Consider the following 57,671-nt stretch of genomic DNA (forward strand, 5'->3'; position numbering starts at 1 on the left):
GTGTAAACAATGTGTACAAGTCATCAATCGCTATTTACAGGCTCCTTATCGTGGTTATCATGCATCATTAATCATAATAAAAAATGCATCTTATGCATGGCGACAATGTGTTTTTTACCTCTCGTATTTATCACAAGAAGAACTACAACAATTTGTCTTATGGGCAGAGAATTATATTGATACCCAATCTCAATATTTCAAAACACTATTTATGCCAATTTGGAATGGGCTAATGAGCGTAATAAATACGCCAAATGACTATAATTATGATGATAAAACATCACATCTTATTTTTTATGGTTGGTCTAAAAAACATTGGATGATGAAGACTATTTTAAAAGCCAATGGTGAAGAAATTTGCGAATAAACTTGAGAAATTAAAGAGGCAAATAGACTGAACGGTTCTTTTGCCTGTTTACTCTGTATAACATTATCTATGATTAGTTTAGAGGCTTAAGTGATATTTGAGATTTTTAGAACACTTTTACATTACAGCTTACATTTTTTAGCGCCTATTCTATTAGGCTATCTTTTCTGGCGTAAGAATTGGAAGATAGCCTCACTGCTTATGATTGGAACAATGGCTATTGATATTGACCATTTGTTAGCAACCCCTATTTTTGATCCCAATCGTTGTAGCGTGGGTTTTCATCCATTACACACGGTTTGGGCCGCTTTGGTTTATTTTGGTATATGGTTTTTACCCTCATGGAAATTAAAAGCGATTGCAATAGGATGTTTATTTCATTTATTTACCGACTCGGTTGACTGCTATTTAGGTGGATTAAAACCCAATCTAACAATAACGATGAATTGTGATAAAAATTATTTTATCTCCGATTTCAGTAATAACTTTATTAGTCAAAAATAGAAAAGGGATAAATCTCCCTTTGTTTTTGTTACTTAGCAATTCGGTGTTAATAGCGACTACCAACGCAACATTAAAAGAAAGAGATCATAATAAACGGTTATCATCACCGAAAAAGTCACTGGCTAACCACTGCGTTACGGTTTTAGCATTAACTTGATTCGATTGTAGTTTTTCAATCGCAAAATATTCAGGGAATGAAGCATCTGATTCATTATACTCTTTTTCGAGTTGTTCTAATTTAGAGAGTGCGTTTTCATAGTTATCAAAAATAGCTTCAATATCTCGATAAATCTGACCAAAACCTTCACTAAAACGTGAAATAACATAATAAAAATCTGAAAGAGGGATATCACAACTAAAACTGCTTAATTTCACTTCTTCAACTTCGATCCATCTGTCTTTTTCAGTGAGTACTTTAACTTGATTTTCTTCGTTTTGATTATCTTTAATGAAAGCCATTTTTGCTTTTTCAGCAATATCTCTATTGTCAAAAGCCCCTAAAATAAAATCAGGACCTTCATAATCAGATATACCTATAATGCATAAATAAATTATCTTCATATTTTTTATACCTTCTCGTAAAAATCTCTAATTGTTTTATAACCATCTTAATTTTATTAAAAATATTATAAGCCACTCATACAGTAAATCACTTGTCTCATTGACGCTCTTTTTGACTTTATAATCTGGTGGTAATTGCAAAAATCTTGATGTAGAGTGCTCAGTCTTTTTTTAATGAAGTCTATTGGGGAGGCTGAATGTTTATAGGCTTTGATTACGGAACATCGAATTGTTCTGTTGCAATCATGAAAGAAGGAAAACCGACTCTTTTACCTTTAGAAGGTAATGATGTCTATATTCCATCGACCCTTTGTGCGCCAACCCGTGAATCTGTTTCTGAGCACTTATTTCGCCATTTAAACATAAAACCTTCCAGTGAAATTGGCGAACAATTACTAAGAAAGTCGATTGCGTTTAATCGAGAAGAAGATATTGAATTAGTACCTGAAGATATTCTTTTCGGACAATCTGCACTAAGTTTATATCTACGTGATCCGCGCGATGTCTATTACGTTAAATCACCTAAATCTTTTTTAGGGGCTTCGGGCCTACATGATATACAAATTAGCTTCTTTGAAGATTTAGTATGCGCCATGATGGCGAATATTAAACACCAAGCAGAAAAAAGCACACAAGAAGCAATTACAGATACCGTTATTGGTAAACCAATTAACTTTAATGGGTTAGGTGGTGAAACTTCAAATAAACAAGCTGAAAGTATTCTTATCCGCGCGGCTAAAAGAGCTGGCTTTAAGAATATTATGTTTGAATTTGAGCCTGTGGCAGCTGGGCTTGAATATGAATCTACCTTAAATAAAGACCAAACAGTACTAGTTGTTGATATTGGCGGTGGTACAACAGATTGTTCATTAATTCAGATGGGGCCAAGTTATCAAGGTAAAACTGATCGTTCAAACACCTTGCTTGCCCATAGTGGACAACGTGTTGGTGGTAATGATCTTGATATTTATCTTGCTTTTAAACAACTTATGCCTTTATTCGGTATGACAGGATTAACTTCTTCTGGTATTAAATTACCGCTGAAACAATTCTGGGATCCTATTGCGATTAATAATGTCGAAGCGCAAAAAGATTTTTATTCTCGTCAAAATTTAGCTGCATTAAGTCAGCTTAGACGAGATGCGAAAGAACCTGAAAAAATAGCTCGCCTAATCGAAGTGTATAATGAAACACTGGGTTATAGCATTGTTCGACGTGCTGAAGAGGCTAAAATTGCCTTATCAGATTCTCCTGAATATATTGCTAATATCGCCTTGTTAAGTGAAACATTAGAATGCACCATTGAACGTGAACAAATGGTGGAGTCGATAGAATCCCCTAAAAGTAAAATGATTGAATTAGTTAATGATGCAGTTCAACAAGGGGGAATAAAACCGGACGCTATCTTTATGACAGGTGGTTCAGCGCGTTCACCGATTTTATGCCAAGCAATAGAACAACAATTACCTAATATCCCTATTGTGAAAGGGAATGATTTTGGATCGGTTACCGCAGGATTAGCCCGTTGGGGTGAGGTCTGCTTTAAATAACTTACTTTTTCAAGATATTAAAGCGCTTTACATTTAATCGGTGTATTGATTAGATGTGGAGCGCTTTTATTTATAAAACACAATAAAAAAACACAACATTCGATAGGAGAACACATGTACCGCTTCCAAAATGATTATAATGAAATTGCACATCCTGCGGTCATGAAGGCAATCACGGATACAGTAGGTCAACGCTATGATGGTTATGGCATGGATACACTTTGTCACCAAGCCGCTGAACTCATTAAACAGCGTATACAGCAAATGGACGCTGATGTTCATTTCTTTAATGGTGGAACTATCACCAATTTAACCGCGGTTTCTCATTTTTTACGTCCACACCAAGCTGTTATTTCTGTGAGTACAGGGCATATTGCAACGCATGAAACCGGTGCTATTGAAGCAACAGGGCATAAAGTTATCACCACATTTTCGGCTGATGGTAAATTATCCCCGGCACTGTTAAAACCTATTCTTGCTGAACATAACGATGAACATTGGGTTCAACCTAAGCTGGTTTATATTACCAATGCCACCGAAATTGGTACGGTTTATCGCAAAGCAGAACTACAAGCACTCCGCGATTTTTGTAACGAACATAATTTGTGGTTATACCTTGATGGTGCTCGTTTAGCGACAGGGCTTATGTCTGCACAAAGTGACTTAACCATTGAAGATATCGCCAGCTTAACCGATGCTTTTTATATTGGTGGTACTAAAATTGGTGCCATGTCAGCGGAAACCTTAGTGATTTGTCATCCTACATTGAAAACTGACTTTCGTTTTAGCTTGAAACAAAAGGGTGGATTACAAGCAAAAGGCTGGTTATTAGGCGCGCAATTTGAAGCTTTATTTAAAGATGATCTCTATTTTAAATTAGGTAAACACCTTAATGAAATGGCATCACAATTAACTGAATTTTTCACTGTACAAGGTTTTGAATTTTTAGCACCGCCAGAATCTAACCAAGTTTTTGTTATTCTACCAAATGCGATTGCGGAAAAATTAACTCAACAATTTGTTTTTCATCGTGTATTACTTGAAGATCCTAACTTGAGTTGTTTACGCCTTTGTACTTCTTGGGCAACAACACAACAAGATATTGATGGATTTAAAGCTGCATTTCTTCAATTAGTTTAATTTTTTTGTTTATGCATTACGCACTTATTCAGGCGTAATGCATTTTTAATGAAATAAGAGATTAATTACCCCAATTTTAAATATAATGATGGAGAGGTACCTTAATAATGTTATATTAATATCTCCTCACTCAACATAGGTAGGGTAATAGAATGAAGAAACTGACACTCCAAGAAATGACAGATGCCCAACAAATGCGAGTAAGAACCCGAATAGCTCAAGAAAAAAAGAAGTTCGGACGTGAATTAACTAATGCTGAAATGAACAGAACCAAAGATTCCATTATTACCGAAATCTCCCTCGAAGTTGAAAAAGCCACCAAAAAAGCACAAGCCCTCAAGAAAAAACAGAAATTAGCCCCTAGTGATGAAACTTATAGTTGGTCAGCCAAAAACCATCGTAGTGGCTATCGTTAATTTTTTGCCTTGCTAGTAAGCTCAATTACTAGCAAGGAATTACTTTAAAGATTGTTTTTTCAATTAACTATTTTATTTTTTCTGTAGCCATATCTCTAAATAAGAAGAGATAAAACCACTCTTTATTGAGTGGCTTTAGGTATTTCCCTGATATTGACGCAATATTGCTATATTTCCATTGTATTAATTAATGAATATAGCTTTTTAAAAGCATGATATTTTTTCTCGTATGTTTTATGTTTTTCTAAATTGGGTATATGACGTTTTTCAAGCTTAGGTTGAGAAAGAATAACTTGTGATGAATGAGCGGGGTTTACTGCTAATTGTGCAAGTCTTGCTGCACCAAGCGCAGGGCCAACATCACCACCTTGACGATAATCGAGATTTTTCCCTGTAATATCTGCAAGCAGCTGTCGCCAATATTCACTTCTGGCACCACCGCCAATTAACGTAATGCTATCAGCTAATTGCCCTGCATTATCAGCAACTTCAATCCCTTGTCGTAATGCAAAACTCACACCTTCAAGAACAGCTTGACATAAATCAGCTCGTTGATGTTCATGGGTTAATCCCCAAAATACGCCTTTGGCATCAGGGTTGTTATAAGGTGTTCGTTCCCCTGAAAGATAAGGTAAAAAGAGTAGAGGGCTATCCGCAAAAGTGGCGTGTTTAATGTCTTCAAACATCGCACTCACACTCTCAACTCCTGTCAATTGACACACCCAATCAAGACATGATGCCGCACTTAACATCACTGACATTAAATGCCATGTATTGGGTAATGCGTGACAAAAACTGTGCACTGCATTATCGCTATTTTGTAGAAACTGCTCACTTACCACAAAATAAACCCCTGATGTACCTAAAGAAAGCATTGCTTGACCGGGTTGATAAACCCCAACACCGATTGCCCCCGCGGCATTATCACCGCCACCAGCAATAATAGGTACTTGCTTCATATGCCATTTTTTAGCCACATCAGCTAATAGGTAACCGGTGATTTGATTACCTTCAAACAATGTTGGCATCTGTCGGCGAGTTAATCCTGTTGCACCTAAAAGTTCATCACTCCAATCACGCTTTTGCATATCCAACCAAAGCGTACCTGCCGCATCTGACATATCACTGGCAAAATTACCACTCATCTTCCAGCGCAAAAAATCTTTCGGTAATAAAATATGTGCAACACGTTGAAAAATGGCGGGTTCATTTTCAGCAACCCACTGTAATTTAGGTGCCGTAAACCCTGGCATCACTAAATTACCAGTGATTTTTTTAAACTGGGGAAATTGTGTTTCAAGTGCTTGGCACTGTTTAAAACTACGACCATCGTTCCATAATATTGCAGGGCGTAGAACCGCTTGTTGAGCATCAAGCAAAACGGCACCATGCATTTGTCCACTTAATCCGATTGCCTCTATTTGTTCCATCGGATAACTGTGTCCAAGCTGGAGAATAGCTTCTTCCGTTGCTTGCCACCATTGCTGTGGATCTTGTTCTGACCATTGAGGGTGAGGGCGTGATATTGCTAAAGCAACCGAATAACTTGTGACAACGTCACCACTTTCATTCATGATGATCGCTTTAACGCTTGATGTGCCTAAATCTAGCCCTAAATACATGAAGTTACCTCATGATGTTTATCTAATTATTAAACACAGCGGAAAATCCGCTGTGTTATTAGCATTATGATGCGATTATCCAAAAATATAGCGATTCACTAAGCTTTCTAACATTTCTTGGCGTCCACTTTGTAACTGTGGCGCTAAGGTATTGCTTTGTGCATGTTTCGCCACATCTTCAAGGCTTAATTTACCTTGTAGGATATTTTGGCCAAATTCAGCACTCCAACCTGAATAGCGCTGTGCCGTGAATTTATCAAGACCACCATCTTGGATCATTTTTGCCGCAATACGTAATGCCATTGCCATTGTATCCATTCCTGAAATATGTCCGTAGAATAGGTCATATTTATCATTGCTTTGGCGACGAACCTTAGCATCAAAGTTTAATCCACCTGTCGTAAAGCCACCTGATTTAAGAATTTCATACATGACCAGTGCATTTTCTTCTACGCTATTTGGGAATTGGTCTGTATCCCAACCTAATTGAGGATCACCACGGTTAGCATCAACAGAGCCTAAAATGCCTAACGCAATTGCAGTAGCAATTTCATGGTGGAAGCTATGGCCTGCTAATGTTGCGTGGTTTGCTTCAATGTTTACTTTCACTTCTTTTTCAAGACCAAACTGTTTTAAGAAGCCATAAACGGTTGCCGTGTCATAATCATACTGATGTTTTGTTGGCTCTTGAGGTTTTGGCTCAATCAGTAATGTACCTTGGAAACCAATTTTGTGTTTATGCTCTACCACCATCTGCATAAAGCGACCAATTTGCTCTCTTTCTTGACGTAAATCGGTATTTAGCAGGGTTTCATAACCTTCACGTCCCCCCCATAATACATAGTTTTCACCACCCAGTGTTTTTGTCGCTTTCATCGCTTCACACACTTGTGTTGCAGCCCATGCAAAAACATCAGGATCAGGGTTTGTTGCTGCACCTGCGCCATAGCGAGGGTTAGTGAAGCAGTTCGCAGTTCCCCATAGTAATTTAACGTTAGTTTCTTCTTGTTTTTTCGCTAATACGTCGGTGATCGCCGCCATATTAGAAACATATTCATTGATGTTATTCCCTTCAGAAATCACATCAACATCATGAAAACAATAGAAAGGAACATTAAGCTTATGAAAGAATTCAAAGGCCACATCTGCTTTACGTTTTGCTTGCTCTAATGCTTCACCTGGTGTTTGCCATGGTCTATCAAAAGTACCGATACCGAACATATCAGAACCATTCCAGCAGAAGTTATGCCAATAACAAGCTGCAAATCTTAGGTGATCTTCCATTCGTTTACCCAAAATAATTTCATCAGGATCATAGTAACGAAACGCTAATGGGTTATCGCTTGTTGTGCCTTCATATTGAATTTGTTCAATTTTATCAAAGTAAGACATGGAACCGTCCTTATTTAGTATCAAGTTGTAATTCTGAATGTGATCCAAGCTCAGCAGTCATTTCTTCCTGCTCTTCTGGTGTTAATTTGGCAATGCCAAAGCCCGTAAAACCCCACAGCATGGCAAAGAAGATGCCACTCCAGCACAATACAGCCCAAGGTAAGTAACTTAAGGTTGCAACACCTAACGTACCCGCCATATAAGCGCCTGCGGCAGTCCACGGTAAAATAGGTTCAAAGATAGTGGCAGAGTCTTCTACAGTACGTGCCAGGTTTTTAGGATGTAATCCTCGTTCAATATAGGCACCACGTAACATTTCGATAGGAATAAGGATTGAGATTTGTCCATTACAGGTCACGCCAATCATGGTGAGTCCGCAAGCAATCGTTGCCATGATCATAGAGCCTGTTGAATGCACCATTTTTAATAGGGCATGGACAATGACTTCTAACGCGCCACTTAACGATAAAGTACCAGCAAAAGAGAGGGCGCAGAAACAGATAAGCAGAGTACTCATCATGGAGTTCATGCCACCACGATTTAGCAAATTACCTAACAATTCAGGAACTTCTTTACCTTGGATCATCGAGACATTGAAGCCATCAACCGCACTTTTTACGATGTCATGTAAACCAAAACCTTGAATAAGATAAGCATTTAGCATTGCAATTGCAGCAGAAGCTAACATCACTGGGATAGTGGGTTTTTTTGTTACTGAACCATATAAAATCACTAATACTGGAATGAGAAGAATAAGGTTGAAGTTATAAACATTCTCAAGACCATTTGTTATTAATGTCACTTTTTCTGGTACACCTTGACCCGCTAAATCGCCATTCATGCCATAAACAGTCATCACAATCGCCGTTAAAATCAACGAAGGCAGTGTGGTATAAAGTAAGTGCCAAATATGTTGATAAAGGTCGATCCTTGCTGCCATTGCGGCAAGGTTAGTATCACCTGATAACGGTGAAAGCTTGTCACCAAAATAGGCTCCCGCGACTACGGCGCCGGCTGTTGCTGCAAGGTTTGCATCCATACCTACGGCAACACCCATAAATGCAACACCTATGGTTCCTGCTGAACCCCATGATGTTCCCGTACAGACCGACACCAATGACGTGACCAGTAATGCTGTAACATATAGCATTTCTGGGCTGATCATTTTTAAACCGTAATAGATCATCAAAGGAATGGTGCCACCAATCATCCATGTGCCTATTAACAAGCCCACACTGATTAAAATCAGCAATGCTGGCATAGTTTTAGCAATCTTTTGTGAGATAGCAGTTAAGATCTCCTCATAGCGATATCCCAACCGTTTTACTAACAGTGCAGCCACAACGGTCGAAAGCACCATTAATGGTTCTGGTGGTAAATCAAAAGCGGCGTAGCCTCCTCCTAATAACACCACCATAGTGAGAATAGGAAAGAGCGATTCAAGAAGCGTAGGTGTTCTTGGGCTGTTTATCGTTTGCGTTTTCATTGTAATTTATTCCAAACTGGCGTGAGGTAAGGTACGAATAAGCCGAGTGAAAACGGTTTCTAATATTGAACGAGGTGTCGCGATATTAATGCGGAAAAAACCATCCCCAACCGCACCAAAACCGCGCCCCCAACTCATTTCCACTTCGGCTAATGAAACAAACCAATGTTTTAGTTGTTCTTCAGTTAATTGCATTTTTTGGTAATTAATCCATAGCATGTAGGTGCCATGACTTTGTGTGACAACCCAATCGGGAAAGTGACGTTCACATTGTTCTTTTACCCAACGTCGGTTATCAGCAAGGTACGTTTTTAATTCACCAAGCCATTGTTGGCCTTGTAAGGTATAAGCTTGTAAAAAAGCGGGAACAGAAAAATATCCTGGATTATGAATACCAGCAGCAATCAAGCACTGTTTGAATTTTTCACGATACTCGGGGTTAGCAATCACAATATTCGCTATCTCTAGCCCCGCTAAATTGAAGGTTTTCGCTGGAGATGTACAAATAAAAGAGTGCTGTTCTACATAGCTGTTTAAAGATGAAATAGGATGATAGAGAGCATCATCAAAAACAAAATCTGCGTGCACATCATCAGAAATAATAAAGACCTGATATTTTTGTGCGAGCTGTGCAATTTTTAATAAATCATCTTTTTGCCATACCGTACCTGTTGGGTTATGAGGTGAGAGTAAAATAAAACAGGCAGACTGTTTAAACTTACTTTCAAGATCATCAAAATCAACTTCATAATACCCATCCCGATAAATTAACGGGCTTTCTAATAGCTCGCGGTTATTTACACAAACAGCATTGCTAATAGGGTGATAAGCTGGAGACAGCGTTGTGACTTTATCGCCTATTTGTGTGAAATTCTGGATATAAAGTGAAACGGCTTGTATAACGCGAGGACAAAACACAATCGTCTCTGGGGCAACTATCCATTGATATTGGCTTTTAAACCAATTAGCGGCAACGTTATTCCAATCATGGCTAAGATCGGTATAGCCATAAATTCCCTTGTGATTAAATTCAGCAAGTTTGTTTGTAATAAAATCAGGCGCAGCAATTTCCATATCTGCAACAGATAATGGAATAACATTGGCGTTACTATTACACCATTTTGCGCTATAGGTATTTTGCCTAGAAATTAATTTATTAAAGTTATTCTGATACATGAAAAATCTCCTCGGCAATCGTGTTTAAAAACAAAATACTCGTTGTTCTTAACATTGGTTATTCCTATTTTTTACTTTGCTATTACGAAATTTGGCTTGTGTGATAGTAATCACATAGCGATGAAAGCAAGTTCTTACAAAATTAAAGCTATGGTTTAATGCCAGCCTTGGGGGAATAGGTAAACGAAGATGAAAAAAGATACATACTTTCGTATTGTGTTGTTATTCAATGCTAATAAAGTGTATGACCGTCAAGTGGTTGAGGGGGTTGGAGAATATCTTCAGGCCTCACAGTGCCATTGGGATGTCTTTATTGAAGAGGATTTCCGTACTCGACTGGATAATATTAACCACTGGGTTTGTGACGGGATTATTGCAGATTTTGACGATCCAATTATTGCTAAGCATTTAAGCCAATCATCGTTAGCAGTAATTGGTGTAGGTGGATCTTATCATCAAGAAAAAAATTATCCTCCCGTACCTTATATCGCCACCGATAATTATGAATTAGTTCAACAAGCCTTTTTACATTTAAAACAGAAAGGGCTTAAGCATTTTGCTTTTTATGGTCTACCCGCCAAAGATCACCCTCATTGGTCTAATGAACGAGAGCACGCTTTTCGCCAATTAGTCACCAGTGAAAAGTATTCAGGTATTGTTTATAACGGCATGGATATTACACAAGAAAATTGGCAACACGCGCAAAATCGTTTATCTGATTGGATACAAACTTTACCACCACAAACAGGGATTATTGCTGTCACCGATGCAAGGGCGCGTCATTTATTACAAGTATGCGACAATTTAAACATTAATGTACCTGAAGAAATAAGCATTATCGGAATCGATGATGAAGATATGACACGCTATTTATCCCGTATTGCATTATCTTCTGTTGTGCAAGGTTCACGGCAAATGGGATATTTAGCCGCAAAATTATTACATCAAACTCTAGATGGGCATGTAACAGATAAACAGCAAAGAATATTAGTTCCCCCCGTTAAAATTGTTGAACGGCGCTCAACTGATTTTCACTCATTTAACGATCCCACCGTTGTTCAAGCTATGCATTATATTTATTACAATGCCTGTAAAGGGATAAAAACAGAACAAGTTTTAGATGCAGTTAATATGTCGCGTTCTAATTTAGAGCAACGGTTTAAAAAGGAAATTGGCAAGACAATTCATACGGTTATTTATGAGGAAAAACTCAAACGCGCTCAAAATTTATTAGCCACCACAACACTTGCGATACAAGAAATATCCGTGATGTGTGGCTATCCGTCATTGCAATATTTTTATTCTATCTTTAAAAAAGAATTTGGTATGACGCCGAAAGAGTTTAGGGATGAGTGAAATTATTATACTAATCTAGATCACAATATTGTGAATACTGGTATTTATACTTACACAAATACATATTATTTCCTATCTTATTAAATCTTATTGTTATTTTTAATAAAATACCAAAGCACATTGTTTTTTAATCAGTTGATTTAATTTTATTAAAGTGTATTAATTATTTCTGTTAAAAAAACATAGGATAATGAGATGACGGATTTTTATATTGTTGCTATTAAAATGGATGCTGGAAATCAGCATATTGAATATGTGAAAACTATTCAAGCTGGCAAATCAAATATTGATGCCACAATCAATGCTAGACAATTTATTGCTGAGCTTATCAATGAAAAATTAGCCTCTTTTCAAACCGCTATTCAAGATAGAAATGGTGACTGGAGTTATGGTGCTATAGTTCGCGTTATAGATAGCGTTTATCTTACAACCGAACCAAATAGTACAAAACGTGATAATTTAGGCAATTTACCAAAATTCTAAAGATAATAAGGTGATAGCATTAATTGATATCACCTTATTTTTAATTAATGGAATATAATATAAAGAATGAGAACCCAATGTCACGCTTTATCTCACCACCAATATCTGAACTCAATAAATTACGACAACCATTAACGCAAGGTGAAAAAACAGTTTTTGAATTTTTTAATAAATATTTATCATTAGAATGGGAAATCTATATTCAACCTCACCTCAATGGATTAAGACCTGATTTTGTCTTACTCAATCCTAAAGTTGGTATCGCCGTATTTGAAGTGAAAGATTGGAATTTCACTGCAATGGATTATTTCATTGAAGAAAAAGAAAATTGCATACCTGTCTTATGGGCGAAGAAAGATGGTGTGAAATTTTCCAAACAAAAAGAAAATCCAATAGAGCAAGTTTATAACTATAAACAAGAATTATTTAATCTTTATTGCCCACGTTTGGAAAAAAACACCGGGTTTGCTGTTATTACAGCAGGAGTAATATTCCCATTTGCAGATGATAAATATGTAATAGATTTATTTAAACAAAATCTTAAATTTAGAGGAATGGAAAAGTATCCTAGTTATAGTCCAATTTCTGGTATGAATGCACTAAAAAATGGTGATATTCGCACTGTTTTCCCAGAGGCAAATAGAAGATATTCAAAACTAATGAATATGGATATTTATAAGGATATTAAAAATTGGCTAATTGAACCTGATTTTTCAGAAACACAAAGAAAACCAATTATACTAGATAAAATACAACAAAATTTAGCTACAACAAGAACACCATCAGGTTATCGCAGAATACGTGGCGCTGCAGGCACAGGAAAATCATTAGTACTCGCAGCTAGAGCTGCTGAATTATTAAATGAAAATAAAAAAATCTTAGTTATTACATATAATATTACTTTAATACACTACTTGCAGGATATTGCTGTACGATATCCAAAATCAAAAAGAAAGGAGCGTTCTGATATTGTTTGGCTTAATTTTCATCATTGGTGTAAACGCATGTGTGAGCATTTAGGCTATACACAAGAATACGATGATTTATGGAAAAATGATAACCTAGAAAATTTTTTAAAATATTCTTTACCCTCTTTAATTAATACTATATTAGATAAAGAAGATGATGAGTCTATAAAATATGATGCCGTATTAGTTGATGAAGGGCAGGATTTTTTACCTAATTGGTGGTCAGTATTACGTAAAGTCTGCAAGCCTACAGGAGAAATGCTTTTAGTTGCTGATATAACCCAAGATATCTATGATACTGCCAAATCTTGGACTGATGAATCAATGAAAGGTGCTGGTTTTAGCGGAAATTGGGCTGAACTCAATATCAGCTATCGTTTACCTTTATTAACAATAGAAATAGCAAGGGACTTTGCTAATCGTTTTTTACCTAAAGAATTAGCGCTTTTACCTGAAAATAGTCAATTTGGTATGGAGCTTGAACCTTGTTATTTGAAATGGGTTCAAGTGGATTCTAATAATGAAGATACTATTTGTTGTTCTGAATTATTTTTATTATTGACTTCTGGTATACCTGAAACACTTGCGGTCTCAGATATCACTTTTTTATGTGCTTCTAAAGAATTTGGTTTAAAAGTTGTCGAAAAATTAAATAATAAAGGTATTAGTGTTGTTCATACCTATGCTAATGATAATAAAGAATCGAGACGCCAAAAAATGGGATTTTATATGGGTGATACTCGAATAAAAGCAACCACTTTACATAGTTTTAAAGGATGGGAATCGAGAGCTTTAGTCATATTTGTCGATAATGACAATTTAACCCCAAAAACATTAGCATTAATATATACAGGTCTAACAAGACTTAAAAGACACCCTGATGGTAGTTGTCTAACTGTAGTTTCCAAATCACCTGAACTTATTGAATATGGAAAAACATGGCCTTTTTTTGAAAAAAAATAGCATAACTTATAAAAATAAAGAGCATTTCTTAATTATATCAACATGAAGTGCTCTTTTATTATTATGCAATAAATATATTATATTTTTAATGTAAATCTATTGATTAATTAAATATTTTTTATTGCATAATCTTCATAGTTAAGATGCATCAGACAAGTAAAAGAAAAATAAAAACGCCTACCTCTTTCTACTATTCGCCCACGGATCACAATCAGGACTATCGATAACTTCAATCACATCATCAATATCGGCTTCAAGAGAATCTAGGTAAAGCGCTTCTACTTCAGCACGTGCCCAAGGGGTTCTACGCAAGAATTTCAAACTTGATTTCACGCTAGGATCACTTCTAAAGCAGTTAATCTTGATAAGTTGACCTAATTTAGCCCAACCATATTTAGCCACCAGCGCATTTACTTGCATTTCAAGAGTGACGCCATGTAGCGGATCTTTAGAAATATGTCCTGTCATGATTTTCTCAAATACGTATTATTAATTTCAAGGTAAGAAGCGGTGCAGAGTACAAGAAAGTAGGATGAGAGGCAATGAAAGGATAGAAAACATAAAACCACTCACACACCTTATTGATCGAAATAAATACAAATAAGATGTATGAATGGTTAATGTGGTTATTTTTTTGGTGAAAAAGCAGAAAAAGCGTGTGTTACTTTTTTGGCACTGATTATTTTATCTAATTGTTGTTGCAATTGTTTATCATCCATTGTCGCGCGATCATGTTGACGAAGATGTTCAGCCCAAGAAGCCACCATAAACGTTTCCATATAAGATTGAGTGTTATTTTCCGTAATAGCATCAGATGAAACAAACAATCCCCATGAATAACCGCCATCTCTTAAACGAACTGTTTTTAGCCGATTCATTAAACTGAGAAATTGCTCACTGTGAATTGCTTCAATTTGATAATTTACAGTAATTAACACAGGGCCTTTATCCGTTGTGATCTCAATAAGTCCATCATCAAGAATAAAGTGTTCTGAATGCTGTAAGTTGATGTTGTCATGTTCTAATTTGACACGCAAAACACATAACCAAACTAAAATAATCCCAACCGTTGCGCACAGCAAAGCTATCGTTACTGAAGTATGCGAAGCGATTTGTCCCCAAACAAGAGAGCCTAATGCCATCGAGCCTGAAAACACCGTTAAATAAAGTGCTAGACCTCTCGCACGAACCCAATTAGGCAAGGCTGTCTGTGCAGAGACCATTAATGTGGAAAGGGTGATTATCCAGCTAAATCCAGCGAGCATACTTGCGAAAATAGCAAGATATTTTGAAGTCGCACTGGCGAAAATAAATAACACCAATGCTGTACCCACGGTGCCAATAGCAATCAATGTGCTGGTACTCAATTTTTCACGCAATGTTGATAAACTAAATGCGCCAATCACAGCACCAATACCAATGCTAGTTGTTAGTAATCCATATAATGTCGCATCACCGTGTAGTGAAACTCGGGCGACTAGCGGTAACATTGCCCAATAAGCACTCGCAAAAATAAAAAAGCTGGCCGCTCTTATAATCGTTTTGATCAGCGCAGGGCTATAACGCGCATAGCGTAAACCGGAGATCATCGCGGCAACAACAGATTCAGCGGGGAGTTTTTCCTCTTCTTTTTTCTCACCTTCCCACCACCAGACAGCAAGAATAATGGCGATAAAGCTCAAGGCATTAAGTAAAAAGGGTAAATAAAGGCCAACTTGAGAAATCAAAATACCTGCAAGTGCGGGGCCTATTGCACGGCTGATATTAATTCCCATACTGTTTAAGGCAATACCTGACTTTAATTCATGGGGCTCGACAATACTTGGTACAATCGCTTGCCATGCAGGGCCTAAAAACGCCGCGCCAGAACCCAAAACAAAGGTAATTAATAATAACCAGCCAATACTGATAACGTCGAAATACACAAGAACCGCTAATAATGAAGCGGCACAGAGCATCAAAATATTGACGAAAATAAGCAATTTTCGTTTATCAAAAATATCAGCAATGGCTCCAGCTGGGAGTGCCAATAAGAAAACAGGTAATGTTGTCATGGCTTGAATAGCTGCAATCATAACGGGATCAGGGCTTAGGTTTGTCATCAACCAACCGGCACCCACATCATTCATCCAAGTCCCAATATTAGAAAATAGCGTTGCCATCCATAATACGAAAAAAATACGATTACGTAAGGGCGACCATGCGGAAGTACGTTGCGTTGCCATAGTCTCATCTCTCTTTATTTGAGATGGCCAGTAAATAATTACCGACCATCGTTATTATAAAATATTAAAATGCAAAGCAAGAGCAACCTAAAGCGCCCCAAAATGCATTATCATCTGAAACAGGAATAGATGATTGACGAGCGATATCATGTTGATGTCCATGAACATGACAAGCACCACAGCATTGATGTAACTGATTTAAAACCGCAGCTTTTGTCTCTTGTTGTAAGTAAGAATAATGACCTGGGACTTTGATCACAGGCGACCAATCCGGCAATACCGGAATAGATGGCGGTGTTAACGATGAGAATGCACCATTTGCATACACGATCTTGCCATCTACTACCGTTAAAAGTGATTCAATCGCTTTGATCTCGTTTTCTGGTACTCGAAAATAATCAGCAGAAAGGGCGATAAAGTCGGCAAGTTGACCTGCTTTAATTTGACCTTTTTTACCTTGTTCATTAGAGAACCATGAACTCCCCATAGTCCAAAGCATTAAGGCAGTATCTCTGTCTAAACGATTATCACCATCATACATTTGCATACCACCCACAGTACGCCCCGAAACTAACCAATAAAGCGCTGTCCACGGATTGTAACTAGCAACACGAGTTGCATCTGTACCTAATCCAACAGGAACTTGTGCATTTAGCATTTTGGCGACAGGCGGTGTTTGTTTTAGTGCTTTTGTGCCATAGCGTTGTGCAAAATATTCACCTTGGAATGCCATACGATGTTGAATTGCTAATCCACCACCAAGCGCTTTAACACGTTCAATATTTTTCTCACTGATAGTTTCAGCATGATCGAAAAACCAATGTAGTCCATCGAAAGGAATATCTTTATTTACTTTTTCAAAGACATCTAACATTCGGCTAATGGATCCGTTATAAGTGGCGTGTAAACGAAATGGCCAGCGATGTTCAACTAAATGACGGATCACTTTTTCTAATTCAGCTTCCATATTTTCAGGAAGATCAGGTCTTGGCTGTAAAAAATCTTCAAAATCAGCCGCAGAAAAAACCAACATTTCACCTGCGCCGTTATGACGATAAAAATCACTACCATCACCGGGTGATACCATTGATGTCCATTGTTGGAAATCTTCAAATTCTTGTTTTGGCCTTTGGGTAAATAAGTTATAAGCAATACGAATAGTTAATTGATTATTCTTAGCGAGCTCATCAACAACTTGATAATCTTCAGGATAATTTTGAAAACCACCCCCTGCATCAATGGCGCTAGTTACACCAAGACGATTCAATTCTCTCATAAATTGGCGAGTTGAATTGACTTGATATTCAAGAGGTAATTTAGGGCCTTTTGCTAATGCAGAATAGAGCAACATAGCGTTAGGTTTTGCTATCAACAATCCGGTAGGGTTGCCATGTTCATCACGCTGAATTTCACCACCCGGTGGGTTTGGTGTCTCTTTGGTATAACCAATCGCACGCAGTGCCGCTTTATTTAACAATGCACTGTCATAGAGATGTAATACAAAAACTGGCGTATCAGGAGAAACCGCATTAATTTCGTCTAGCGTTGGCATACGACGCTCTGCAAATTGAAACTCGCTCCAGCCTCCAACAACACGTACCCATTGCGGTGACGGTGTCACTTGAGCTTGAGCCTTTAACATATCAAGGGCAATAGACAAAGAGGGCACGCCTTCCCACCGTAATTCTAGATTGTAGTTTAATCCACCACGAATGAGGTGCAGGTGTGAGTCATTAAGCCCAGGAATAATAACGTGGTTTTCTAGATCAATGATTTTTGTTTCTGCATTTTGAAACTGCATCGCTTCATCATTTGAGCCAATAAAAAGAAATTTACCTTGATAGATAGCTATCGCTTGAGCAATAGGATTTTCTCTATCAAGAGTATGGATCTCACCATTGATAAATATTTCAGACGCGAAAGTTTTATTCATGATTTTTGATTTCCTATTTAAAAGGAATTAACCCTTTGTTAAATAAAAGGCGTGAGCGTACCGTGCTTTATTCGTAATACAGATAACTATTTATTTTTAAAATAAATTAAAGATATGAAGGTGAGTTTTTTATATTTATTCCAGCAGGTTTATTAAATTGTAGCTTAAGTTTATTTCATTACCATTTAAAACATTTGCTTTAAGGGAACAAAAAAAATGAACAAGATAGAAATGAGGTAATTGATTGATATTTAATTAAATACCTATCATTTACAATCTATTCATTTGGAGCTATCAATGTAGGATAAGCATTCACAATCTAATACCGTTATCGATTTGTTCTTTAATGTAATCGCTTTAATACTCACTAAATATGCTAAAGCGCGGTTTAATTGTCTGGTTGAAATCCCCAGTATTGCCGCTAATGGATCTCTTTTTTCTAATTCCCAGTTTTATTTCCAATAACGTTCGTGAAAAGCTAATGGATAAGCTCAGCTATTTTTACGCAAAATAGCAATTCACTCATCATAATCCATAAGAAAGAACACTTTTATTTTTAAGGTGTTCTCTTTATTTTTAAGCGGAAATACCTATTTATCAAATAATGATTATTCAATCTAGATAAAACAATGTGATATAAAACATAAGAATAGTGAAATATAATCACATCTTTCCTATTTTAAGAATAATTACATTCAATAAGTAAAAATAATTGCTGACTATGTTGATATAACCTTTATCAATGTAAGGATACATCATGTCAGAAAAACAGCGTCATAAAATTGATAGCTTAGTTAATCTTACTCAACCTTATGCTGTTGATAGTTTTGATGATGCTCTTTTTACTGCATCTATGGATGAAGCAGATATCTGGCATCGCCAATATAATGCTAATTATCAATCGCTGTGGAAAAAAATGCCTCAGCCGGTTATCCCCGTTAATTTATTTAAAACCATGGATTTAGCGACGCCAACACATCGTAATGGTATTTGGCTAAATAGTTCAGGAACGGGACAACAAGGAAAAACACAAGTTTTCTTTGATGAGAACAGCCTAAAGCGCATTGAAACGGCAATGATACAGATTTTCTATCACAATAACCTAATATCCACAAACCCAGCCCATTTTCTGATGTTATCACCTGATCCTCAATCTGGCGATCATGCTGGTTTTGCCACTGCTTTCTTAAAATTCACCCAATGTGCACCGATTAAAGAGCTTGTTTTTACGGTATCAGAACAAGGCCAGTTTGATACAAAACTCGCATGGTCAACATTACAACGTTGGGCGAACGATCCGGCTCCTATTTATATTCTTGGGTTAACCCTTTTTTTTGAACACTTATGTTTAAGCCGACCAGAACCCTTCACGCTGTTATCACCGATTAAAGGCTTAACGGGTGGGGGATGGAAAGGGATGACAAAGCGGCTTGAACGACCAGATATTATCCAAGGATTAAAAGAAACCTTACACGCTCCTAATGTTGATATTCGTGATATTTATGGCATGACAGAGCATCCTCTACACTACATTAGTTGCAGTGAAGGGCATTTCCACATTCCAGCTTATTCTCGTTTTGCCATTATTGATGAAACAGGTGATCGGGCACCAGAAGGTAAAACAGGATTTATTCAACTTGAGAATCCTTTTTTTGATTCTCTGCCTTCTCAACGTCTGTTAACCCAAGATTTAGGAATATGGGGAACACAATGCGCTTGTGGTCATTCGTTACCCTATATTCATTATATTGGAAGAGTAACTTCACCAGAGGGCACTTGCGCTGCACAGATAAAATGATAGAAGCTATACTTGTTCGTTTAGCAAACATTAAACTGTGTTTAATACACTGCCTTAATGAAAACTGGTTATTTTCTGATGATATCTTAACGCAAAAATTCTGCCTTGAACGTTTAAAACAATGGGCTTATAGCGATGATCTAGCACAAAAAGTGGCTAATGAGTTAGGAAATAAAAATTGGCGTGCGCCCAATAAATTATTAATTGTCGTCTCTGAAAAAGATCCCCTTGGTACATTAGAAGCCTTACTTGCAGGCTATTTAATTGGTAGCCCCATCAGAATAAAAGCACGATTATCCACACAATGGCTTTATTCATTACGGGCATATTTAGGATTAAATGAAAAACAGTGTGAAATTCTAAATTGGTCGAGTGAAAATCAAAATGATGAGCTTGTTCTTGAAGGTGTTGAAGCCATTTTATTAGCGGGTAGTGATGCACTCATTCAGCATTATCGCCAAATAACACCAGCACATATTAAATTGATTGAGTTGGGCCCAAAAATAAGTGGAATGGCTATTTTGGGAGATTCATTACCTGATATTTCTTTGGTGTTAAATGATGTGTGCTTGTTTAGGCAACAGGTTTGTAGTTCACCTCGTTTTATTTTATTAGAGAATAAAACTGGTGCAGAACAACTCTATCAGCAACTTTCTATCGCATTACCCACATTACCGCCATTACCAGAGGCTTTAAAACTTCAACAAATGGCACAAGCCCATGAGTATTCATTGTCTCGTGAGCTACTCAATAATGAAAAACCAACACATTATGATGCAAAATCAGGTTGGGCAGTCACTTATCACACCCGATTTATGCCTCAATATTGGCTCAACTTTGGCTTTCAATTGGTTGTTGGCTCTGTGGAACATCATTTGCAATTAGCCCAAAAAGAGTGGTTTGCACGCTTACAAACACTGGCTTATCACGGTTCTCTCTCTTCACTTTCACTACAAAATTACTGTTTCACTCGTTATTGCCCCATTGGCACAATGCATTCTCGCCCAATGACAGCAACGCATGACGGCTTTTTTATATTGTCTGCACTGGTGTTCTTTGTGAGTAAAGAAGGATAACAACATTGAATAAACGGAAAATATTTATCACAGGTGCTAGTGGATTTATTGGCTCTTACTTATTGCCCAAACTTGCAGAACTTGGTGATGAATTAACGATATTATGTCGCGAAACTCATAAAAATCACTCTTATCGTCCAGCATTACCAAACGGTACTAAGGTGGTGAAAGGTGATTTATTGCAACCGAATACCTACCGAGAAGCGTTGAGTGGACAAGATATCATTATTCATTTAGCTGCTGATTATCGAGTAGGCATTGCACCGACACGTTCAGAACATCAAAAAATGTATCAAACCAATGTCACTGGCACATTGAATTTACTGAATGAAGCCAAAAAAGCACAAATCTCTCAGGTTTTATATACCAGCACAACGGCAGCATTAGGGGAAACAAAGGGGTTATTACTTGATGAGACTCATCGCCACAATGGTTATTTTCGCAGTTATTATGAAGAAACTAAGCAAATCGCTCACGCATTAGTCGAGCGTCACCAGCAACAAGGAATGCCAATTAAAATTGCGATTTGTGGTGGTGTATTTGGTGAAGGTGACAATAGCGTTTTAGCACAGACGTTATCTGCTTTTTTCAATAAAAAAATTCCTTTTCAAATCAGCACAAACAGTACCTTTCAACTTTGCCATGTTGAAAAACTATGTGATGGATTATTGCGATTACTGGCCTTAGATAAACCACAAGAAACGGTTCTGTTTACAGGTGATGTTTTTTCTATGCCTGAAATTTTCACACTGTTAAGTGAAATACAAAAAACACCACCACTACCTGCAAAAGATCGCCGTAGTTTGCGGCCATTAGCATGGTTGATGGATAGATTATCTATGCTAGGTCTTACCATGCCACTTTCTTGTGAAGCACTACGTATTATGGATGGAAGCACTTATACCTATTCATCTTATAAGGCAGAGCAACTATTAGGATGGACAGCAGCAGAATCATTAAATGACTTTAAGGATTATGCCCAAAGCGTTGCTAACCAATACACATTGATGAATAAGGAGCCAAAATGAAGCCAAGGACGCTCACTTCACAATGGGGTGACGTGACATTGTCACTAGAGACGGAGCAACTGCTAAGTATAAAAGGTGATACGGATAATGCGGTTTTTTATGGGCAAGGCTATGGCGCAGCCTATTTACGTTTATGGCAACTAGACTTATCTCGTCGAGTTGCTAGTGGTCGCTTAAGTGAAGTAATGGGAAATGGTGCGCTTAGAACAGATATTTTTCAACGTAGATTAGGATTAGTAGAGTTAGCTAAAATTGCAGAGCTTAACGATAAAAATGCACCGAAGGATAGCTGGCAGGCGACACAGTTTCAACATATCACTGCGTATATTGCAGGTATAAATCAAGCCATTAGTGATTTAAAAATCAGACCTATAGAATGCTTATTATTGCGTTACCAACCTGAAAAATTTACCACGACAGATAGCTACCTCTTAGGGCAATTGAAATACTTTATTAACTCAGCATGGCAATATGAGTTATTTAATACTCGTTTAGCAAATCGGCTTACAACATCTCAACATCAACAACTTTTATCTACCTTTAGTCTTGAAGGCCATCAAATTCCACCATTACCTTTAAATGAACAGGGGGAATATTACCCTGAAGTGATTGCAGCGTTTAAAGAAGGGCTAAAAGGCCTACAGCACTTAGGATTAGCCTCGCCTGATACGGGCTCTAACGTGATTGCAGTGAATGGTTCGTTTACCGCATCGGGTAAACCGATATTAGCAGCCGATCCGCATATGGGACATGTTAACCCTAGTTTTAATCTGTTATGTCGCTTAGAAAGCGACGAAGGATTAAGCGTAATGGGTTCACATTTTCCTGGTTCACCAGGCATTATTGTGGGGCGTAATTCTCATGCAGCTTGGGGAATGGTCGGTATTATGGCGGATAACCAAGATTTATTTTGGGGGCGTGTTGATTTAAAAAATGAGAAGGTCGAAACCATCAATGGATGGGAGGCATTAACCAAAAGAACACATACCATTGGTTTAACCTCAAAGCGTCAACATACTTTCGTCACTTATGATTATTCACAAGGTCGCTTAATGTCTGAAAAAGCGGGCTATGGTCTATTTTTACGCTGGCCTGCCTTAGATGATCCAAGTGGCGATATTACTTTTTATCAGCTTGCAAAATGCCATAACTGGACATCATTTCGAGAGGCTTTAAAGCATGTAAAAAATTCCCCTATGATGGTGGGATATGCCGATATTTACGGTGACATTGGCTTACAGAGTATGGGATATATTCCTAAGCGTGATCGTGAAATTGGTAGTTTAGTACTAAGCCTAACGGAGCCATTACATCAGTGGCAAGGTTATGTTCCTTTTGATGATTTACCCGCCGAATATAACCCTGAACGGGGATATGTTCTTTATGCCAATCAATATAGCGAGTCTCTTTTTAATGGAAAACCTGCACTATCTAATCGCTGGCATCCACCGACAAGAGCGTTGCGTATTGAAGCGCTTATTCAGCAAACAAAAAAACATACTGTTGAGACGTTTTGCCAAATCCAAGATGATAAAAAAGATGTTTTTGCCCAACAAGCACTCGCTTTTTTGCTCCCTTATGTGCCTGAAGATAAAATCCTTTCGCAGTGGGATGGCGATACTCAACAATTAAATGCCTCACGATTTTTTGATGTGTGGACTCAACATCTTACTGACAAGGTATTAGGCAAAGTATTAAAAAGAGGAACACGTGCTCTGTATACGGATTTTTGGCCAAGTTGTCGCTGGAGTATTCTCAATATTCTGCAATACCATCTTCAAGATTGGCTGTTTGAAGAAAAAGAGATCCCCATATTAATTCGTGAAACCTATGCCAGTGCGTTAATCGCTAGCCAAAAAATGGAACGCCCTTATGTTGAATTCCAGCATAGTATCAAAAAACCCTTATGGCTTAATCGTCTATTAACTGGACGTTATCTCTATCAAGGTGGCAATCGTGAAACTGTTCACGCGACACGACAAAATGCAGACTTCTTAACGCAATCTCAAATAGGGAATAACGACACCATTAAAACTAAGCCATATACGTTTGGCCCTGGTTTTAAACTGATCGCCCATTTAACGCCACAAGGCGAATGCCATTATTTAATTAATACACCGGCAAAAGGCCATCCTTTTAGCTGGTCACTACGTCATGTCTTGAAATGCTGGCAAACAGGTAGCCGACAAAAAACCACTTTGCCGCTTCGTGGAAATAACCATCATTGTAATGATAAGAAGGAATAACTCATGGTAAGAATGAAGCAATGGCAACAAACAGGGCATCCTGCGCGCTTATGGCACCCAATTTCAAACAATCGTATTCAGTGCGAGCTTTGCCCACGAGCCTGTAAAATTAATTTAGGCCGTACAGGAACTTGTAAACTAAGACGCAATGAGAATGGCAGTTTAGTCACGTTAAACTACGGTAAATCTGTGCCGATGACTCAAGAGTCGATAGAAACCGAAGCGGTATATCATTATGCACCGGGTGAACGTATCTTATCGTTAGGTAATATTGGCTGTATGCTACGTTGTGATTTTTGCCAAAATTGGAGTACAAGCCAAGCTCGTTATGTGCAAGACAGCAATGTGGCGTATTACAGCCCAGAGGATGTGGTCAATTATGCGTTAAAACATAATATCCGAGTTTTGTCGTGGACTTATAATGATCCAATTGTTTGGCATGAATTTGTTATGGATACGGCGAAGCTTGCTCGCGAACATGGCTTAAAAAATCTCTATAAAAGTGCATTTTATATCAGTGAGAAAGGTATTGATGAATTACTAGGTGTAATGGATATCTTTAGTATTTCATTAAAATCAATGCAAGATAGTTTTTATCGTAAACATACAGGAGGGCGATTACAGCCCGTTCTTGACGGTATTAAACAAGTTTATGATGCACGCAAATCCACAAATAATCCGCATCTTGAAGTCTCTAACTTATGTGTGACAGGACGTAATGACTCATTGGAGGAAGCGAAAAAAGTCACGGATTGGATGCTTAAATATCTTGATGCAGATATTCCTTTGCACTATGTTCGTTTCCATCCTGATTACCAATATCGACACGTTGAACGCACATCAATTCCCTTTTTAGAACAAGCTCGCCAGCAAGCCTTAAACGAAGGTATGCGCTATGTTTACGTCGGAAATGTGTTTGATACAGACAGCGCAAACTCTTATTGTCCACAATGCCATACCTTATTAGTTAAGCGAAGTGGGTTAATTGCACAATCTCACTTAGATAATGGGCAATGTCCTCATTGTCATTTTCAGCCTTCTATTATTTTGCCTTGGGCGGGCTCTAACACTGATAAATTATCAGCACATATCCCTGATGGTTTTATCTGTATTACACATCCATTCCGTGGTCCTGTTCAGGCTTGCCATATTGAACAAAAAAATGAATCACCTATTTACTATCAATTTATTACAAAACAAGGTGAGCCTGTTGGCCCAATCAGCACCAACAGTTGTCATCGCTTTATGCTGTCCAAAAGTAGTCCTAAAGCAGAGGGGATCTGCCTTTATCATCACAAAAATGAACCTTGCCAACTGTTTGAGGTTTACGATCGTGCTCATTTCCCTGTTACTGAAGCTGAAAAAACGCATTTTGGTAGCGAAAATGTGCCTATCACGCTTATTCCATTAAAAGGACGCTAAAAATATGCCACTCAATAGAGGATGGTCATTAATACGAGCTCAGCTTATTGCGTCTCAAATTCGTAAAGCGAAACTTGATGATAAAGTGCCGAATCTTCCTATTATCTATTTACCAGGAATTTTAGGAACTAAGCTTTTTGATAGACAAAAGCAGGCTTTTATTTGGGGTGATCATCGTAGTGTCTTTACAAAGAGTGATTATGAATATGAACATCCCAACGCACAGCATTCACCTCGTGTATTAGCCACAGAGCAATTGCACGCATTTTCGATTGTCCCTTATTTAGTGAGCACATTGGTCACCCAAGAGCTTAAAGATGTTCTTGAAACCGCATTGGGTTATCGTGAAGGGCAAGATCTATTTTTCCTTGCTCATGATTGGCGAGCCGATCATCGATTGCTGGTGGATGCTATTGATAGAGAAATTAATCGACTGAAAACTATTTTTGGTGAGAACCAGCCTTTTATTATTATTGCACAATCCGCGTCTAACCTCGCAATACGCTATTGGTTGCGTCATACCACTCCTGAAAATAGAGCATTAGTAGCAAAATGGTATGCCTTTGGGCCACCTTGGCATGGTACATTTCAGGCGTTATCAATGATGGAGACTGGCTATTATGCCGGAAGTGGTTACCTTCATGGCTTCTCATCTGATGATGTCTGCGGTTGTCCTTTTGTATACCAATTATTACCACCCAATCCGGTGGTAATAGACAACTACGGCAGAGCATTAAGTGATTTTGATATCTATGATGAGGCATGTTGGAAGCACTATCGCTTAGGCCCTTATAAAACATCGATCAGTTCAGCACAAAATCAACGAGTAAGAGAAGCGTTGGTGCAAAATCTACAGTGTGCTAAACGCTTTACTGATGCAGTTTCAGGAATTAACGCAGATGAACAAGCTGTGCCCCAAGTATGGTATTTAAGTGATAATAATATCACATTAAAAGCTGCCATTTATGGAAGAGAACGCTGGTACTTACAAGCGAAAGAGATCAAACGTGAGTTTCCACAATTAGTCAATCAGGCATTAACCGTCGGAGACGATCATTTGCCTTTAGAAGGATTATTGCAATATTGGCGCGCACCTATCGTACGTGACCGTTATCAACACCCTTGGGGGGAAAGTTTTGCTTTTATTAGCCAAGCATCAACGCATCGCGCATTAATAAACCATACCCCTAATTTACGGAGTTTGGCATTTGATATTGCTACTGAAAGAAGAAAAATATACGAATAAATCAATCTTCGTTTATTGAAAATGACTTCATAATTTTATGAATATCTGTAGGTTTAAGGATTAATCTTACTCATTGTATCTACATATTCATTTGTAAAATGCTACTATTAATTAACCTAATAATATGAAATATAATCCAAAAATGACTATATCTCTTTTAATTAATGGAATAAAAATGCAAAAAAAAATATTATTAACACTCTTATTAAGTACTTCCATATTTCTTATTTCAGGCTGTAGTTCAACTAATAGTGTATGGGATCAGTTTACAAATATTCTTTCAGATGCAGCTCCATTTATTAAAGAGTCTGAAGAGTGGGAAGCCTATAGTATAAAAACCACTCAACAAGGTGTTGTTTATAGTGCAGCCAATTCAACAGATAAACAATTTGTCAGTCAAAAAATGGATACTGAATATCCGGCAGCCATTGAACGGCTTTCCAGTCCATTCGCAATCAGCACAAAAGCTAAAGACGAACTCGCAAAAGAGAATCAAGGTTATCGTTTTAAATATAATGACATCATGACCGTAAAAGATAAAAAGACCTCAACAACACTCGGTTATTGCGTAAATTATGACTCTGATAGAGTGATTGACGGTAAATTAAAAGAAGTCAGTGAAGAAGATAAAATTCGAAAAGCTTTTATTTATATCGCTAAAGATAAACCTGTCTCTGTCGCAACTGTAAGTGCTGATTATACCAAATTAATGTGTGGCGAAAAATTTTATAATAAAAATAAAATATAGTTATTTAAAACCAATCATAACTACTTAAATATAACAATAAATTATATTGCTCAACCCTTTAAATTAAATTCAAATTAGAAGGGTTGAGCCTCAAAATAAAAAAACTCATAATAAATCCCACCCATCGTTAGACTTTTAATTTATACATAAAAATATGACATCAAATATAAATGGAATTACCGATAATATTCGTAAAGCGATACAACATTCAACACAAGGTATGATTGGACTTTAGTTTTATCAGAAGATGCTCATAGTCTCTTTCTGCCTTATTTTTAAAATAGATATTGCTCTCATTTCAACAAATATCGAAGTGTTGTCTATTTTTAATCAATATACTTATCATCACCAAATAAAGGAGAACACTAATGATTGCCGTGATATTTGAAGTCAAAATTAAACCAGGAAAACAGGATCATTATTTATCTTTAGCGGCTGATTTAAAGCCATTACTAACGGATATTAAGGGATTTATTTCAATAGAGCGGTTTCAAAGTTTATCAACCGAAGGAAAATTATTATCACTTTCTTGGTGGGAAAATGAAGAAGCTGTTTTGCAATGGAAGAAAAATATTTTACATAAAAATGCGCAACAAGAAGGTCGAGAGTCTATTTTCGATTTTTACAAAATTAGCATCGCTTCTTTGGCGCGTGAATATTCATTTGATGCAGAAAGTCTGTAATTAAATAGACTCGATAACTTGCTACAATAAAAGAGCTTAAATTTTAAATGGCTAAACCAGAGATGAAATCAGAATATCAACACACTGTAGAGTCAGCAATAGCCGCTGTGGGTGCGGCAATATCTGATATTTCTAGAGTCAAAATACTTTGTGCATTGATGGATGGAAGGGCGTGGACAGCTACTGAACTGGGGGTTGTAGCTGATATTTCTGCCTCTACAGCCAGTAGTCATTTGTCCAAATTACTGAATGCTGGTCTGATTTCTGTGATATCCCAAGGTAAATACCGTTATTTCCGATTAGCTAACGATGATATTGCAAAAGTTATTGAAAATTTAATGAATTTTTCAACTGAAAATATTTCACAAGCTAAAATCACAACGCCCAAAAACTTAAGGAAGGCGCGAACTTGTTATAATCATTTAGCAGGTGAAGTAGCCGTTAATATTTATGATTCACTTTGTCAGCAAAAATGGATAACAGAAGATGGCCATGCTATTACAACGCTAGGTGTTGAGCGATTTAAAAATATAGGTATTGAATTTCAAGCAAAGCATTCACGCAATATTTGCTGTCCATGTTTGGATTGGAGTGAACGTCGTTTTCATTTAGGTGGGCAAATTGGTACGGCTTTTTTTCATTATGCAGAAGCTCAAGCATGGTTAACACGACATCAAGGATATAGAGAAGTGACTATCAGCGAGAAAGGTTATAAAGCGTTGATGTTCTACTTTAATATAAAAAAGAAATAACGCGTATTTGAATGATGAAACAAAAACCGACTTTCAGAAATAACAAAAGTCGGTAACTCACATCAGGTTATTTTAAGATTTTAATCTTACCATCTAATACTTGACCTTTATTAATTACTTTTCCGTTTTCATCATATTGAGTTATGACACCAATAAGAGCGCTATTCTCCATATATCCCTGCAAATTAACATTATTTTTAGGTGTATTATGATAATATTTGAAGGCGCCATACGGTAAGCCATCACGCATAGCTATTTCACTGTATATGTTGCCGTTAGCCTGATAACTTTTCACTACACCGTTAACTTCACAATTCTTCAGCGGTATGACCATTTTTAATTTACCGTTATCATTATAAGCATTGACGTAACGATCAAAACAACCTTTGGTTACCCATGATTTATATTTAAGTTTCCCATCCGGATAATAACGTAAATATTCACCATCTCTGGTTCCTGGCGGTATAGTTGGCACTGTCAGTTTTGTTGTATTTTCCATCAATTTTATATTACTCAGTGACATCTCTGGATTGTTGCCTAAGCTATAAAGAAAAGCCGAACAACCAGAGAGCAAGAGTACTGAACTCAATATTAAGGGTAGTGCAATTCTCATATTCATCCTCGCATAGTATAAATAAAAATATTCAATTTCTATTTGTAAATATTTATTTTCACATTAAATATAATGTTAGCGTAATGGAGTAAAACTAGGTTGAACATAGGAACTAACTGACACAGGCGTATTTTTTTGTGTTTTTTAGAGGGGTAATAATAGAATTAAACAAATCCGACTAGTAAGGTGATAATATAGTTACACTTAAGTAAATATTCTTTTTTTCAGTATTTATAATACATATTTGAAACTTATTCTTTTAGTGACGACTCATTAATTATGATTGGAATTTAGGGTGTTTCCAGAAATAGTGAACATAAACGAGTAATTTCCACTAAATTTTTGAAAGTTATAAAAAAGGATTATGTCCACCTCAGATTGGTGGAATTTATGCAGCGTTAGGGCATGAGCGATCTTATTGATTAAGCGCCTGTGTAAAATGTTGATGGACATGAAGCCAGAGTACATAAAACTAATCTTATGTTTTATATGAATATGAAGCCAGTGCATTTTGAACAAGCGCAAGGAAGAGGAGATGTGTCAAAAAATGACTAATTTGTTGATTTACTGAGAAGTGACGCTGAGATATGAAGTTATTTATTACCACAGTTACCACAGTCAATTTAACATAATATACATTATGCGAATCTAAGTATCTAAATACAGGTAGACATTGAAATCTCTATTTTTGGCTGGTTGATTATGTTGATTCATTCTTAACTTAAGGCTTATTCGCCTATGCTTTTTCTCGATCTTGAATATACGTTTTTTGTCTTTTCTTCAGATATCACTTCACAAAGGATTTTAATAAACCTTCTTAAATATCACTACCTCAGTAAAGTTGATTTCAGTAATAACATAATCATAAGTAAAAACACCAATCCAATGACCTTTGATATTTTCATTTTCCATATCAAACTCCCATCGCTGATATGGTACTTGGGCTGTTACCGTAAATATGGTCGAATAACCATCTTTGGTGTGTTCAATAAATTTATGATCGTTTATCACTTCAATACTGCGTAAATCACTTCGCCATTGATAATTTTCTGTCGATGTAATCACTCGCCATAATGTTTCAATATCACACTGAAACGTTGCTTTTATATTTAGCGTTGCCATAAATTACCTCCGAACCACCTTTTCTTCTTGTCTGGTATCCGTTGCTCAGAAATTAGAAATACGGTACCTGACACTATCCAATATATAAGAATATGTTATATTAAATTTAGAAAAGGTTTTTGATATGAATGATTAGTTAATATAGCTTTTTTTAGCCATTTATACAGAAATCTTGATATTCCCCAGAGACTACCCCCGTAGTACAGCACGGGGGTTTTAGAGCTCACACTTTCATAATGGATGAAAAACACTATTTATAGGTGAGAAAATGAACAGTGAAATAAAAAACAATAAGCAGAAATGGACAGAAGCAACCCCAAACAACATCGATGAATTAAAAAAGAAAGCCAATGATAAAACGAGTTATAAAATAAGATTACAGGCTGTAAATAACTTAAAAAAATATAAATGCAGACAATCTATAGATATTTTATGGCGATTAATGATGAATGACTTGGTTTATTCAGTAAAAGAAGAATCGTTTAGAGCATTACAATCATTTGGTGAAAAAGTTACACTACCAAAGAAGAAAAAAGGTCACTTAATCAAAGAGATAAATAAAAAAGTAATATCTGTAGGGAAAAGTATTGAAGGAGATTTTGATATCAATAAATTTAAGGAAAAATTCAAAGAAAGATACCCTGAGGCTTATGATGTCTATTTATATGAAAAAAAATCAAAATTTGAAGAATGGATTGTTAATATAATAAAGTGCGCACCAAAAAAATGACATGAGAATAAAGGAAAATTCCCGATGAGCTCTAAAGAAAAAAATATAGCAAAAATGTTAAAAAGACATGAAGAATATTATGACGATAAAGCTGGCGTAATGATAATCAATGATTTTCTTCAACTAAGTAAATTGTTAGAAAATCTCAGGGAGACAGGAAATATTAAAACATTTAATGCTATGTATGCTTTAATTGAAAAATCATTAAATGATGACATCGTTATAGCTGAAAGAGGTAAACGGATAGGTAAACTTCAAAAAGGACAGCTTCAACCAAAAGGAACAGGTCATAAGAATTTGCATGGTCTAAAAAAAGAAATAGAAGCGAAAAAAACGAAATGATTCGCACAATGCACTCTATGTGTAAAGACGAACCTTCCCGATTGCGGTAAACCCCAAAACCATTCTACCGCAATCGCTCAAAACCCTTTTGTAACATAGCGTCAAACATTATGCGAACCTTAGTATCTAAATACGGATAGGCACTAAAATCCTTGTTTTTGGCTGTTTGATTATGTTGCTTCATTTTCAACTTAAGGTCTATTTGCTAATGCTTTTTCTCGATCTTGAATATAGTTTTTTGTCTTTTCTTCAAATACCACTGCTAAAAGGATTTTAATAAACCTTCTTAGATATCACTACCTCAGTAAAGTTGATTTCAGTAATACCATAATCAGAAGTAAAAACACCGACCCAATGACCTTTGATATTTTCATTTTCTAAATCAAATTCCCATCGTTGATATGGCACTTTGGCTGTTACTGTAAATGTGGCTGAATAACCTGTTCAATAAATAGGAAACTTTTTTACAAAATCTAGTGACTTTTATTCTATAGAAAATAAATCATCCACTTGATCAAATCCATTGCTTAGATACCCATAATCGGCATTATCCTCATATCTATCCCAGTCTGAAGCGTTTTCAATGTTACGATCGATTATGTTGCGAGCATCCAAATTATCAATGATATTATCAATATCAATAGGACTAAAATATAATGTACTTCCGTTAAGTAAATCATGAATATAATCCTTGGCTCTAGATTTAAAATCATCTTCTTCATTTAGATCATAGTATTCATTAAATTCATTACTCTCAGAGATAAATTCATGTATATAACTTTTCCAATAAATTAATAGTAAATCACGAATATTATTGGATAACGCTACCTCACCTAGGGTATTGGATATTTGAGCCAAAATATTTAATTCTTCATGGGTTAAATCAGCACCATTTAATAACAATGAGGACTCTACATATTTTTTAGTATTATCATAACCAAGCCAATTTGGAATATTTAAAGAAATCCAGCTGACAATATTTAACATATTAAAATTATTTCCAGCATATAATCTTTCAAAGCTAAAATACTCTGGGTTTATAATTTTTACAGATTTCAGCTTATCGTTGAATGAAATTTTACCACTAGAAATAATAATTTTTATAAACTCTAAAATGTAATTTTCATCTTTATTATTTTCAATGTCTTTCAATATCGCATTGACTATTTTAGAAGATAAATCAGGTGATATTTTTTTATTTATCAGAGTGTTTAAATTAAAAAGTGACTGTTTTGTTGTTAATGCAGAAAAAAGTAATGGAATCAACAGGAGGTTATCATTTAATTTCTCTATAAAATAATCAGATATTGATGGATTTAGAACATCATATAATGGTTCTTTACCATCCTCTAGCTTCCTTTGTAACGTCGATTTAATAGCATGCTTTGTGCAGTCATGAAAATTAAGATAATCAGCATGTGTGAAATCAAAACTAATTATATCTAAAAAAACATTATAACATTGACTTAATGTATTTTCAGTAATGCTACCATTGTTAAGAGATACTAAATAAGTGAGATAGTAAACACATTTTGGTACCTGCTTGGTTAGCATATGATCCCAAATGGCTGATGGATTGTTTAAACTTTCAACAATATAGTTCCAATATGATTCTGGTGCTAAGTGTGAAATTTTATCATAATCAGTTATAAATGATATTAATCTAGGATTGTAATTTTTATGAGTTATTATATTCCTATATTTTTTATCTATCCAAAAACAATCTTTATAATCTTGAGGAAGATGACTAAACCATATGTGATTATAGAGTATTTTTGCCTTATCCAATAAGTCTAGATTTTTAACTTCAACCTCATATTCATGTTTTTCAGTGTTATTCACATAAAATAACTCACTTGTTACCTTTCCTTGATTCAATATAGTTGTACGAGAGGTAAGAATTAATTTTTTGTCTGCGCTTTTTCTAATTCTACTAATGAATCTTACTATTTTTGAATCTTCTTTATTTCTTAAAGCATCCAAATAATTTCGTCCAAGAAAATCATCATATAGAAATAATTGTTTTTTATTTGGTAATATTATCCTTTCACCTTCCTCAATATCATTCTCTATATAAACTAATTCATATTCTTCAAGAATATAATGAAGGCATAATTGCTCGGCTAAAGTTGTTTTTCCAACTCCCGGTGCTCCAGTAATGATTAGAGTATTTATCTTATCGAGCTTATCTTTTGCAATATTGAAGTCGCGCGTTTGTACATAATTATCAACATTACTTTTTATTTGCTGGAGAATATGGTTACTCTTTCCAATTACGTCGTTATGAAGTAACGAAAATAACACTTCTGTACTGTTAAGCCATAGTTTATAATATTTCCTTTCAATATCTTTATTCAAAGAGAGTTTATGTGTGATATCATCTAATGATAAAATATCATCGCTCCTCAAATACTGACTACCAAATATTTCTATAATTTCAATTTTTCTTATATTCGTTAACCCTTGGCATATTGCTAATATATAGCGAGAAGGATTAATGGCTGTAACTTTTGGTGCCTCTAACTTTAGGTTGCTAATTAGCGAAGGATAATTTGACTTTACATAATGTTTACTTTGTATAATAACATTATTAGATCCCTTATAAAATCTACCATCCATCCCACTATCTCTACCATGCATAAATCGCTCTATCTGTGTATTAGGATTTTCTGCTGAGATAAGGTCAATAACTAAGTCTTCAAATTCTTTATCATTTAGTCGGGTAAAATCGTAGTTATTCATTCAGTTTCTCGTTATTAATTTTATGAAGATATGTTTGAAGATCGCGCTTCAGCTTGTATGGCTTTAATATTAATGAGGCAATAAGTGCTTTGATGCAATCAGATCTAGATAATAGGTAAGATACTGTGATTGATTTTTTTATAACATTTTGTAGCCACTATAACTATTGCTGCAACATGGCTTAGAGCAAGATTTTCATGGTAGACAGCATTTTCTGATAAATATCGCAAATTGTAGTATTCTACTCACGCATCGAATAAAATCCCATCTTTTCTATGATCCTTTATTTCATAAAACCCTATAACATAAAAATCTCCATTATCTTCATGGAAGATAATGTTTTGATAAAAATAAGGATTACCTATTTGATTCGCACAATGCACTCTATGTGTAAAGATGAACCATCCCGATTGCGGTAAACCCTAACCCATTCTACCGGAATGGCTCAGAACCCTTTTGTAACATAGCGTTAAACATTATGCGAATCTTGGTATCTAAATGCGGGTAGGCACTGAAATCTCTGATTTGGGCTGGTTGATTGTGTTGATTCATTCTTAACTTAAGGCTTATTCGCCTATGCTTTTTCTCGATCTTGAATATACGTTTTTTGTCTTTTCTTCAAATACCACAGCTAAAAGGATTTTAATAAACCTTCTTAGATATCACTACCTCAGTAAAGTTGATTTCAGTAATAACATAATCAGAAGTAAAAACACCAATCCAATGACCTTTGATTTTTTCATTTTCTAAATCAAACTCCCATCGCTAGTGTTATTGACTGGCATTTGATGCCAAACAAAAATATGACCGCGCATTACTTCTATAATTACCAGCTTATTCCTTTATACAGATGTGGTCACATGGTTAACAAATTGAATCTTAATTGGCCTGAATTTTTAGAAAAATACTGGCAAAAAAAACCTGTTGTATTGAAAAATGCATTTCCTAATTTCGTCGATCCTATCACTCCAGATGAATTAGCCGGTTTGGCAATGGAACCAGAAGTTGACAGTCGTCTTGTCAGCCTCACTGACAACAAATGGCAGGCAAGCCATGGACCGTTTGAAGACTACAGCGAATTAGGTGAAGAAGGATGGTCACTGCTGGTACAGGCGGTCAACCATTGGCATATGCCGTCCGCTGAGTTGGTGAAACCATTTCGCGTATTACCTGAATGGCGTCTTGATGATCTGATGATCTCCTATTCAGTACCCGGAGGTGGTGTCGGACCACATATTGATAACTATGATGTTTTTATCATTCAAGGAATGGGTCGTCGCCGCTGGCGTGTAGGTGATGCCCTGCCAATGCGTCAGTTCTGCCCGCATCCTGCATTACTGCATGTTGATCCATTTGAACCAATTATTGATGTAGAAATGGCACCTGGAGATATTCTGTATATTCCACCTGGATTCCCTCATGATGGTTTCACTTTCGAAGATACCATGAACTATTCTGTCGGCTTTCGTGGACCAAATGGCCGTGATTTGCTGAGCAGTTTTGCAGACTACGCACTGGAACAAGATCTAGGTGGAATAAATTATGGCGATCCTAATCTGACAGTACGCGACAATGCAGGAAAAATGGAAGCTCACGAAGTTGAACGCCTGCGTGCCATGATGATTGAGATGATCAATAAGCCTGGTGATTTTGAACAATGGTTAGGTCGTTTTGCAACCACACCACGCCATGAGCTGGATATTGCTCCCGCTGAACCGCCATATCAGCCAGAAGAAGTATTGAACGCACTGAATGATGGTGAAAAACTGATCCGATTAAGCGGACTGCGTGTCCTACGCATCGAAGATAATTTTTTTGTGAATACAGAAGCTTGGGCTACCAAAGAAACGAAAGGCGCAGATGCGCTGTGCCAGTTTACGGAAGTTGGGGCCGATGAACTCGGTGATGCACTGATGGTTCCAACCTTTGTTGCAGAATTAACCGAATTTATCAATCAAGGATATTGGTACTTCGACGAATAAACTACGCTTACCAAATATAACATAATAAAACACCTGCTTGCGGGTGTTTTATTTTATCGTCTCAGCCTTCCTTTTCACTTATACCTCAAGTACCTCAAGTTATTTGGTTTTAGCTTAAAGTTTCTAATATTACTGCTTATAAGACACTAATGTACTCGAAGGTCTTGCAATGTTCCGCAAGGAACAATGTGACATGATAATTACAGTGGGTGGTGGTAGTCCACATGACTGTGGTAAAGGTATCGGTATTGCAGCCACTCATGAAGGTGATCTTTACAATTATGCAGGCATTGAAACACTAACAAATCCTCTGCCACCTATTATTGCCGTAAATACCACTGCTGGCACAGCGAGTGAAGTCACTCGTCACTGTGTTCTGACTAATACCAAAACTAAAGTCAAATTCGTTATTGTGAGCTGGCGCAACCTCCCTTCTGTTTCTATTAACGATCCTCTGTTAATGATCGGTAAACCTGCTGGACTGACTGCGGCAACAGGTATGGATGCGTTAACTCATGCGGTTGAAGCTTATATCTCTAAAGATGCTAACCCTGTCACCGATGCATCAGCTATTCAAGCAATCCGTTTGATTTCTCGTAACTTGCGTCAAGCTGTAGCCTTGGGTACAAACCTAAAAGCCCGTGAAAATATGGCTTATGCTTCACTTTTAGCAGGAATGGCATTTAATAACGCTAACCTTGGTTATGTTCATGCAATGGCTCACCAGCTGGGTGGCTTATATGATATGCCACACGGTGTAGCCAATGCGGTATTACTCCCTCATGTATTACGTTATAACCTGATCGCTAATCCAGAAAAATTTGCTGATATTGCTGAATTTATGGGTGAAAATGTTGTAGGTTTATCCGTAATGGATGCAGCTGAACGTGCTATTGCAGCTATCGCTCGCCTCTCTGCGGATATTGGTATTCCGCAACATTTAGGTGAGTTAGGTGTGAAAGAGTCTGATTTCCCATATATGGCTGAAATGGCACTTAAAGACGGTAATGCATTCTCTAATCCTCGTAAAGGTAATGAAAAAGAGATCATTGAGATTTTCCGCCAAGCATTTTAATTCTTAAAAAGAAACACTAAAAAGCATTAACCTACAGCAATGTAGATTAATGCTTATTTATGCGTTGATTAACTAACTGGTTATAAAACGCTGGTAGGATCAACTTTATCCACGTTAATGCCATAATTGCCATTGCAAATAGTTCCTTAATCGGAAAAATAAGATCAACAATAAACTCTTAACCTTCAGGGGTATATTTTCCAATCTAAGGAACAGAAACCTTCGACAAAATCGAGTAAGTCTAAAATAGTATTTTCATCTTCTATAGCTCTTAATTGATTTAAACAATCTCGCATTATATTTTGAGTCATTCCATTGTACTTATAGGATAAAAGTAACTCCCTTAATACTAATAAGTCTCTATTTAAAGCAATACCCTTTTGTATATCATCAATGAGAGCTTGCTGTTGCTGGTAGTATTGTTGTTTTACTTTATCCATATTTAACCCAAATCTCCCTTCTCGCTCCTTTCTAATCTATAAATAGTTAGCAATAAGTTAGCTTTATCTATTTCAAAATGCTTTCCATTGATCTTGATATTCTAATGGTACTAACTCTTTGTTATAAATTCTCTCGTAATAAATAACCCGGCCATCAAGGCGTAGTTGAGGTACTGTCACAACATCTCTATCAAAAATGGCATGGCGCCAATCTTCTTTGATTAAGCCACGTCGCCATAAGCGGTAATATCGATTTGCTTGTGACTCTAATTTATTGTCTTTTAAAATAACCGATAATGGTGCAAATAGTTGTTGTGAAAGATGATATTTCTCCATCAGCCAGCGTTTATTTCTTTTAATTAACTTTCTTTTCATCGTTATTGGCTCTATTTCCCTTTATGCTATTTATTGGGATAATGCGTGATAATATTAGCTTTCTAACTTGCTTTTTTAATTATTTTCAGTATTAAACAAAAAGAGCCTAGCTTTTCATTTAGGCTCTTTTCTTTTTTATATAATATTCATACCACTTTAGAAGGATTGTATAATTGTTTTAATCCTTTAAAAATCCATAATAATGAATGAAAAATAAGTAATAAAATAATAGTATTAGCAAAAACAAATAAAGCTATTGATAATAACTGCATAAAATGGCTATTAGATGTCATACTCATATTTAATGAGGCTTTTGCTAATGCTGAAACACCGAAAGAGAAACTCCAAAATGGCAATGAAAACGGTTGTTTTACAAACCAAGGAATTAATCTCATCATAAATAAGAGTTGTAATAGTCCATAACCTAATAACATTTTTGCGAAGAAATCAATATGATTGTCATTAATAGCCAAATAAGCACTACAGGCAACCAAGGCGGGTGCTAATTGAATACCAAATGATAGCCGTAATTTTTCATCCATTAATCCTTCACTGCGTATTCTTTTTAAAATAGCGGGTTCTAAACTTAGCCACGAAAATACGCCAGCCCCAAAAAATAAAATACCCAAATCATTAAAACCAAATGCACCACATGCCATGGCACAGATAAAGTTATTAGCGACAGTTGGTAAATATAAGACTGGTGTGGTCGCCATTTTAGGATATTCACCCTTCCATTGATAACCAACAAGCCAACTAGAATACCCAAGCTGAGCAATTGCTCCAACACTAAATAACACCAGAGAAAATAAGGATAAATATGGACTTAATCCGATCGATACTAAAACTGTCGTTGCGGGAAATAAGCTAGTAAATCCACTTGTAACAGGATGTTTAATTTCTTCAAGAATACTTTGTCGATGAAATAGCCACTTACTAAACAAAAATAGCGTAAGTGTTAACCAAACCAAACAACCTACACCAATAAATATTTCACCAATATAAGCTGGATAATTATGCTCTTTAGCGGCATATCGCCATGCCATTCCTGTACCAATCATCCCTAATACAACACCAAAATAGCCCGATGCAAACTGTGAAGAGAGTATTTTTACTTTATTTATCAATATCATATTATTATGTTAACTCATGTAAATGACATAATACATTGATGCTTTATTCTGAACATCAAATAATACTAGAGATAATAAAATTTATTTTTATAAAATGCATTTAAAATATGTGTTATCAATAATGACTCACTTTAAGACTTTTCCCTCCTTATGTTCCCGAATATTCTGATGCTCGTATAAATACGATAGCGATATCTTTATATTGTCCTTTATTTTGGAGTTTATAAAAATGAATATCACGTTAAAAAAGATTGGAACACTATGTGTCGCTTCTGTTCTGCTTTTTTCTCTTGCGGGTTGTTCTAGCATGACAAAACGCGACCGTAATACAGCAATTGGAGCCGGTGCTGGTGCTATCGGTGGTGCGATTTTAACTGATGGTAGCGCATTGGGTACTATTGGTGGCGGCGTCTTAGGTGGCGTTATTGGTCATCAAGTTGGTAAAAAATAACCGTTCGTTTCCTATTCTGCTAGACTGGGTTTATATTTTTCGGCTCAGTCTAATAACTTGTAACATTAAGATAATCAGCATTTATTTTTGTGTGATATGAATAAATCGTTCCTCTCTCAATTAAAAAAACTATCGTCGTTTTATATAAGTCGTTTAGCGATTTGATTTATATCGTAGTGATCCTTATTTTGTGTTACTTCTGTTTTCTTTTATCACCCACATTGGTAATTGCCGTCATTGGCAGTATCATTATTATTATCACTATGTTTTTACTTAGTTTATTTGTTTTTCCGTGATACATAGCATGCGCTTTGCCTCCTTTATTTTTAATAAAAAATCGACTAAATAATTACCTCATGTCCTGTCAGTTAAAAACAAAAATACAGGTTACTATTAAAGATAAAAATCTTTCACATCATAAAAGAACCTTGTTTTAGGCTGATTTATCACAATCCTTACTTTTAAACTTGACTCTTTTTAGTGATAGCCTTTTACTTTCAATTATTATAACTATCGAGGGTAATTAAATGATTATTTTTATCACGGGTGCCTCTGCTGGCTTTGGTGAAGCTATTGCTCGTCATTTTATCAGCCATGGACACAAAGTTATTGGTACTGCTCGTCGTTTAGATAAACTGAATAACTTGCATAAAGAGCTAGGTGAGCAATTTTATCCATTACAGTTAGATGTGACAGATAAAAAATCTGTCAGTGAGGTTTACACTCGATTGCCTGAGAAATGGCGTGAAATTGATGTGTTAGTGAATAACGCTGGTTTAGCGTTGGGTTTAAATACCGCCGATAAAGCCAGTCTCGATGATTGGGATACGATGATCGAGACAAATAATAAAGGTCTGGTTCATGTCACCCGTGCTATTCTTCCTTTTATGGTAGAAAGAAATAAAGGCCATGTTATTAATATCAGCTCAACAGCAGCTTCTTGGCCTTATATGGGTGGTAATGTTTATGGCGCCACTAAAGCGTTTGTTAAGCAATTTAGTTTAGGATTACGTGCTGATCTCCAAGGTAAAAAAGTCCGCGTGACCGATATTGAACCTGGCCTTGTTGGTGGTACGGAGTTCTCATTAGTTCGCTTTAAAGGTGATAGTGATAAAGTTGAACAAACGTATGCAAATGCAAACGCATTAACTCCTGAAGATGTTGCGGAAGCCGTATATTGGACAGCAACGTTACCTGCTCATGTTAATATTAATACCTTAGAAATGATGCCTGTTAGCCAATCATTTGCCGGATTAAGTGTTCATCGTCAAAACTAAACGCACTGAAAACTCATTTTTTATTAAGGCATCAACTATAATTATTAAGATATAATAGTCATTGACAGTAATAGCGACATAACTTTAGAGGATAGCAACTATGATCAATACACTAACTAAGAAACCAACGGTAAGAACTTTATTGTTCTCCTTATTTCTTGGTTTATCTGTGTCTTCTTTTTCTTCTATTGCCGCCTCTACCAATGTAACCATTAATGGTAATGGCTATGACAATGTCTTAGATAAAGAACAAGCTCGACAACTGAAAGAAGACTGGGATCAAAAGCGTGAACTTCGTACCCAAGTCAATCAGCGAGAAAAAATTGAATTTAATAAAGTAGATAAAGCCATTGATGAGCGAGATGCTTGTCTGAAAAGTGCAAATATCTACGCTTATTGGGAGCCTGAAACCCGCCGTTGTTTAGACAGTAATACTGGGCGCCCTGTTAATCCATAAGAAAATCGTGTAAAACAGTGATGTTTTGCGTTGTAAAACAAGGAAAATGTAATATGAAAAAATATATCTTTGCAGTAATGGCAGCCCTCGTAGCATTTGCCCCTTTAGCAGCAAATGCAGGTTGTGATGAAGTCGTTGAATCTATTCAACAAAAAATCGTTAATAATGGTGTGCCCGCGGCTAACTTTACTTTAACTGTCGTTGAAAACGACCAAGTTGCACAAACAGAAGGTAAAGTAGTAGGTACTTGCGAGAATGACACTAAGAAGATCATCTATACTCGCCATTAATTCACCGCTAACTTAAAAAAGGGCGCTAATAATTGCGCCCTTTTCTTTATCACTCAATATAAATGAGTATCTTGCTGATTTAAAATTATTCTATTCAGTTTGTTGTTCCATATTTGCTTTAACTTTGTCATTTTTTCATCATTATTCCAGTTTTAAGCAAAGTTTAGAAAAAACAAAAACACCCAATGGATTTACTCATCAGGCGTTTAAAAGTAACAAGTTTGGCTCCGTTAAAAAACAGGCAACTCAATCCACTTCGTTACTTATTTATATTCTCTCTTAAGCAGGTACAGCGATTTCTAACTGACTTAAATCAAGGTAACAAGAGAGATCACGTTCTTCAGGACGTAATAAATACGGGATTTCACCAATCAGCGGTGCAGGAATATGCTGAGACAGCCTTTCCACAATTTTCGCATAATAAGGTAATCCTGGATTTATTCTGTTAGCAACCCAACCGACTAATTTCAAACCATCGTTGATAATAGATTGTGCTGTTAATATTGAGTGATTAACACAGCCTGGTTGAATACCAACAACCAAAACGACTGGAATTTGTTCTTTTACCACCCAATCAGAATAAAAGGTATTATCATCGAGTAGATAACGCCAACCGCCATTACCTTCGATAACAACACACTCTGCTTTTTTACTTAAATTATCGAGCTCATTTGAAATCTTATTAAAATCAATTTCATTTTCGCTAACATAACAATTATCAAGTAAAATAGGATTAATTTCGTCGTAGCGAACTTCAACTGGCGATGAATTATGAATAATCATTGCATCACGATTACGCTCACCATCAGCTGTTTCATGTAATTCTGTTGCAATAGGCTTATAACCCACTGCCGTTGACCCGCCACGATTTAATGACTGAAGAAGTGCTCGGGTCACAACAGTTTTACCCACGTTGGTATCTGTCCCCGTAACAAAAAAGCGTGTTAACATATAATTTACTTCCGTTATGACAGATAAATCAGGTTCATAAAAAATGACAGAGATTAGAGTTTAGGGTAACACTGTTTCTGATGGCTTGAGATAGCTCAATTTTTTAGTTAATTGCTCGAAAATAGAGAATTCGTTAATGATCAATTGAGGTATTTACGCTTGAAAAACACTTCTGTTACGATTTTTTGCACTTCATTTAGCCTTGCATCAACTCTATTAACAAAGAACCGTTGTATAAAGCTTCTTTAACTAATGAGGCTGCGGGTAAAGTACCTTTATTTCTTAATTCTGTTTCTTCAATAATTAATGATTGTACGTAACGAGGCATGGCCTGATTTTGAACATGATTTAAAATCAATGGAAAAAGAATGGATTTAGCTCGACAAAGAGGCGAACCAATTAATATTTTTTGTGGATTAAAGATATTAATCATCACGGAAAGAATAAAACTTAATCGCTGCGCAACTAAATGCACGACTTCAAGAGCTTGTTTATCTCCAACTAATATTGCATCACACAATGTTTCAATAGTAATAGGATATTTGTTTAGCAATGAGGTAGGATCCTCTTGCGCTAATAATTGCGCTTTTTTAATTAATTGAGGAATAGCAATTTCAGTTTCTAAACATCCCTTCGCCCCACAATAACAACTATTTTCAGAGTCGATAACTTTAGTGTGCCCAATTTCAACCGCACTGTGACTGTGAGAATGTAATGTCCTCCCGTTACTAATTACGCCAGCACCTACAATGTCGTCAATGACAATTTGCAAAACATCTGAATTATTTTTTGCCGCACCATATAAAGATTCGGCCATTGTCCATGCAGTGACACTATGCTGTAAGAAAACAGAAACACCTGTTTTTTCATGGATCTTATCGGCAAGAGGAACATCTTTAATATCGTAATAAGGGGAACTATGAATAACCCCACTAATGGGATCAATAATCGCATTCATTGTAATACTAATGGCGGTCAACCTTTCAACATGTGATTGATAGCGTTCGAAAAATTTATCAATAGCAACTAAAAAGTGAGTAAGAAAGTTATCACTGTTCTCTTTAGGAAAATCAAATGTGTCTTCAGTAACAAGTTTACTGTCTAGCTCTCTTAAACTAAAAAGTAAATTACCTTTATTGACTCGGATACAGAGAAATTGCCACCCTTGGCTTTCTAATTTTAATCCTACTGCAGGTCGGCCACGAAATCCCACATCCGGAAACTCTGTTTCATGAATAAGATGTGCCTCAACTAATTCTCGCGTAATTTTGGTAATACTTGCAGGAGCTAGTTCTGCTTTTTTTGACAGTGAAATACGAGAAATGGGGCCATGTTCATCAATCAAACGAAAGACTGTGCCAAGATTAAACTGTTTCACGTGATCGATGTGGCTAGGTTGGTTCCCCATTGAATGTCATCCTTAATTAAGAAGCCATAATTAATTCGAGGCTCTAAATAATTCATTACCGATTATGTCGTCAATTTGTGATAATTGTACAATACTTACATAAAAAGCGTGATCAAAAACACAGATAAATCAAGATATTTGGTGTTCTAAGATATTTTTTAACAACAATTGCGTTAATCGATTCGCCGCTGCGGGTATTGTCCGTTTCTTATGTGAAACCAACCAAACTTCAGAAAATGCCTGTGAATTAGCGAAGTGTAAATAATGCACACCATCAACTTTCATTCGAGTAAAAGATTTAGTCACAATTGAGATACCTAATCCTGCAGCAACTAACCCTAAAATCGTCATGGCTTCGCCGGCTTCTTGTGCAATAGTTGGCGTAATTCCTGACAAACTCAGTAATTGAATAATTTCATCATAAAGAGCTGTACCTACATCTCGTTCAAAAAAAACAAAAGGATACTGCCCAATATCTTGAATATTAACGCCTGTTTCTTTGTAAGCAAGTAATGGGTGCCCTTCATAAACAGCTAAAATGAAAGGCTCTCGAAACAATAGCTGGTGGTGCAAATTTTCGGGTAATGTGGTGTTTCGCATAATACCCAGATCAATACGCCCTGTAAGCAATGGTGAAATTTGTTGCTTTGTATTCATCTGATGCATATGAATACCGACTTCAGGATAATTTTCTCTAAATTGCCTTAAACTCAACGTTACTAAGTGCATAAAAGGTGTCGTTGATGTAAAACCTATAGATATTTCACCTAACTCACCTTTTTCCATTCTAGCTGCACGTGTTGCAGCTGCGTTGACCTGCGCCATAATTTGATAAGACTCTTTTAAAAACATTTGCCCTGCTGGTGTTAGTGCAACAGAACGATTAGTTCGTTCTAAAAGCCTGGCGCCTATTTCACTTTCAAGTGCTTGTATTTGTTGACTCAGCGGTGGTTGAGAAATATTCAATCTTTCTGCAGCCTTACCAAAATGAAGCTCTTCCGCTACAGCGATAAAATAACGTAAATGCCTCAATTCAATGTTCATATGTCTCTCACTTTAGCATTGATACTTTAAAAGTCTTATTTCTAATAATTAATATATTAGACAAAAAAATCAAATATTTCTAACATTGACATAAATCAAATTTAAGTAATGGAAGTTTAATCAATATGGATACTCACGAAATAGACAGTAAAAGTATGAGCTTAGGCACTGATATTTCAGACGATACATCGTGTATAGAAAAGCCAGCTCATAGCCAATCTAACCCTAAACACTATATTCAACGTGATGATGCACTGTATATAAAAGTGACAGTGTCATTTTTTATGGTGGGTTTAGCGACATTTGCCTTACTCTATTTTGTGCAGCCCATATTGCCAGTGTTATCTAACGAATTTTCTGTCAGCCCCGCAACCAGCAGTCTAGCGCTCTCACTTTCAACCGCATTAATGGCATGTGGTTTATTAATCACTGGCCCACTTTCAGACGCTTTTGGGCGTAAAAATGTCATGGTTATTGCATTATTTTGCGCCGCATTTTTTACATTATTGAGTGCAACAATGAATAGTTGGACAGGCATCTTAATTACTCGTGCCTTAGTGGGGCTTTCATTAAGTGGCGTTGCCGCAGTGGCGATGACTTATTTAAGCGAAGAGATCCATCCTGCCTATTTAGCGCTATCAATGGGCTTATATATTAGCGGTAACTCTATTGGTGGTATGAGTGGCCGTGTTATTACTGGGGTATTAAGTGATTATTACTCTTGGCGTTTATCTGTCGTTATTCTCGGTATTTTTGCCCTTTTTGCAGCAATTACTTTCTGGAAGATATTACCAGCTTCAAAACACTTTAGACCAACTGCATTAAAACCACGCAACCTTCTTATTACCACAAAACTGCATTTTAGAGATAAAGGATTACCCCTGTTATTTATTGAAGGTGGTTTATTAATGGGCGGATTTGTCACTTTATTTAACTACATTGGCTATCGTTTATTAGACGCTCCCTATTCATTAAGCCAAACAACTGTAGGCTTGATTTCAATTGTGTATTTAAGCGGCACTTATAGTGCATCTAAAGCAGGATTACTAACCACTAAATATGGTTTAGGTAAAGTATTTATTGCAGGTATCTCTATGATGTTAATAGGTATATTGATTACCTTAATTGAATCGTTGCCTGTTATTTTCGTCGGTATGCTTATCTTAACAACGGGTTTTTTCGCAGCTCATGCAGTAGCAAGTAGTTGGATTGGGCGTCGTGCAAAACGAGGACGTGCTCAGGCTTCTTCACTTTATCTCTTTACCTACTATGCTGGATCAAGCCTTGCAGGTACAGTCGGTGGTTTATTCTGGGTAAGTTTTGGTTGGCTAGGCGTTGGGTTATTTATTGCGGTTTTAATGTTAGCGGCCTTATTAATTGCACTTCATCTTAATAAAGTTGCTCAATAAACAAAATCTGTTGTTATAAAATGCAAAAGAAGCATCATTATCTTTAAAATTGTCAGTTTTTCACTCTTTTCTTAATATATTAACGTACCTATTTTGAAAAGGATGAATAAATATGACTCTAATTAAAAGCTCCCTTATCGTATCAATGGTCTTCTTCGCTTCTATGGTGAATGCATTTACTGAAAGCTGCCCATCATCAAAAGCCAGAATGTGATGCTATAGCACAACAATATGATGTACCAAACACAATGAAAGAACAAAATAAAGACAATTTCAGCATACTAAACACTCATAAACTCTCTTTCTAAGAAAAACATTATAAAAAATGCCTTTTTTGCGCTATACTGTATATAAACACAGTATAGCGCATTTTTGTTATTTCTTCCCTGTCAAACGATGTACTTTCCACTGAAGCTGATGTATTGTTTTAAATAAAGGCTAATTGTATGTTGTAACTAAATAAGGATATTGAGATGAATAAATATGATTTAATAGAACAATTTAATCTCTGTTTTAAGCAGTTAGAACTCGAGATAAATAATCTGACAGAAAAGCTGCGAAAACTAACATTATTACCTTCTGCTGTATTTGAATTACCCGATGTAACTAAAGAAGAAGAACATGATGATGTTATTCGCGTGACAGTGTCACCTAACTATAATGAAGAAGCTCTTGAACTTACCTTAAAACTAATGGCCAACCTGTTTATTTATGATAATGCACCACATATCAGCAGTAAGCGTGCTATTCGTTTACCAGGTGTGCTCTGCTTTAGTACCAGCAATATTGAGTTTAAGTCAGTAAAAGAAGACATTGGGCGTATTAACTCATTAAAAAAACAGCTTTCTGATATCGTGACTAAAGAATCAGGGATTTCTAAAGAAGAGCGTTTTGATTTTGTTCATAATCAGTTAAAAGGTCTAATTACGCTAAATGCTTATCGCACCCTCACCTTGTTGTCTGATCCTGATACTGTACGCTTTGGTTGGGCAAATAAAAATATTATTAAAAATTTAACGCGCAATGATGTACTGGCTCAATTAGAGAAAAGTCGTGAAGCAAATCGTGCGGTTCCACCATATACCAGTGAACAATGGGCAGAACGTATTGATAAGGAGATAATCACTCTTTCCAAATTACCTGAAAATGCAAAATTAAAAATAAAGCGCCCCGTGAAAGTACAACCTATTGCTCGTGTTTGGTATTCGGAGCTTCAAAAACAAGTACAATATGCTTGTCCATTACCTTTGTTGGCTTTCTATATTGATAAAGAGAGCGATTTTAAACCGATTATTGGCGAACTCCCTGATTATGATGCTGATAACATTCAAATTCGCCATCGCCCTAAAGCTAAGAAATTACAACTGATTATTCCAAGAATGCATTTATATCTTGAAGTATAACCAATTAAAAAGTTAGTTAATGAGCTTAATTGAACTTCCTTTAAGAATTTGTATAAGATAATCATTAAGGTGAGCAAATTGATTATTTTCGATTTTCAAATCAATGGAGATCACGGGATTATTTTTTAACACGAAAATAATTTTCTCTCGTGTTAATGTAATACATTCAAGGCTATTAATAGCTTCTATATCAGATAAATGTGTCATTAAACCGATTGAATTATCAACATCTTCGTCTTCCTCATCAAATCTTGAAAGAATAACAAAGTGCTCAGGTGAAACCGCGTCATCCCCTATTCCAATAATAGTGACATCATCTTCAACGTAACAATTTACTTCGGTTGCAGTAAAAATAATTTCTTCATTCATTATTGTTATCCCAAAACGATCTAAAAATCCCGCCATAAAAGCGGGATTTTATATCGGTATAAATAAGTGTTAAAGACACTTATTTTTTCATGCTACCAACCATATCTTCTGGACGAACCCAGCTATCGAATTCTTCCGATGTAAGGTAGTTCAGTTTCAGCGCAGACTCTTTCAGCGTTAAGCCTTCTTTATGCGCTTTCTTCGCAATTTCAGCTGCTTTATCGTAGCCAATATGCGTATTTAATGCAGTCACTAGCATTAATGATTCATGCAGTAGTTTATTGATACGTTCACGGTTTGGTTCAATACCAATTGCACAGTGCTCATTGAAGCTACGCATACCATCAGCCAGTAAACGGACTGATTGTAAGAAGTTATCGATGATCATTGGACGATAAACGTTCAGTTCAAAGTTACCTGACGCACCACCAATATTAATAGCAACGTCATTACCCATTACTTGAGCACATAACATTGTTAATGCTTCACACTGTGTTGGGTTAACTTTACCTGGCATGATTGAACTGCCTGGCTCATTTTCTGGAATAGCAATTTCGCCAATACCACAACGAGGGCCAGATGCTAACCAACGCACGTCATTAGCAATCTTCATTAATGAAGAAGCCAAACCTTTTAATGCACCATGTGAATGAACTAATGCATCACAAGTTGCTAACGCTTCAAATTTATTAGGTGCCGTTACAAATGGTTGACCTGATAATTCAGCGATACGTTTAGCCACACGAACAGCATATTCGGGGTGCGTATTTAAACCTGTTCCAACAGCTGTACCACCTAGTGCTAACTCGCAAACATGAGGAACAGAATCATCGATATGTTTGATGTTGTGCTCAAGCATAGCAGCCCAACCAGATATCTCTTGGCCTAATGTCAGTGGTGTCGCATCTTGCAGGTGAGTACGACCAATTTTAACGATGTCATGGAAAGCTTCTGCTTTCTCTTTGAATACTTTCAGCAGTGATTTTAATTCTGGCAATAAATCCTGACGTAATGCAATAACAGCAGCGACATGCATGGCAGTTGGGAACACATCATTTGAACTCTGACTTTTATTAACATCATCATTCGGATGGATTTTGCGCTCCATGCCACGAATACCACCAAGTATCTCACTACCACGGTTAGCTAACACTTCATTCATATTCATGTTTGATTGAGTGCCAGAACCAGTCTGCCAGATTGCTAATGGGAATTCAGTTGGGTGTTTACCTGCAAGCACTTCATCTGCGGCTGCGATAATTGCATCAGCGCGCTCTTTTGGTAATAAACCTAAATCCATGTTAACACCTGCGGCTGCTTTCTTTGTGATAGCAAGCGCATGGATAAGTGCAACAGGCATTTTTTCAACTGAAATACGGAAGTGTTCAAGAGAACGCTGCGTTTGAGCTCCCCATAACTGGTCAGCGGGTACTTCGATTTGTCCCATTGAGTCTTTTTCAATGCGAGTGGCTGCCATTTCAATCTCCTTAAGTACACAGAATAATTGATTAATTCCGAATCACTTTTTAGTAAATAACTCGGATATCAGTATCATGCCATAAACAGAATAATAAATATGAGAGCTAAAGCGAGCTTATGATATTTATAACAGAATGAAATCTGTTGATTTTTTTGGAAAAATACGGTTGGTAGCCTTATTATATTTCCAACGTTATTATTTAAGCCTTCATATTTATATCCATACTTATTATGAGCCTTTATTATTCATCATAAATAGAATTACATCACAATTAAATATTGCCTCAATCTAAAAATGAGTAAAAAAAGCCGTTTTATACGGTTATTTTATTTATCTTATAAATCATATCTATTTTGCTTTAAACTCATTATGTTAGCGAGTAACTAAGTAAGTTCTGATTGCGATTTTATTCCACTAAATCTATATTTACAGTTAATATAGGTGGAGAAGTATATATGTGGATTATCTATATTTAAATTTAGTAAATTTTATCACCAATTTATCGGGTTGTTTAAGGGTTACAAAACAGCCTTTATAACGTACATCGCCAGATGTACACAGAGGATGGACTAGAATTATGAAGAAATCGCTTGTCGCTGTTGGTGTTATCGTCGCACTGGGTGTTGTTTGGACTGGTGCCTCGTGGTACATGGGCAGCAAAATTGAAAGTCGCTTACAGGAAGAAACGAAACTAGCTAATGTCCAGTTAGCGCAACTTGCTAAAAATGCTCAATTTGGCGCTGATATTAAACTTGAAATTCGTGACTATAAAAAAGGGGTGTTCACCTCTAATGCAGACTTTGCTGTCGTGATTTCAAAAGATGCTAGTGAAGTCGTTGAAGACCAGGATAAAAAAGTAGAAGAAATTATCTTTACTACTGATATTGATCACGGTCCATTCCCTCTTTCTGATTTGGCTAAATTTAATTTAGCACCAAAATTAGCAGCTGTGAATAATACGTTGGTCAACAATGATACAACTAAAGAATTATTCAAGCTGACTAAAGATAAATCTCTTTTTGATATGCATACATCTTTGGCTTTTGATGGTGCAGTATCAGGTGAAGCTAAACTAAATCCTATCGATTTTGCTGAAAACGATGGCACAGTTAAAACGACACCTATTACTGTTGAATTCTCATCAGACAAAAACGCAACCAACTTCACTACCACCGTAAAAGGTGATCAAGTTGTTGTGACTAAAGAAGGTGAAGAAACTTTCACAATTAAAAATATCGCGGGTTCTGTTTCAGGAACAAAAGTTAATAACGATCAATACTTATTTAATGAACAGTTATTAAGCTTTGCTGAAATCGCGCATACGAGTAAAGACAAAGCATCTGATTTCTCACTGAAAGATTTTTCTCTGAAAACCAAAAGTGATATTAAAGATAAACTCTTCAATTTATCTCAAATGTATGACTTTAAATCATTGAATGTCGGTGGATTAGAGTTTGGTGCAGGTAAATTTGGCTATTCCATTGATAAAGCTGATACTGATGCAATGTTGCTGTTAACCAAAGTTTATAACAACTCGTTATTACCTTGGAATAAATACCATTACGATAATTCAGAAATAGTAGAAAAAGCCGTTCGTGATGTACTGGAGAAAGGCTTAGTTTTCCGTATCGATGAAGCATCTTTAACCAATAAAAACGGTGCAAGTAAACTAAACTTTAACTTAGACTTAAATGCATTTAACGTTAAAGTATTAGAAAGCCAAGAGAAATCACCAGCAGAGTTATTTAACTATCTGTTTAAAAACATCGATTTCAATATTGATTTATCTCTTCCAATGTTAGCTGAGTTCCGTAACACCACTCAATACCTTGATGCGGCTCGTTACCAAGAAACAGCATTAACCGATGAAGAGAAAAAAGAAATCGAAACAGCAACAGCGGCTGATATTGAACAGTTAAAAACTGAATTACAGCAAAATATCAATCAAATTTCTCAAGATGAGAAAGATGCATTACCACTAATGCTACTTGCACAAGACGGTAAAGCATTAAGCCTGAAACTGAACTATGCTGCTGATAAATTTACCATGAATGGTAAAACTTATACTTTTGATGAATTTATGGAAGTGACCCAAGCTCCTCAAATGTTAGGTTTAGCTGCCATGTTATTCGGCATGGGTGCATCATCTTACGATTACGATGATTCTGATTATTCAGAAGAAGGTTATCAAGAAGAGATGACTGAAGATCCAGCGATTATCGAAGAACAAGAAATATTAATTCCTGAGCAGCAACCAGCACAAGCTCAATAATTAAGCTTCTATTACAGACAGATAAGATAAATAGAAACACCGCATTGTAAAAACACAATGCGGTGTTTTTTTCTTCGTATCTTAATTAACAATCACAATCTTTAGCCGGGAGGTGGTGATTGCCCCATTCATCTTTACAGCAAGAATCAATGGTTTTATTAATTATTCCTGCAAGTGTATTTACTGTTGAAATAATAGAAGTTAATTGCTCACAGACGTGGCTACAATTGGTATCTTTCTCATGAGGTTTAGGAATATTAGGCGGTATTAGGCTATCACAGAGGATCTCTTGCAATACTAATGAAAACTTAGCAATACCTGTTGTGTAGATATAAGAACGCCCTCCTGTTTTCTTCGCTAAGCGTACATACTCTTTTGTGATATTGTCTCTATCAGCAACACTTGGGAAGCGATCTAAATTAGTCATTTTATCGTCAGGCGTGCCTTGGTAGGTATACACTTTCACTTTTTCGTGCTGGGCAACAGCAATCGCTTCATTATTCTTTATCACAGCAGCATTAGTAAGAACACCGCCGCCACCTTCCATGCCTTCATCGCCCAACACAAAAATGGCACGACGCGCACCATCACGCCAATCAAAGTGCTTACTTAAATCAATCACCGCACGGCATAAATCCTCTTTATTACCCGCATGATCACGACCATCAGCCTCTTTAAACGGCTTTCTTGCCTGTAAACGATTTTCAGGAACACCCAATGCTTTTAAATAATCACTGGCTGATTGATCAAATTTAGTGTCATCCCATGTACCTTCTATACCTAAAAATGTTACCCGAAGTTTTGATGGGCATTTTTCTGATGCCTCTTGTATTGCAGCATCAACTTCTTTGCTTAAATCAGAGGATTCATCAGACATTGAACCACTTGTATCAATAACAACAACTAAATCCAATGCAATTGTCCCATCGCCAGTGACAACTTGTGAACCATAAGTAAGATGGTTTTCTGATGAAGGGGGAAGTAAGCTTGAAGCCAGCAAATTTTTAATTTTATTATTTCTTTTTTCAAAATTTAAATTAGAATTCTCATTCATAATTATTAGCCTTAATTTTAAATAATAGGTTTTTATTAAAAAATCATAATTAAATGACTTCATTCAATTAAATTATTTCATTTAACAAGAAAACATTATGGCTTTAATTCTATTTTCTTTATCACTCATTTAATAATATGGATATTTTATTGTTTATTTTGATTTTATTTAATTAAAGCTAAATAAATTTAAATATAACTAAATTTTAATATTATGTTTTTATGAGGAAATATTTTAAATGTTTCAGCTAATAAAAAATACAAAACAGGTAATCTATTGAATAATGAAGCAAAAAAATCGATATCTTGACTGTTTTTTCTGTTCATCTATCTTTTATAGATCTATCAAAACAATTGATAGGATATTTCAGTTATAATGACAATTCTATTTTTAGATTAAAAATCAATATATCAGTTAGTTTGATAATACACGTCAATTACATTGAATATTGTAGTTAATAAATAGACAGCCCTATTTTTTATTTTTTACTTTTTAACTTAACACTGAGAAAAACAGTCGTTTTTAGCTTCAGAAATAACCAATTTATGTTTATTTGTTAGTGAATAAAATAAAAATCAGTCATAATAATCTGCAACTCATTTATATTTACCCGATTATAAGAAAATCACTATAAACGATAGATTTTCATTATTTCTATTAAAAAGGAAAATAACACGTGATTGACACACAGTTGCCTTTAACCGATTTACATCGTCATTTAGATGGTAATATCCGCCCACAAACTATTTTAGATTTAGCAAAAAAACACAATATTGCGCTCCCCGCTTATGAATTAGAAGCTTTGCGTCCTCATGTACAAATTACAAAAAATGAGCCAAGTCTTGTGAGCTTCTTACAAAAATTAGATTGGGGAGTGGCAGTTTTAGCAGACTTAGATGCGTGTCATCGTGTTGCTTATGAAAACGTGGTGGATGTGGTTAATGCGGGTATTAATTACGCTGAACTACGATTCTCACCTTATTACATGGCAATGAAACACCAGTTACCAGTTGAAGGTGTCGTGGAAGCTATTGTTGATGGTGTACAAAGCGCACTGCAATCCCACGATGTAGATATTCGTTTAATCGGTATTTTAAGCCGTACTTTTGGTGAAGATGCTTGTCAACAAGAATTAAATGGATTATTGAAACATCAGGATAGAATTACCGCACTTGATTTAGCGGGTGATGAATTAGGTTTTCCGGGTCACTTATTCCAACCTCATTTTAATCGTGCTCGTGACACAGGATGGAATATTACAGTTCATGCTGGTGAAGCTGCGGGTGCTGAAAGCATCTGGCACGCAATTAAAGAATTAGGTGCAAGTCGTATCGGTCATGGTGTTAAGGCTATTGAAGATCCTCGTTTAATGGATTACCTTGCAGAGCATCAAATTGGTATTGAGTCTTGCTTAACCTCGAATATTCAAACCAGCACTATCAATTCATTAGCAGAACATCCTCTAAAAACCTTCTTAGAGCATGGTATTATTGCATCGCTTAATACAGACGATCCTGCGGTTGAAGGCATTGAATTAAAACACGAATATAACGTTGCAGCACCTGCGGCGGGATTAACACCAGAGCAAATTCGCCAAACTCAAATTAATGGTTTGAAAATGGCGTTTATTAGCCAAACTGAACGTGATGCATTAATTAAAAAAGTAAGCTCACGTTAATATTTAATGATTTTTCCATCAAAGCCATCTGTTAATCAGATGGTTTTTTTATATTCATTAAAAATAGATGGGATTATTAATGACTCTTAGACTAAAATTAATTTTCACAAGGGGTTATTTATCATTAAGGAAGAACTATGTGGAACATTCACCCAACAAGAGGCCATTATAAATTATTAGCTCAATACTTATCGCCGATTGATGCATCAATTGAAGCAGGACTTCTCCAATCTGAAGGTATTGATGCTATTCTTTTAGATGAGAATATTGTTTGGAATAACCAAGTCTATGCTCAAGCAATTGGTGGTGTGAAATTATTGGTTAATCATAAAGATTTTGAGAAAGCAAAGACAATACTCAGCGAGCTGTATCAGGGAAAGTATAATATTAATGCACAGTTAGAACCTAGTGAATGTGCGCCAAATATTATTGTAAAAAATAATAAAGAAGATTATTTAAATATGGGATTCGTCTTTTTAATTTATACTGTTCTTGGTTTACCCCTTCCTTTTAAATCAAAGCGGACCTCCTTGTCTGAAGAAAATAATCAAGAAAAACTACAATAACAAAAAAGCACCGATTATTTATTAAATCGATGCTTTTGTAAGAATCCCTTTAAAACTAAAATTTAATCACTTATTTTCAGCTTCTTTATTTCGATTAGCGTAACGCTGTGCTAATACAGCACAAACCATTAATTGGATCTGATGAAATATCATTAATGGCAATAACATTACCCCCACCGTAGCCGCAGGAAATAGTACGTTCGCCATTGGTACACCATTTGCTAAACTCTTTTTGGAGCCACAAAAAACAATGGTGATCTCATCCGCTTTATTAAAACCAAGCAACCTTGCACTGTATACATTCACAAAAATGACAATTGCTAGCAAGATACAACTCACTATCGCAATCGTTAATAGTGACCAACCGTCGATTTTATACCAAATTCCTTCAACCACCGCTTCACTAAATGCCACATAGACCACCAGCAGAATAGACGAGCGATCCGTTCTATTGACTAATTTTTTATGATTATCAACCCAACGACCAATTAAAGGGCGAGATAAGTGACCAATAATAAAAGGCACCATTAATTGCAGTAAAATCGACTGGATTGCTCCAGCAGTATCAAAATCATCTGCTGAGCCTTGCGTTTGCATTAAAAAACCCACCAGCACAGGTGAAAGAAAAACGCCTAAAATACTCGATGCTGATGCACTACAAATAGCTGCGGCTACATTTCCCCCAGCCACAGAAGTAAAAGCAATGGCTGATTGAACAGTTGCAGGAAGAGCACAAAGGTATAAAAAACCCATATAGACTGTCGGTGACATCCATTCAGGCACAATCACTTGTAACCCTAGCCCCAAAATAGGGAAAAGAATAAAAGTGCTAGCAAAGACAGTTAAATGTAATCGCCAATGCCCAAGCCCTGCCAGTATTGCCTCTCTAGAAAGCTTTGCACCATGCAAAAAGAAAAGCAGTGCAATGGCGCCTGTTGTTAGATATTGAAATAGGACTTTAATATCCCCTTGTGCGGGTAGTAGCGTTGCGAGTGTCACCACACAAATCATTATCATGAGAAAAGGATCAAGTTTTAATTTTTGCCACCAAGACATTAGATTTAGCGCTCCCTTTAGTTTATAGCGTAATAGTTTGTTTTAACCGATTTGAAATTTCGCCCGCTTCAATCAAACGCATAATCGCCGTTGCTTGTATTGGCGTAACAGGGTTTTCTTCACCTAATGTAATTGCACGATAAATTTGTTGATAATAAGCAGGATAATCACCAGAAAGTGTAGTGAGTGTGGTTGTTTCTAATTCACCAGACTCTGACAGTGTTGTTAATTCACCATCTTGACTATCCATTCCCCAATTATAAGTTTGATTTGGAAGATAACCGGCTTTTAAAGCATCTTCTTGAGTATCTAAACCATACTTAACATAACTTCCTTTTGTCCCATGAATAGCAAAAATAGGTGTTGGAGACGCAACTAACATAGAAGCATGAAGAACGACTCTAAGATTGTCATATTCTAGTAATGCATGAAAATAATCGGCATTTTTTGCATTAGGACGTAATTGAGCAATATCTGCAGTAATTGCTTTAGGCTCACCAAATAGGCAAACGGCTTGATCAAGAACATGAGGCGCTAAATCATACCAAAGCCCGCCACCGATTCCGGCATCTTCTCGCCAACGTTGACGCACGGTTGGGCGAAACCGATCAAAATGCGCTTCATAGGCACTAATCTCACCGAGTGTTTTATCCTCTAAAAGTTTTTTAACCGTTAAGAAACCTGAATCCCAACGACGATTATGAAAAACAGAAAGTAGCTTACCGGCATCTGTTGCTTGCTGAGTTAATTTTTCAGCTTCTTCCAGTGTCAGTGTAAATGGTTTATCAATAACAACATGTTTACCTTTTGC

The 57,671-nt window shown here is 36.2% G+C and carries 51 protein-coding genes and 1 pseudogene (2 of these 52 only partly in view); 30 read left to right on the forward strand and 22 right to left on the reverse strand.

Features of this window, described 5'->3' with window-relative positions:
• Both ABN217_RS03365 and ABN217_RS03370 read left to right on the forward strand, forming a co-directional pair.
• Window positions 1-367, forward strand: partial view of a hypothetical protein gene (locus ABN217_RS03365; RefSeq protein WP_349459064.1) — the end only. It extends 1,946 nt beyond the left edge of the window; only the last 367 of its 2,313 coding nucleotides appear in the window; its start codon lies beyond the left edge, outside the window; the stop codon is at window positions 365-367.
• A 90-nt stretch (window positions 368-457) separates the two neighbouring features.
• Entirely contained in the window at window positions 458-871 is a 414-nt protein-coding gene (locus ABN217_RS03370; RefSeq protein ID WP_196553056.1) for a DUF6122 family protein, read from the forward strand.
• Window positions 872-955: 84 nt separating this feature from the next.
• Here the strand turns inward: ABN217_RS03370 and ABN217_RS03375 are convergent, their stop codons facing one another.
• A complete protein-coding gene (locus ABN217_RS03375; protein ID WP_340896484.1) occupies window positions 956-1,432 on the reverse strand; it encodes a hypothetical protein in 477 nt (158 codons plus the stop codon).
• Between the two features lie 197 nt (window positions 1,433-1,629).
• Here ABN217_RS03375 and yegD point away from each other — a divergent pair, with 197 nt between their 5' ends.
• From yegD to ABN217_RS03390, 3 genes are all read left to right on the forward strand, one after another.
• Complete coding sequence (yegD, locus tag ABN217_RS03380; protein ID WP_197269213.1) at window positions 1,630-2,982, forward strand: molecular chaperone; 1,353 nt, start codon at window positions 1,630-1,632, stop codon at window positions 2,980-2,982.
• 114 nt (window positions 2,983-3,096) lie between these two features.
• The gene (locus ABN217_RS03385; RefSeq protein WP_349459065.1) at window positions 3,097-4,122 is read left to right on the forward strand and encodes a threonine aldolase family protein; all 1,026 of its coding nucleotides are present in this window, start codon (window positions 3,097-3,099) and stop codon (window positions 4,120-4,122) included.
• A 152-nt stretch (window positions 4,123-4,274) separates the two neighbouring features.
• Entirely contained in the window at window positions 4,275-4,538 is a 264-nt protein-coding gene (locus ABN217_RS03390) for a YjbD family protein (RefSeq protein ID WP_069369172.1), read from the forward strand.
• Window positions 4,539-4,705: 167 nt separating this feature from the next.
• Here the strand turns inward: ABN217_RS03390 and xylB are convergent, their stop codons facing one another.
• The 4 genes from xylB to ABN217_RS03410 all read right to left on the reverse strand — a co-directional run bounded on the left by xylB (window position 4,706) and on the right by ABN217_RS03410 (window position 10,214).
• Window positions 4,706-6,160, reverse strand: coding sequence for a xylulokinase (xylB, locus tag ABN217_RS03395; RefSeq protein WP_349459066.1), 1,455 nt, complete (start codon window positions 6,158-6,160; stop codon window positions 4,706-4,708).
• A gap of 75 nt (window positions 6,161-6,235) precedes the next feature.
• Window positions 6,236-7,552: a xylose isomerase gene (xylA, locus tag ABN217_RS03400; RefSeq protein ID WP_196553061.1), complete on the reverse strand. Its 1,317-nt coding sequence runs from the start codon at window positions 7,550-7,552 to the stop codon at window positions 6,236-6,238.
• 10 nt (window positions 7,553-7,562) lie between these two features.
• Window positions 7,563-9,038 (reverse strand): Na+/H+ antiporter NhaC, encoded by a 1,476-nt coding sequence (nhaC, locus tag ABN217_RS03405; protein ID WP_196553062.1) that lies wholly within the window; start codon window positions 9,036-9,038, stop codon window positions 7,563-7,565.
• Window positions 9,039-9,044: 6 nt separating this feature from the next.
• Window positions 9,045-10,214, reverse strand: a complete 1,170-nt coding sequence (locus ABN217_RS03410; protein ID WP_349459067.1) for a MalY/PatB family protein — start codon at window positions 10,212-10,214, stop codon at window positions 9,045-9,047.
• A gap of 189 nt (window positions 10,215-10,403) precedes the next feature.
• Here ABN217_RS03410 and ABN217_RS03415 point away from each other — a divergent pair, with 189 nt between their 5' ends.
• The 3 genes from ABN217_RS03415 (at window position 10,404) to ABN217_RS03425 (ending at window position 13,984) form a co-directional block, all read left to right on the forward strand.
• Window positions 10,404-11,570 carry a XylR family transcriptional regulator gene (locus ABN217_RS03415; RefSeq protein WP_349440306.1) on the forward strand — a complete coding sequence of 389 codons (1,167 nt, stop codon included), beginning with the start codon at window positions 10,404-10,406 and terminating at the stop codon, window positions 11,568-11,570.
• Between the two features lie 195 nt (window positions 11,571-11,765).
• Window positions 11,766-12,053 carry a DUF3892 domain-containing protein gene (locus ABN217_RS03420; protein WP_196553064.1) on the forward strand — a complete coding sequence of 96 codons (288 nt, stop codon included), beginning with the start codon at window positions 11,766-11,768 and terminating at the stop codon, window positions 12,051-12,053.
• A gap of 77 nt (window positions 12,054-12,130) precedes the next feature.
• On the forward strand, window positions 12,131-13,984 hold the full coding sequence (locus tag ABN217_RS03425) for a UvrD-helicase domain-containing protein (protein ID WP_196553065.1): 1,854 nt from the start codon (window positions 12,131-12,133) through the stop codon (window positions 13,982-13,984).
• Window positions 13,985-14,161: 177 nt separating this feature from the next.
• On the opposite strand, the gene ABN217_RS03430 is transcribed toward ABN217_RS03425, so the two are convergent.
• The 3 genes from ABN217_RS03430 to ABN217_RS03440 form a co-directional block, all read right to left on the reverse strand.
• Window positions 14,162-14,452 (reverse strand): VF530 family protein, encoded by a 291-nt coding sequence (locus tag ABN217_RS03430; protein ID WP_072068053.1) that lies wholly within the window; start codon window positions 14,450-14,452, stop codon window positions 14,162-14,164.
• 158 nt (window positions 14,453-14,610) lie between these two features.
• Window positions 14,611-16,209 (reverse strand): MFS transporter, encoded by a 1,599-nt coding sequence (locus ABN217_RS03435; protein ID WP_072068052.1) that lies wholly within the window; start codon window positions 16,207-16,209, stop codon window positions 14,611-14,613.
• 64 nt (window positions 16,210-16,273) lie between these two features.
• Window positions 16,274-18,142 carry an amidohydrolase family protein gene (locus tag ABN217_RS03440; protein WP_196553067.1) on the reverse strand — a complete coding sequence of 623 codons (1,869 nt, stop codon included), beginning with the start codon at window positions 18,140-18,142 and terminating at the stop codon, window positions 16,274-16,276.
• Between the two features lie 757 nt (window positions 18,143-18,899).
• Here ABN217_RS03440 and ABN217_RS03445 point away from each other — a divergent pair.
• The 9 genes from ABN217_RS03445 to ABN217_RS03485 all read left to right on the forward strand — a co-directional run bounded on the left by ABN217_RS03445 (window position 18,900) and on the right by ABN217_RS03485 (window position 29,141).
• Window positions 18,900-19,940 carry a LuxE/PaaK family acyltransferase gene (locus ABN217_RS03445; protein WP_349459068.1) on the forward strand — a complete coding sequence of 347 codons (1,041 nt, stop codon included), beginning with the start codon at window positions 18,900-18,902 and terminating at the stop codon, window positions 19,938-19,940.
• Entirely contained in the window at window positions 19,937-21,016 is a 1,080-nt protein-coding gene (locus tag ABN217_RS03450) for an acyl-CoA reductase (RefSeq protein WP_349438951.1), read from the forward strand. Before ABN217_RS03445 ends, ABN217_RS03450 begins: the two co-directional genes overlap by 4 nt.
• Window positions 21,017-21,021: 5 nt before the next feature.
• Window positions 21,022-22,044, forward strand: a complete 1,023-nt coding sequence (locus ABN217_RS03455) for an NAD-dependent epimerase/dehydratase family protein (RefSeq protein WP_349438950.1) — start codon at window positions 21,022-21,024, stop codon at window positions 22,042-22,044.
• Entirely contained in the window at window positions 22,041-24,290 is a 2,250-nt protein-coding gene (locus ABN217_RS03460; protein WP_349459069.1) for a penicillin acylase family protein, read from the forward strand. Before ABN217_RS03455 ends, ABN217_RS03460 begins: the two co-directional genes overlap by 4 nt.
• 3 nt (window positions 24,291-24,293) lie before the next feature.
• Window positions 24,294-25,712, forward strand: a complete 1,419-nt coding sequence (gene amrS / locus ABN217_RS03465; RefSeq protein ID WP_115349715.1) for an AmmeMemoRadiSam system radical SAM enzyme — start codon at window positions 24,294-24,296, stop codon at window positions 25,710-25,712.
• A gap of 4 nt (window positions 25,713-25,716) precedes the next feature.
• Window positions 25,717-26,958 carry a lipase/acyltransferase domain-containing protein gene (locus ABN217_RS03470; RefSeq protein WP_197269219.1) on the forward strand — a complete coding sequence of 414 codons (1,242 nt, stop codon included), beginning with the start codon at window positions 25,717-25,719 and terminating at the stop codon, window positions 26,956-26,958.
• Window positions 26,959-27,133: 175 nt separating this feature from the next.
• Window positions 27,134-27,706, forward strand: a complete 573-nt coding sequence (locus ABN217_RS03475) for a hypothetical protein (RefSeq protein WP_349459070.1) — start codon at window positions 27,134-27,136, stop codon at window positions 27,704-27,706.
• 368 nt (window positions 27,707-28,074) lie between these two features.
• Window positions 28,075-28,389, forward strand: coding sequence for an antibiotic biosynthesis monooxygenase family protein (locus tag ABN217_RS03480; protein WP_340896465.1), 315 nt, complete (start codon window positions 28,075-28,077; stop codon window positions 28,387-28,389).
• Window positions 28,390-28,436: 47 nt separating this feature from the next.
• On the forward strand, window positions 28,437-29,141 hold the full coding sequence (locus ABN217_RS03485) for an ArsR/SmtB family transcription factor (RefSeq protein ID WP_196553075.1): 705 nt from the start codon (window positions 28,437-28,439) through the stop codon (window positions 29,139-29,141).
• A 67-nt stretch (window positions 29,142-29,208) separates the two neighbouring features.
• Here ABN217_RS03485 and ABN217_RS03490 read toward each other — a convergent pair whose 3' ends face one another.
• Together ABN217_RS03490 and ABN217_RS03495 are read right to left on the reverse strand one after the other, a co-directional pair.
• Window positions 29,209-29,754 carry a toxin-antitoxin system YwqK family antitoxin gene (locus ABN217_RS03490; RefSeq protein ID WP_196553076.1) on the reverse strand — a complete coding sequence of 182 codons (546 nt, stop codon included), beginning with the start codon at window positions 29,752-29,754 and terminating at the stop codon, window positions 29,209-29,211.
• Between the two features lie 804 nt (window positions 29,755-30,558).
• On the reverse strand, window positions 30,559-30,876 hold the full coding sequence (locus ABN217_RS03495; RefSeq protein WP_349459071.1) for an SRPBCC family protein: 318 nt from the start codon (window positions 30,874-30,876) through the stop codon (window positions 30,559-30,561).
• A 268-nt stretch (window positions 30,877-31,144) separates the two neighbouring features.
• On the opposite strand from ABN217_RS03495, the gene ABN217_RS03500 reads away from it, so the two are divergent.
• Together ABN217_RS03500 and ABN217_RS03505 are read left to right on the forward strand one after the other, a co-directional pair.
• Window positions 31,145-31,606: a HEAT repeat domain-containing protein gene (locus ABN217_RS03500; RefSeq protein ID WP_349459072.1), complete on the forward strand. Its 462-nt coding sequence runs from the start codon at window positions 31,145-31,147 to the stop codon at window positions 31,604-31,606.
• Window positions 31,607-31,630: 24 nt separating this feature from the next.
• Window positions 31,631-31,948 (forward strand): hypothetical protein, encoded by a 318-nt coding sequence (locus tag ABN217_RS03505; RefSeq protein ID WP_349459073.1) that lies wholly within the window; start codon window positions 31,631-31,633, stop codon window positions 31,946-31,948.
• Between the two features lie 483 nt (window positions 31,949-32,431).
• Here the strand turns inward: ABN217_RS03505 and ABN217_RS03510 are convergent, their stop codons facing one another.
• On the reverse strand, window positions 32,432-34,690 hold the full coding sequence (locus tag ABN217_RS03510; protein ID WP_349459074.1) for an nSTAND3 domain-containing NTPase: 2,259 nt from the start codon (window positions 34,688-34,690) through the stop codon (window positions 32,432-32,434).
• Window positions 34,691-35,550: 860 nt separating this feature from the next.
• On the opposite strand from ABN217_RS03510, the gene ABN217_RS03515 reads away from it, so the two are divergent.
• A complete protein-coding gene (locus ABN217_RS03515; RefSeq protein WP_196553084.1) occupies window positions 35,551-36,672 on the forward strand; it encodes a JmjC domain-containing protein in 1,122 nt (373 codons plus the stop codon).
• A gap of 142 nt (window positions 36,673-36,814) precedes the next feature.
• Window positions 36,815-37,747, forward strand: a pseudogene (dhaT, locus tag ABN217_RS03520) (1,3-propanediol dehydrogenase); the annotation flags it as partial.
• A 185-nt stretch (window positions 37,748-37,932) separates the two neighbouring features.
• Here the strand turns inward: dhaT and ABN217_RS03525 are convergent.
• The 3 genes from ABN217_RS03525 to tehA all read right to left on the reverse strand — a co-directional run bounded on the left by ABN217_RS03525 (window position 37,933) and on the right by tehA (window position 39,695).
• A complete protein-coding gene (locus ABN217_RS03525; RefSeq protein ID WP_197269225.1) occupies window positions 37,933-38,187 on the reverse strand; it encodes a hypothetical protein in 255 nt (84 codons plus the stop codon).
• 72 nt (window positions 38,188-38,259) lie between these two features.
• Window positions 38,260-38,562: a hypothetical protein gene (locus ABN217_RS03530; protein WP_072068038.1), complete on the reverse strand. Its 303-nt coding sequence runs from the start codon at window positions 38,560-38,562 to the stop codon at window positions 38,260-38,262.
• A gap of 146 nt (window positions 38,563-38,708) precedes the next feature.
• Entirely contained in the window at window positions 38,709-39,695 is a 987-nt protein-coding gene (gene tehA / locus ABN217_RS03535; protein ID WP_349459075.1) for a dicarboxylate transporter/tellurite-resistance protein TehA, read from the reverse strand.
• Between the two features lie 229 nt (window positions 39,696-39,924).
• On the opposite strand from tehA, the gene osmB reads away from it, so the two are divergent.
• The 4 genes from osmB to ABN217_RS03555 all read left to right on the forward strand — a co-directional run bounded on the left by osmB (window position 39,925) and on the right by ABN217_RS03555 (window position 42,170).
• Entirely contained in the window at window positions 39,925-40,146 is a 222-nt protein-coding gene (osmB, locus tag ABN217_RS03540; protein WP_006536908.1) for an osmotically-inducible lipoprotein OsmB, read from the forward strand.
• A gap of 527 nt (window positions 40,147-40,673) precedes the next feature.
• Window positions 40,674-41,423 carry a bifunctional NADP-dependent 3-hydroxy acid dehydrogenase/3-hydroxypropionate dehydrogenase YdfG gene (gene ydfG, locus ABN217_RS03545; protein WP_349459076.1) on the forward strand — a complete coding sequence of 250 codons (750 nt, stop codon included), beginning with the start codon at window positions 40,674-40,676 and terminating at the stop codon, window positions 41,421-41,423.
• Between the two features lie 100 nt (window positions 41,424-41,523).
• A complete protein-coding gene (locus ABN217_RS03550; protein ID WP_196553088.1) occupies window positions 41,524-41,880 on the forward strand; it encodes a DUF1283 family protein in 357 nt (118 codons plus the stop codon).
• Window positions 41,881-41,933: 53 nt separating this feature from the next.
• Window positions 41,934-42,170 carry a DUF1161 domain-containing protein gene (locus ABN217_RS03555; protein WP_349459077.1) on the forward strand — a complete coding sequence of 79 codons (237 nt, stop codon included), beginning with the start codon at window positions 41,934-41,936 and terminating at the stop codon, window positions 42,168-42,170.
• Between the two features lie 279 nt (window positions 42,171-42,449).
• On the opposite strand, the gene bioD is transcribed toward ABN217_RS03555, so the two are convergent.
• From bioD to ABN217_RS03570, 3 genes are all read right to left on the reverse strand, one after another.
• Complete coding sequence (gene bioD / locus ABN217_RS03560) at window positions 42,450-43,121, reverse strand: dethiobiotin synthase (RefSeq protein ID WP_072068031.1); 672 nt, start codon at window positions 43,119-43,121, stop codon at window positions 42,450-42,452.
• Between the two features lie 196 nt (window positions 43,122-43,317).
• Window positions 43,318-44,529: a sugar metabolism global transcriptional regulator Mlc gene (mlc, locus tag ABN217_RS03565; RefSeq protein ID WP_284551695.1), complete on the reverse strand. Its 1,212-nt coding sequence runs from the start codon at window positions 44,527-44,529 to the stop codon at window positions 43,318-43,320.
• 129 nt (window positions 44,530-44,658) lie between these two features.
• Window positions 44,659-45,573 (reverse strand): LysR family transcriptional regulator, encoded by a 915-nt coding sequence (locus ABN217_RS03570; RefSeq protein WP_349440285.1) that lies wholly within the window; start codon window positions 45,571-45,573, stop codon window positions 44,659-44,661.
• Window positions 45,574-45,698: 125 nt separating this feature from the next.
• Between ABN217_RS03570 and ABN217_RS03575 the strand changes: the two genes are divergently transcribed.
• Both ABN217_RS03575 and tus read left to right on the forward strand, forming a co-directional pair.
• Window positions 45,699-46,982, forward strand: a complete 1,284-nt coding sequence (locus ABN217_RS03575) for an MFS transporter (protein ID WP_340896453.1) — start codon at window positions 45,699-45,701, stop codon at window positions 46,980-46,982.
• A 473-nt stretch (window positions 46,983-47,455) separates the two neighbouring features.
• Window positions 47,456-48,385, forward strand: coding sequence for a DNA replication terminus site-binding protein (gene tus / locus ABN217_RS03580; RefSeq protein WP_196553091.1), 930 nt, complete (start codon window positions 47,456-47,458; stop codon window positions 48,383-48,385).
• A 12-nt stretch (window positions 48,386-48,397) separates the two neighbouring features.
• Here tus and ABN217_RS03585 read toward each other — a convergent pair whose 3' ends face one another.
• Both ABN217_RS03585 and fumC read right to left on the reverse strand, forming a co-directional pair.
• Entirely contained in the window at window positions 48,398-48,754 is a 357-nt protein-coding gene (locus tag ABN217_RS03585; protein ID WP_196553092.1) for a hypothetical protein, read from the reverse strand.
• A gap of 79 nt (window positions 48,755-48,833) precedes the next feature.
• Window positions 48,834-50,231 carry a class II fumarate hydratase gene (gene fumC / locus ABN217_RS03590; protein WP_166541292.1) on the reverse strand — a complete coding sequence of 466 codons (1,398 nt, stop codon included), beginning with the start codon at window positions 50,229-50,231 and terminating at the stop codon, window positions 48,834-48,836.
• Between the two features lie 580 nt (window positions 50,232-50,811).
• Here fumC and ABN217_RS03595 point away from each other — a divergent pair.
• The gene (locus ABN217_RS03595) at window positions 50,812-52,506 is read left to right on the forward strand and encodes a YdgA family protein (RefSeq protein ID WP_349438939.1); all 1,695 of its coding nucleotides are present in this window, start codon (window positions 50,812-50,814) and stop codon (window positions 52,504-52,506) included.
• Between the two features lie 85 nt (window positions 52,507-52,591).
• Here ABN217_RS03595 and ABN217_RS03600 read toward each other — a convergent pair whose 3' ends face one another.
• Window positions 52,592-53,560 carry a vWA domain-containing protein gene (locus ABN217_RS03600; RefSeq protein WP_197269229.1) on the reverse strand — a complete coding sequence of 323 codons (969 nt, stop codon included), beginning with the start codon at window positions 53,558-53,560 and terminating at the stop codon, window positions 52,592-52,594.
• A gap of 676 nt (window positions 53,561-54,236) precedes the next feature.
• Here ABN217_RS03600 and add point away from each other — a divergent pair.
• The gene (gene add, locus ABN217_RS03605) at window positions 54,237-55,238 is read left to right on the forward strand and encodes an adenosine deaminase (RefSeq protein WP_349438937.1); all 1,002 of its coding nucleotides are present in this window, start codon (window positions 54,237-54,239) and stop codon (window positions 55,236-55,238) included.
• 137 nt (window positions 55,239-55,375) lie between these two features.
• A complete protein-coding gene (locus ABN217_RS03610; protein WP_197269230.1) occupies window positions 55,376-55,804 on the forward strand; it encodes a putative signal transducing protein in 429 nt (142 codons plus the stop codon).
• A 66-nt stretch (window positions 55,805-55,870) separates the two neighbouring features.
• Here the strand turns inward: ABN217_RS03610 and ABN217_RS03615 are convergent, their stop codons facing one another.
• Window positions 55,871-56,860: a bile acid:sodium symporter family protein gene (locus ABN217_RS03615; protein ID WP_197269231.1), complete on the reverse strand. Its 990-nt coding sequence runs from the start codon at window positions 56,858-56,860 to the stop codon at window positions 55,871-55,873.
• A 22-nt stretch (window positions 56,861-56,882) separates the two neighbouring features.
• Window positions 56,883-57,671: the 3' portion of an oxidoreductase gene (locus tag ABN217_RS03620; RefSeq protein WP_349459078.1), read on the reverse strand. The gene runs 255 nt beyond the window's last position; 789 of the gene's 1,044 nt are visible here — the last part of the coding sequence; its start codon lies off the right edge, out of view — the gene reads right to left on this strand; its stop codon occupies window positions 56,883-56,885.

The sequence above is a fragment of the Proteus sp. fly-1067 genome (assembly GCF_040139345.1).
Lineage (GTDB): Bacteria > Pseudomonadota > Gammaproteobacteria > Enterobacterales > Enterobacteriaceae > Proteus > Proteus vulgaris_B.

Coding starts and splice junctions, on each gene's coding strand:
- ABN217_RS03375 (WP_340896484.1), bottom strand. CDS start 1,432: ATGAAGATAATTTATTTATGCATTATAGGTATATCTGATTATGAAGGT.
- yegD (WP_197269213.1), top strand. CDS start 1,630: ATGTTTATAGGCTTTGATTACGGAACATCGAATTGTTCTGTTGCAATC.
- ABN217_RS03385 (WP_349459065.1), top strand. CDS start 3,097: ATGTACCGCTTCCAAAATGATTATAATGAAATTGCACATCCTGCGGTC.
- ABN217_RS03390 (WP_069369172.1), top strand. CDS start 4,275: ATGAAGAAACTGACACTCCAAGAAATGACAGATGCCCAACAAATGCGA.
- xylB (WP_349459066.1), bottom strand. CDS start 6,160: ATGTATTTAGGGCTAGATTTAGGCACATCAAGCGTTAAAGCGATCATC.
- xylA (WP_196553061.1), bottom strand. CDS start 7,552: ATGTCTTACTTTGATAAAATTGAACAAATTCAATATGAAGGCACAACA.
- nhaC (WP_196553062.1), bottom strand. CDS start 9,038: ATGAAAACGCAAACGATAAACAGCCCAAGAACACCTACGCTTCTTGAA.
- ABN217_RS03410 (WP_349459067.1), bottom strand. CDS start 10,214: ATGTATCAGAATAACTTTAATAAATTAATTTCTAGGCAAAATACCTAT.
- ABN217_RS03415 (WP_349440306.1), top strand. CDS start 10,404: ATGAAAAAAGATACATACTTTCGTATTGTGTTGTTATTCAATGCTAAT.
- ABN217_RS03420 (WP_196553064.1), top strand. CDS start 11,766: ATGACGGATTTTTATATTGTTGCTATTAAAATGGATGCTGGAAATCAG.
- ABN217_RS03425 (WP_196553065.1), top strand. CDS start 12,131: ATGTCACGCTTTATCTCACCACCAATATCTGAACTCAATAAATTACGA.
- ABN217_RS03430 (WP_072068053.1), bottom strand. CDS start 14,452: ATGACAGGACATATTTCTAAAGATCCGCTACATGGCGTCACTCTTGAA.
- ABN217_RS03435 (WP_072068052.1), bottom strand. CDS start 16,209: ATGGCAACGCAACGTACTTCCGCATGGTCGCCCTTACGTAATCGTATT.
- ABN217_RS03440 (WP_196553067.1), bottom strand. CDS start 18,142: ATGAATAAAACTTTCGCGTCTGAAATATTTATCAATGGTGAGATCCAT.
- ABN217_RS03445 (WP_349459068.1), top strand. CDS start 18,900: ATGTCAGAAAAACAGCGTCATAAAATTGATAGCTTAGTTAATCTTACT.
- ABN217_RS03450 (WP_349438951.1), top strand. CDS start 19,937: ATGATAGAAGCTATACTTGTTCGTTTAGCAAACATTAAACTGTGTTTA.
- ABN217_RS03460 (WP_349459069.1), top strand. CDS start 22,041: ATGAAGCCAAGGACGCTCACTTCACAATGGGGTGACGTGACATTGTCA.
- amrS (WP_115349715.1), top strand. CDS start 24,294: ATGGTAAGAATGAAGCAATGGCAACAAACAGGGCATCCTGCGCGCTTA.
- ABN217_RS03470 (WP_197269219.1), top strand. CDS start 25,717: ATGCCACTCAATAGAGGATGGTCATTAATACGAGCTCAGCTTATTGCG.
- ABN217_RS03475 (WP_349459070.1), top strand. CDS start 27,134: ATGCAAAAAAAAATATTATTAACACTCTTATTAAGTACTTCCATATTT.
- ABN217_RS03480 (WP_340896465.1), top strand. CDS start 28,075: ATGATTGCCGTGATATTTGAAGTCAAAATTAAACCAGGAAAACAGGAT.
- ABN217_RS03485 (WP_196553075.1), top strand. CDS start 28,437: ATGGCTAAACCAGAGATGAAATCAGAATATCAACACACTGTAGAGTCA.
- ABN217_RS03490 (WP_196553076.1), bottom strand. CDS start 29,754: ATGAGAATTGCACTACCCTTAATATTGAGTTCAGTACTCTTGCTCTCT.
- ABN217_RS03495 (WP_349459071.1), bottom strand. CDS start 30,876: ATGGCAACGCTAAATATAAAAGCAACGTTTCAGTGTGATATTGAAACA.
- ABN217_RS03500 (WP_349459072.1), top strand. CDS start 31,145: ATGAACAGTGAAATAAAAAACAATAAGCAGAAATGGACAGAAGCAACC.
- ABN217_RS03505 (WP_349459073.1), top strand. CDS start 31,631: ATGAGCTCTAAAGAAAAAAATATAGCAAAAATGTTAAAAAGACATGAA.
- ABN217_RS03510 (WP_349459074.1), bottom strand. CDS start 34,690: ATGAATAACTACGATTTTACCCGACTAAATGATAAAGAATTTGAAGAC.
- ABN217_RS03515 (WP_196553084.1), top strand. CDS start 35,551: ATGGTTAACAAATTGAATCTTAATTGGCCTGAATTTTTAGAAAAATAC.
- ABN217_RS03525 (WP_197269225.1), bottom strand. CDS start 38,187: ATGGATAAAGTAAAACAACAATACTACCAGCAACAGCAAGCTCTCATT.
- ABN217_RS03530 (WP_072068038.1), bottom strand. CDS start 38,562: ATGAAAAGAAAGTTAATTAAAAGAAATAAACGCTGGCTGATGGAGAAA.
- tehA (WP_349459075.1), bottom strand. CDS start 39,695: ATGATATTGATAAATAAAGTAAAAATACTCTCTTCACAGTTTGCATCG.
- osmB (WP_006536908.1), top strand. CDS start 39,925: ATGAATATCACGTTAAAAAAGATTGGAACACTATGTGTCGCTTCTGTT.
- ydfG (WP_349459076.1), top strand. CDS start 40,674: ATGATTATTTTTATCACGGGTGCCTCTGCTGGCTTTGGTGAAGCTATT.
- ABN217_RS03550 (WP_196553088.1), top strand. CDS start 41,524: ATGATCAATACACTAACTAAGAAACCAACGGTAAGAACTTTATTGTTC.
- ABN217_RS03555 (WP_349459077.1), top strand. CDS start 41,934: ATGAAAAAATATATCTTTGCAGTAATGGCAGCCCTCGTAGCATTTGCC.
- bioD (WP_072068031.1), bottom strand. CDS start 43,121: ATGTTAACACGCTTTTTTGTTACGGGGACAGATACCAACGTGGGTAAA.
- mlc (WP_284551695.1), bottom strand. CDS start 44,529: ATGGGGAACCAACCTAGCCACATCGATCACGTGAAACAGTTTAATCTT.
- ABN217_RS03570 (WP_349440285.1), bottom strand. CDS start 45,573: ATGAACATTGAATTGAGGCATTTACGTTATTTTATCGCTGTAGCGGAA.
- ABN217_RS03575 (WP_340896453.1), top strand. CDS start 45,699: ATGGATACTCACGAAATAGACAGTAAAAGTATGAGCTTAGGCACTGAT.
- tus (WP_196553091.1), top strand. CDS start 47,456: ATGAATAAATATGATTTAATAGAACAATTTAATCTCTGTTTTAAGCAG.
- ABN217_RS03585 (WP_196553092.1), bottom strand. CDS start 48,754: ATGAATGAAGAAATTATTTTTACTGCAACCGAAGTAAATTGTTACGTT.
- fumC (WP_166541292.1), bottom strand. CDS start 50,231: ATGGCAGCCACTCGCATTGAAAAAGACTCAATGGGACAAATCGAAGTA.
- ABN217_RS03595 (WP_349438939.1), top strand. CDS start 50,812: ATGAAGAAATCGCTTGTCGCTGTTGGTGTTATCGTCGCACTGGGTGTT.
- ABN217_RS03600 (WP_197269229.1), bottom strand. CDS start 53,560: ATGAATGAGAATTCTAATTTAAATTTTGAAAAAAGAAATAATAAAATT.
- ABN217_RS03610 (WP_197269230.1), top strand. CDS start 55,376: ATGTGGAACATTCACCCAACAAGAGGCCATTATAAATTATTAGCTCAA.
- ABN217_RS03615 (WP_197269231.1), bottom strand. CDS start 56,860: ATGTCTTGGTGGCAAAAATTAAAACTTGATCCTTTTCTCATGATAATG.